The organism is Rhizobium deserti (assembly GCF_004358025.1).
GTDB lineage: Bacteria > Pseudomonadota > Alphaproteobacteria > Rhizobiales > Rhizobiaceae > Neorhizobium > Neorhizobium deserti.
Genome location: NZ_SMTL01000006.1, coordinates 57152 through 114822, shown reverse-complemented (window position 1 = coordinate 114822; position 57671 = coordinate 57152). Strand labels below are relative to the sequence as shown.

General features: G+C 58.0%; 45 protein-coding genes (2 of these 45 running past the window's edge). 29 read left to right on the top strand and 16 right to left on the bottom strand.

The window, feature by feature from the left end; all coding sequences use genetic code 11:
* Window positions 1-502 carry the 5' portion of a pca operon transcription factor PcaQ gene (pcaQ, locus tag E2F50_RS19140; RefSeq protein ID WP_133317787.1) on the bottom strand. It extends 419 nt beyond the left edge of the window, so only the first 502 of its 921 coding nucleotides appear in the window; it begins with the start codon at window positions 500-502; its stop codon lies beyond the left edge, outside the window.
* A gap of 91 nt (window positions 503-593) precedes the next feature.
* Here pcaQ and pcaD point away from each other — a divergent pair, with 91 nt between their 5' ends.
* The 14 genes from pcaD to modC all read left to right on the top strand — a co-directional run bounded on the left by pcaD (window position 594) and on the right by modC (window position 12525).
* Entirely contained in the window at window positions 594-1391 is a 798-nt protein-coding gene (pcaD, locus tag E2F50_RS19135) for a 3-oxoadipate enol-lactonase (protein WP_133317786.1), read from the top strand.
* A gap of 2 nt (window positions 1392-1393) precedes the next feature.
* Complete coding sequence (gene pcaC, locus E2F50_RS19130; RefSeq protein WP_133317785.1) at window positions 1394-1825, top strand: 4-carboxymuconolactone decarboxylase; 432 nt, start codon at window positions 1394-1396, stop codon at window positions 1823-1825.
* The gene (gene pcaH / locus E2F50_RS19125) at window positions 1806-2546 is read left to right on the top strand and encodes a protocatechuate 3,4-dioxygenase subunit beta (protein ID WP_133317784.1); all 741 of its coding nucleotides are present in this window, start codon (window positions 1806-1808) and stop codon (window positions 2544-2546) included. The genes pcaC and pcaH overlap by 20 nt, the downstream gene beginning before the upstream one ends.
* A gap of 2 nt (window positions 2547-2548) precedes the next feature.
* Window positions 2549-3166, top strand: a complete 618-nt coding sequence (pcaG, locus tag E2F50_RS19120) for a protocatechuate 3,4-dioxygenase subunit alpha (protein WP_133317783.1) — start codon at window positions 2549-2551, stop codon at window positions 3164-3166.
* A gap of 18 nt (window positions 3167-3184) precedes the next feature.
* Complete coding sequence (locus E2F50_RS19115; RefSeq protein ID WP_133317782.1) at window positions 3185-4252, top strand: 3-carboxy-cis,cis-muconate cycloisomerase; 1068 nt, start codon at window positions 3185-3187, stop codon at window positions 4250-4252.
* A gap of 137 nt (window positions 4253-4389) precedes the next feature.
* Window positions 4390-5565 carry an ABC transporter substrate-binding protein gene (locus tag E2F50_RS19110; RefSeq protein ID WP_133317781.1) on the top strand — a complete coding sequence of 392 codons (1176 nt, stop codon included), beginning with the start codon at window positions 4390-4392 and terminating at the stop codon, window positions 5563-5565.
* A 155-nt stretch (window positions 5566-5720) separates the two neighbouring features.
* Window positions 5721-6584 carry a branched-chain amino acid ABC transporter permease gene (locus E2F50_RS19105; RefSeq protein WP_133317780.1) on the top strand — a complete coding sequence of 288 codons (864 nt, stop codon included), beginning with the start codon at window positions 5721-5723 and terminating at the stop codon, window positions 6582-6584.
* Between the two features lie 11 nt (window positions 6585-6595).
* On the top strand, window positions 6596-7591 hold the full coding sequence (locus E2F50_RS19100; protein WP_161974250.1) for a branched-chain amino acid ABC transporter permease: 996 nt from the start codon (window positions 6596-6598) through the stop codon (window positions 7589-7591).
* A complete protein-coding gene (locus E2F50_RS19095) occupies window positions 7588-8352 on the top strand; it encodes an ABC transporter ATP-binding protein (protein WP_133317778.1) in 765 nt (254 codons plus the stop codon). Before E2F50_RS19100 ends, E2F50_RS19095 begins: the two co-directional genes overlap by 4 nt.
* Entirely contained in the window at window positions 8333-9049 is a 717-nt protein-coding gene (locus E2F50_RS19090; RefSeq protein WP_133317777.1) for an ABC transporter ATP-binding protein, read from the top strand. Before E2F50_RS19095 ends, E2F50_RS19090 begins: the two co-directional genes overlap by 20 nt.
* Before the next feature lie 158 nt (window positions 9050-9207).
* Complete coding sequence (gene recX, locus E2F50_RS19085; protein WP_133317776.1) at window positions 9208-9762, top strand: recombination regulator RecX; 555 nt, start codon at window positions 9208-9210, stop codon at window positions 9760-9762.
* 153 nt (window positions 9763-9915) lie between these two features.
* Complete coding sequence (modA, locus tag E2F50_RS19080; protein ID WP_133317775.1) at window positions 9916-10698, top strand: molybdate ABC transporter substrate-binding protein; 783 nt, start codon at window positions 9916-9918, stop codon at window positions 10696-10698.
* 52 nt (window positions 10699-10750) lie between these two features.
* Window positions 10751-11452: a molybdate ABC transporter permease subunit gene (gene modB / locus E2F50_RS19075; RefSeq protein ID WP_133317774.1), complete on the top strand. Its 702-nt coding sequence runs from the start codon at window positions 10751-10753 to the stop codon at window positions 11450-11452.
* Complete coding sequence (gene modC / locus E2F50_RS19070; RefSeq protein ID WP_133317773.1) at window positions 11449-12525, top strand: molybdenum ABC transporter ATP-binding protein; 1077 nt, start codon at window positions 11449-11451, stop codon at window positions 12523-12525. The genes modB and modC overlap by 4 nt, the downstream gene beginning before the upstream one ends.
* A 98-nt stretch (window positions 12526-12623) precedes the next feature.
* Here the strand turns inward: modC and E2F50_RS19065 are convergent, their stop codons facing one another.
* Complete coding sequence (locus E2F50_RS19065) at window positions 12624-13163, bottom strand: 3'-5' exonuclease (protein ID WP_133317772.1); 540 nt, start codon at window positions 13161-13163, stop codon at window positions 12624-12626.
* 530 nt (window positions 13164-13693) lie between these two features.
* On the opposite strand from E2F50_RS19065, the gene E2F50_RS19060 reads away from it, so the two are divergent.
* Both E2F50_RS19060 and E2F50_RS19055 read left to right on the top strand, forming a co-directional pair.
* Window positions 13694-19939 (top strand): HAMP domain-containing protein, encoded by a 6246-nt coding sequence (locus E2F50_RS19060; protein ID WP_133317898.1) that lies wholly within the window; start codon window positions 13694-13696, stop codon window positions 19937-19939.
* Window positions 19940-19949: 10 nt separating this feature from the next.
* Window positions 19950-21626: a response regulator gene (locus E2F50_RS19055; protein WP_133317771.1), complete on the top strand. Its 1677-nt coding sequence runs from the start codon at window positions 19950-19952 to the stop codon at window positions 21624-21626.
* A gap of 72 nt (window positions 21627-21698) precedes the next feature.
* On the opposite strand, the gene E2F50_RS19050 is transcribed toward E2F50_RS19055, so the two are convergent.
* Window positions 21699-22565: an SDR family oxidoreductase gene (locus E2F50_RS19050; protein WP_161974248.1), complete on the bottom strand. Its 867-nt coding sequence runs from the start codon at window positions 22563-22565 to the stop codon at window positions 21699-21701.
* A 408-nt stretch (window positions 22566-22973) separates the two neighbouring features.
* Window positions 22974-24152, bottom strand: a complete 1179-nt coding sequence (locus tag E2F50_RS19045; protein WP_133317770.1) for a GNAT family N-acetyltransferase — start codon at window positions 24150-24152, stop codon at window positions 22974-22976.
* Window positions 24153-24343: 191 nt separating this feature from the next.
* Between E2F50_RS19045 and E2F50_RS19040 the strand changes: the two genes are divergently transcribed.
* The 4 genes from E2F50_RS19040 to E2F50_RS19025 are packed head-to-tail and all read left to right on the top strand — an operon-like array spanning window position 24344 to window position 29319.
* Complete coding sequence (locus tag E2F50_RS19040; protein ID WP_161974246.1) at window positions 24344-25861, top strand: GumC family protein; 1518 nt, start codon at window positions 24344-24346, stop codon at window positions 25859-25861.
* 2 nt (window positions 25862-25863) lie between these two features.
* On the top strand, window positions 25864-26919 hold the full coding sequence (locus tag E2F50_RS19035; protein ID WP_161974244.1) for a glycoside hydrolase family 5 protein: 1056 nt from the start codon (window positions 25864-25866) through the stop codon (window positions 26917-26919).
* Window positions 26901-28271, top strand: coding sequence for an O-antigen ligase family protein (locus tag E2F50_RS19030; protein WP_133317767.1), 1371 nt, complete (start codon window positions 26901-26903; stop codon window positions 28269-28271). Before E2F50_RS19035 ends, E2F50_RS19030 begins: the two co-directional genes overlap by 19 nt.
* A gap of 4 nt (window positions 28272-28275) precedes the next feature.
* Window positions 28276-29319 carry a glycosyltransferase family 4 protein gene (locus E2F50_RS19025; RefSeq protein WP_161974242.1) on the top strand — a complete coding sequence of 348 codons (1044 nt, stop codon included), beginning with the start codon at window positions 28276-28278 and terminating at the stop codon, window positions 29317-29319.
* A 47-nt stretch (window positions 29320-29366) separates the two neighbouring features.
* On the opposite strand, the gene E2F50_RS19020 is transcribed toward E2F50_RS19025, so the two are convergent.
* Entirely contained in the window at window positions 29367-30791 is a 1425-nt protein-coding gene (locus E2F50_RS19020; protein WP_133317765.1) for a lipopolysaccharide biosynthesis protein, read from the bottom strand.
* Window positions 30792-30906: 115 nt separating this feature from the next.
* On the opposite strand from E2F50_RS19020, the gene E2F50_RS19015 reads away from it, so the two are divergent.
* Window positions 30907-32025 (top strand): glycosyltransferase, encoded by a 1119-nt coding sequence (locus E2F50_RS19015; protein WP_133317764.1) that lies wholly within the window; start codon window positions 30907-30909, stop codon window positions 32023-32025.
* A 63-nt stretch (window positions 32026-32088) separates the two neighbouring features.
* The gene (locus E2F50_RS19010) at window positions 32089-32859 is read left to right on the top strand and encodes a polysaccharide deacetylase family protein (protein ID WP_133317763.1); all 771 of its coding nucleotides are present in this window, start codon (window positions 32089-32091) and stop codon (window positions 32857-32859) included.
* 32 nt (window positions 32860-32891) lie between these two features.
* Here the strand turns inward: E2F50_RS19010 and E2F50_RS19005 are convergent, their stop codons facing one another.
* From E2F50_RS19005 to E2F50_RS18980, 6 genes are all read right to left on the bottom strand, one after another.
* Window positions 32892-34697: an alpha/beta hydrolase family protein gene (locus tag E2F50_RS19005; protein WP_133317762.1), complete on the bottom strand. Its 1806-nt coding sequence runs from the start codon at window positions 34695-34697 to the stop codon at window positions 32892-32894.
* 224 nt (window positions 34698-34921) lie between these two features.
* Window positions 34922-35530, bottom strand: coding sequence for a J domain-containing protein (locus tag E2F50_RS19000; RefSeq protein ID WP_133317761.1), 609 nt, complete (start codon window positions 35528-35530; stop codon window positions 34922-34924).
* A 111-nt stretch (window positions 35531-35641) separates the two neighbouring features.
* Window positions 35642-36445 (bottom strand): ABC transporter ATP-binding protein, encoded by an 804-nt coding sequence (locus tag E2F50_RS18995; RefSeq protein WP_133317760.1) that lies wholly within the window; start codon window positions 36443-36445, stop codon window positions 35642-35644.
* On the bottom strand, window positions 36442-37479 hold the full coding sequence (locus E2F50_RS18990; RefSeq protein WP_425375400.1) for a FecCD family ABC transporter permease: 1038 nt from the start codon (window positions 37477-37479) through the stop codon (window positions 36442-36444). Before E2F50_RS18990 ends, E2F50_RS18995 begins: the two co-directional genes overlap by 4 nt.
* Window positions 37479-38483 carry a FecCD family ABC transporter permease gene (locus E2F50_RS18985; protein WP_425375406.1) on the bottom strand — a complete coding sequence of 335 codons (1005 nt, stop codon included), beginning with the start codon at window positions 38481-38483 and terminating at the stop codon, window positions 37479-37481. Before E2F50_RS18985 ends, E2F50_RS18990 begins: the two co-directional genes overlap by 1 nt.
* Window positions 38484-38518: 35 nt before the next feature.
* Window positions 38519-39523, bottom strand: a complete 1005-nt coding sequence (locus tag E2F50_RS18980) for an iron-siderophore ABC transporter substrate-binding protein (RefSeq protein WP_425375399.1) — start codon at window positions 39521-39523, stop codon at window positions 38519-38521.
* Between the two features lie 313 nt (window positions 39524-39836).
* Here E2F50_RS18980 and E2F50_RS18975 point away from each other — a divergent pair, with 313 nt between their 5' ends.
* A complete protein-coding gene (locus tag E2F50_RS18975) occupies window positions 39837-41975 on the top strand; it encodes a TonB-dependent siderophore receptor (protein ID WP_133317758.1) in 2139 nt (712 codons plus the stop codon).
* 39 nt (window positions 41976-42014) lie between these two features.
* Here the strand turns inward: E2F50_RS18975 and E2F50_RS18970 are convergent, their stop codons facing one another.
* Complete coding sequence (locus E2F50_RS18970; RefSeq protein WP_133317757.1) at window positions 42015-42908, bottom strand: helix-turn-helix domain-containing protein; 894 nt, start codon at window positions 42906-42908, stop codon at window positions 42015-42017.
* 300 nt (window positions 42909-43208) lie between these two features.
* Here E2F50_RS18970 and E2F50_RS18965 point away from each other — a divergent pair, with 300 nt between their 5' ends.
* From E2F50_RS18965 to E2F50_RS18950, 4 genes are all read left to right on the top strand, one after another.
* Entirely contained in the window at window positions 43209-44441 is a 1233-nt protein-coding gene (locus E2F50_RS18965; protein WP_245515485.1) for an efflux RND transporter periplasmic adaptor subunit, read from the top strand.
* Window positions 44438-47548, top strand: coding sequence for an efflux RND transporter permease subunit (locus E2F50_RS18960; RefSeq protein ID WP_133317756.1), 3111 nt, complete (start codon window positions 44438-44440; stop codon window positions 47546-47548). The genes E2F50_RS18965 and E2F50_RS18960 overlap by 4 nt, the downstream gene beginning before the upstream one ends.
* A gap of 138 nt (window positions 47549-47686) precedes the next feature.
* Window positions 47687-48304: a methyltransferase family protein gene (locus E2F50_RS18955; RefSeq protein WP_161974240.1), complete on the top strand. Its 618-nt coding sequence runs from the start codon at window positions 47687-47689 to the stop codon at window positions 48302-48304.
* 102 nt (window positions 48305-48406) lie between these two features.
* Window positions 48407-49132, top strand: a complete 726-nt coding sequence (locus tag E2F50_RS18950; protein WP_133317754.1) for a response regulator transcription factor — start codon at window positions 48407-48409, stop codon at window positions 49130-49132.
* Window positions 49133-49195: 63 nt separating this feature from the next.
* On the opposite strand, the gene E2F50_RS18945 is transcribed toward E2F50_RS18950, so the two are convergent.
* Window positions 49196-50044, bottom strand: a complete 849-nt coding sequence (locus E2F50_RS18945; protein WP_133317753.1) for a MipA/OmpV family protein — start codon at window positions 50042-50044, stop codon at window positions 49196-49198.
* Between the two features lie 306 nt (window positions 50045-50350).
* Between E2F50_RS18945 and E2F50_RS18940 the strand changes: the two genes are divergently transcribed.
* Complete coding sequence (locus tag E2F50_RS18940) at window positions 50351-51691, top strand: ATP-binding protein (protein WP_133317752.1); 1341 nt, start codon at window positions 50351-50353, stop codon at window positions 51689-51691.
* A gap of 145 nt (window positions 51692-51836) precedes the next feature.
* On the opposite strand, the gene E2F50_RS18935 is transcribed toward E2F50_RS18940, so the two are convergent.
* Window positions 51837-54137 carry a putative bifunctional diguanylate cyclase/phosphodiesterase gene (locus E2F50_RS18935; protein ID WP_133317751.1) on the bottom strand — a complete coding sequence of 767 codons (2301 nt, stop codon included), beginning with the start codon at window positions 54135-54137 and terminating at the stop codon, window positions 51837-51839.
* 232 nt (window positions 54138-54369) lie between these two features.
* Between E2F50_RS18935 and E2F50_RS18930 the strand changes: the two genes are divergently transcribed.
* Window positions 54370-55110: an ABC transporter substrate-binding protein gene (locus E2F50_RS18930; RefSeq protein WP_245515499.1), complete on the top strand. Its 741-nt coding sequence runs from the start codon at window positions 54370-54372 to the stop codon at window positions 55108-55110.
* Between the two features lie 46 nt (window positions 55111-55156).
* On the opposite strand, the gene E2F50_RS18925 is transcribed toward E2F50_RS18930, so the two are convergent.
* Window positions 55157-56470 carry an MFS family transporter gene (locus tag E2F50_RS18925; protein WP_425375405.1) on the bottom strand — a complete coding sequence of 438 codons (1314 nt, stop codon included), beginning with the start codon at window positions 56468-56470 and terminating at the stop codon, window positions 55157-55159.
* A 635-nt stretch (window positions 56471-57105) separates the two neighbouring features.
* On the bottom strand, window positions 57106-57671 hold the 3' portion of the coding sequence (locus E2F50_RS18920; RefSeq protein ID WP_133317749.1) for a bifunctional allantoicase/(S)-ureidoglycine aminohydrolase. 256 nt of this gene lie beyond the right edge of the window; 566 of the gene's 822 nt are visible here — the last part of the coding sequence; the start codon falls outside the window, past its right edge — the gene reads right to left on this strand; its stop codon occupies window positions 57106-57108.

Here is a 57671-nt window from a genome sequence, read left to right as displayed (position 1 = left end):
AAAGATGCTCGAAGGACAGGCCCGTCATCTTTTCCGGTGCAGCCAGGCGCCCGACAACCAGATCGAGGTCGCCGACCCGCAATTGTTCCATCAGCACAGCGTTTTCGCCGGTGACGATCTTCACCCGGCCCCGCGTTCCTTCTGCCAGGAAAGCCGTCATGGCGCGCGGCATGATGCGGCTCGAGACAGTTGGTAACGCGCCGACCCGGATGGGTGGACCGGAATCGGCAAGTTCCTGTGAAACGGAATCCACCCCTTGGCGCAGCGCCGTCAGCGCGGTGCTGGCATAGCGCAGGAAAACCTCGCCATGGCGGGTGATGCGGATACCCCGGCCTTCGCGCTCCAGAACGGCAACGCCGAGAGCTTCCTCAAGCTCGCGGATCGTTTTCGTCACCGCCGGCTGACTTATGCTGAGTGCTTCGGCCGCCTTGCCGATACTTTTCTGACGCGCAACCTCTACCAGTGTATGCAGATGGCGGAATTTGACGCGAGAGTCGATCAAGACTTATAACCTGTAGGTTAGGAGACGTGGGCAAAATATCAATTTACCAGTACTGAAACTAGTGTCATTTAACATTTAGGAGGAGGGAAGGATGCAGTTTGTACACATCAATGATGTCGTCATCCATTATGACATCCAGTGTGCCGATGATGACAAGCCGGTTCTGGTTTTCATCAATTCGCTGGGAACCGACAGCCGCATCTGGCATCATGTCCTGCCCAAGCTGGCGCACGATTTCACCATCCTGACCTATGACAAGCGTGGCCACGGGCTGTCTGACCTCGGTAACCCGCCCTATTCGATCGCCGACCATGTGGCGGATCTCGTCGGTCTTCTGGATCATCTGGAGCTTTCCAGCGTCATCCTTTGCGGCCTTTCCGTCGGTGGCCTGATCGCCCACGGCCTGTATCAAGACAGGCCCGACCTCGTCTCCGCCATAATATTTTCCAATACAGCCCACAAGATCGGCACTGCTGAAATGTGGGGCGGGCGGATTGCTGCCGTCGAGCAGAACGGCATAGACAGTATCCTTGACGCGGTCATGGAACGATGGTTCACCAGGCCTTTCCGGGCGCCGGAGAATGCAGCCTACAAGGCCTATTGCAACATGCTCGTGCGGCAGCCGGATCGCGGCTACAGCGGTACCTGTGCCGCGATCCGGGATGCCGATTTCACCGAGGCTGCCGCAAAGATCGCGGTGCCGGTCTTATGCGTTGCTGGAAGTGAAGACGGATCGACGCCGCCGGAGGTCGTAAGGTCGCTGGCCGATCTGGTGCCGAATGCGCGCTACGAGATCATCGAGGGCGTGGCACATATTCCCTGTGTCGAGGCTCCTGCGGCTTATGCAGCGGTGATCCGCGGCTTCATCGAAGGTTTGAACGAGGAATAGCCATGGCAGAGACATCACCGTCCTCAGCGCGTTTCGAGACAGGGATGAAAACCCGCCGATCGGTGCTGGGAAATGCTCATGTGGATCGCGCCGAAGCCGGCCAGACGCCGTTCGACCAGCCTTTTCAGGAGCTGATCACCGAAGGCGCGTGGGGCACCGTCTGGTCGGGCCAGAAATGGACGAAGCGCGAAAGGTCCATGGTGACGATCGCTCTTTTGGCGGCGCTGGGCCATGACGACGAGGTGGCCATGCATGTCCGCGCCACAGCCAATACCGGCGCGAGTCCGGAAGACATCCGCGAGGCGCTGATGCATGTGGCCATTTATGCCGGTGTTCCGGCCGCCAATCACGCCTTCAAGATCGCCAAGGCAACCTATGCGGAAATGGACGCGGCCCATGCCGCGGGAGACAAAGATGAAAAATCTACCGCCTGAAACCACTCCCTTTTTTGCCCGCGATCGTGGGTGGCATCCGCCTGCCTTTACGCCTGGCTACAAGACCAGCGTGCTGCGATCGCCGCAGCGAGCCCTGATTTCGCTCGAAGGCACCAAAAGCGAAGTCACTGGACCGGTCTTTGGTCACAATATACTCGGCCAGTTCGATAATGACCTGATCATCAATTACGCCCAACCGGGTGAATCGGCGATCGGCCAGCGGATCATGGTCTATGGTCGAGTTCTTGACGAGCGGGGCCGGGGGGTGCCGGGCGCCCTGGTGGAATTCTGGCAGGCCAATGCCGGCGGACGCTATCGCCACAAAAAGGAAACCTACCTCGCGCCGCTCGATCCGAATTTCGGCGGCTTCGGACGCACGATCACAGATGATGAGGGCAGCTATTTCTTCCGCACGGTCAAGCCTGGTCCTTATCCCTGGCCCAACGGTGTCAACGACTGGCGGCCGGCGCATATCCATTTCTCGGTTTTTGGCCATGGCTTTGCCCAGCGCCTAATTACCCAGATGTATTTCGAGGGGGATCCGCTGATCTGGCTGTGTCCGATCGTCAAGACCATTCCTGATGAAGAGGCAATCAAGCAGTTGATCGCTCCGCTCGACATGAATGCCACCATTCCGCACGACCTGCGCGCCTACAAATTCGACATCATCCTGCGCGGCCGTCGCTCGACCCTGTTTGAAAACAGGTTGGAAGGAAACTGATCATGGTTCAGCCGCTGAGCTACCTCAAGGAATCTCCCTCGCAAACGGCGGGCCCTTACGTCCATATCGGCTGTACGCCGAACTTCGTCGGCATCGGCGGGGTCTATGACACAGACCTCGGTGCCGGTCCCATGGTCAACGACAAGACCCGCGGAGAGCGTATCACCATCCGCGGTTTTGTGTACGATGGTGCAGGCACGGCATTGAAAGATGCTTTGATCGAAGTGTGGCAAGCGGATGCCCAGGGCTTTTATAACAGCCCGTCTGAAACCCGCGGAGCAGCAGATCCCAATTTCTTCGGCTGGGCGCGCTGCCCGGGCGACATGGCAACAGGCGAATTCGTCTTCGAAACCATCAAGCCGGGCCGCGTGCCTTTTCGCGATGGCCGGCTGATGGCGCCGCATGTGACCTTCTGGATCGTCGCGCGGGGCATCAATCTCGGGCTCCATACCCGGATGTACTTCTCCGATGAGGAGCAAGCCAATGCGGAAGATCCGATCCTGTCGCGTATCGAGCATCGCATGCGTGTTCCAACGCTGATCGGTCAGCGTGAAGGTGATACGATCACTTTCGACATCCATCTTCAGGGTGAGAAAGAAACCATTTTCTTCGACATCTAACGCCGAAGAGGCAAGTGCATGAGCGTAACCGCCTTCGAGCATCCCTTCCTTTGCGGCCTTGTCGGTGACGAGGAGACGGCCAATCTGCTTTCGGCGAAAGCAGAGATCAATGCCATGATTGCCTTCGAAGCCGCTCTGGCCAAGGCGGAGGCCGGCGCCGGCCTTATGTCCGAGGCCATCGCCGAGCAAATTTCTTCGACCTGCGTCGGCTTCCAGCCAGTCATGGCGGATCTGCAGAAGGCGACGGGACGGGACGGGGTCGTGGTTGCCGACCTAGTGCGGCAGTTGCGCGAGGCTGTCAGCACCACCGGTAGCGAGGAGGCTGCCCGTCATGTTCATTTCGGCGCGACGAGCCAGGATGTCATCGATACGGCGCTGATGATGAGGTTGAAAGAGGTCTGGAGCCTGTTCAGGACGCGTATCGACGAGATCGAATCCGGCATGTCTCGGCTCGAGGCACAATTCGGTACTCGCCGGCTGATGGGCCATACGCGAATGCAGGCGGCCATTCCGATCGCCGTTTCCGATCGGGTTCGTACATGGCGCGAGCCCCTGGCCCGGCACCGAGCGAAGATGGAAAGCTTCTCGGAATCCGGTTTCGTTGTTCAATTCGGCGGCGCAGCCGGCACGCTCGACAAGCTTGGCGACAAAGCAGCAGAGATCCGCCGTGCCCTGGCTCTGGAGCTTTTTCTATCCGAAGCACCCCAATGGCAGAACCAAAGGGACCGCCTGAACGAGGTCGCCTCCATCCTGGCTCTCATAACCGGCACGCTCGGAAAACTTGGGCAGGATGTGGCGCTTCTGGCTGAGATGGGTAGCGAGATTCAGCTGGCGGGCGGGGGTGGCTCGTCGGCCATGGCCCATAAGCAGAACCCGGTCGCCGCAGAAGTGCTGGTTTCGCTTGCCCGCTTCAATGCGGTTCAACTGTCGGGAATGCAGCATGCCATGATCCATGAGCAGGAACGCTCCGGTGCCGCCTGGACGCTGGAATGGCTGATCCTGCCGCCGATGGTGCTCGCAACCGGCGCCGCATTGCGACTTGGCTTAGAGCTCGTCGGGAACATCAAATCTCTGGGCAAGGACTAAGTGGTCGAGCTGTCGATCGGCGATCTATAACCACTTGGAAATGCTAAAGGCCGTTAAATTTCATTTTACATTACCTTACCGCATGTAGAAACATGTTTTATGGAGCGCCTTCGGGCGAGAGGGTTGGGAGAAAAATCATGAAGAAGCTATTCACCATTGCGCTTGCCTTCGCTGCGATGTCGAGTGCGGCCTGGGCTGAAACCATCAAGGTTGGCGTGGTTGGTCCATTTTCCGGGCCGTTTGCTCTGCAGGGCAAGAATTTCAAGGCGGGTATCGACGCCTGGTTCGCCTTGAACGGCAACAAGGTCGGCGGCAATGATATCCAAATCGTGTATCGGGATGTACCGCAGGCGGATCCTGCCCGCTCCAAGGCACTGGCGCAGGAACTGGTTGTGCGCGAGGGTGTGCAATATCTTGCAGGCTTCTATTTCACCCCCGACGCAATGGCCGCAACAGCCCTGCTGCAGCAGGCCAATGTGCCGATGGTGGTGATGAATGCCGCGACTTCCGCAATCGTGGCCGCCAGCCCGCAGGTCCTGCGGACGTCTTTCACGACCTGGCAGACGACCACGCCGATCGCCAAGGTGGCTAAGGACCAGGGCGTAACCAAGGTCATCACGCTGGTCAGCGATTACGGTCCGGGTATCGATGCGGAAACCGCGTTCAAGACCGCCTTCGCAAAAGAAGGCGGGCAGGTTGTGGAATCGGTGCGAATGCCGCTCTCAACGAACGATTTTGCGCCGCTCATGCAGCGCATCAAGGATTCCGGTGCGCAGGGCCTGTTCACCTTCCTGCCGTCCGGGCCTCCCACGCTCGCCTTTGTCAAAGCCTTCAACGACAACGGTTTGAAGGCGGCAGGTGTCAAGTTTTATGCGACGGGCGACCTTACCCAGGAATCGGACCTTCCGGCGCTAGGTGAGGCGGGTCTCGGCCTGCAAACGACCTTCCATTACGCCGTTTCGCATGACTCGCCTGAGAACAAGGCTTTTGTTGCTGCAGCCGAAAAGGCGATCGGCAATCCGGCGGAACTGTCTTTCCCCGCTGTTGGCGCCTTCGACGGCATGTATGTGATTTCCAAGATGATTGAAGCGACCGGCGGCAAGCAGGACGCCAAGAAGGCGGTCGAGGCCGTCAAGGGTTTGTCCTGGATTAGTCCGCGTGGGCCGGTCACGATTGATGCTGAAAGCCGGCATATCACCGAGAACATCTATCTGCGTGAAGTCGCCAAGGATGCCAACGGCAAATATTACAACAAGGAAATCCAGACATTCGAGAAGCAGGGCGATCCTGGCTTGGCTTTCGTAAAGAAATAAGCGCCAGGCACGGAGGAAGCTCCGCGTCTGGAATAGCGCAGGACCGGGCGGTCGGTCGAACACGACCTCCGCTCCGGCCTGCTGTACCAAATCAGACCTACGCCGCAAATCGCACACAACCCCTGAACCAGCAAGAAAGGCGCCGATCCCGCCACATGCAGACTGTCATGAGTATAGCCATCGACGCCTTGGCCTATGGCATGGTTCTGTTCGTGATCTCGATCGGCCTTTCTGTGACGATGGGCCTGATGCGGGTCGTGAACCTGGCGCACGGGGCCTTTGCCATGATCGGAGGCTATCTCGCTTCCTATGCGGCGCGCGATCTTGGTTTGGGTTATGCAGCAGGCGTGCTGGTTGCGATCATCGGGACCGTTATCATCGCCGTGCCGATCGAGCGTTTCCTTTATCGGCGAATCTATGGTGCACCTGAACTCACTCAGGTGCTGATGACGATCGGCATCACCTTCTGCGTCATCGGCATCACCAATTTCGCCTTCGGCCCGACGCTAAAAACCATTCCGCTTCCCCCTTCACTGCAAGGTTCGCTGGATCTCGGATTCCGATCGATAGCCACACATCGAATCTTTGCCATCGCTTCTGGCCTCGTTGTTGCTGCCCTCCTGTGGTTTCTGATCGAGAAGACAGCCTTCGGCATCAAGATCAGGGCTGCGGTGGATAATGCAGCCATGACCGCGGCACTCGGCGTGCGGACCGAAATCGTCTACGCCGTCAGCTTTGCCGTCGCCATCGGACTTGCCGCATTGGGCGGCGTGCTCGGTGCCGAGCTCTTGCCTGTCGAGCCTTACTATGCCCTGCGGTATATGGTCACTTTCTTGGTCGTCGTGTCTGTCGGCGGCGCCGGCTCGATCCCGGGCGCGCTGATCGCCTCCTTGCTGCTTGGCGCCATCGACACGACCGGGCGTTATCTCGCGCCAGAATACGGCGAATTCTTCTTCTATCTAGCCGTGATCCTGATCGTGACCCTGTTCCCGCGCGGTCTGGCGGGGCGGCTGAAATAATGGCGGTTCCCATGGCGCATCAGCCCAAGCCGACGCTTTCGATTGGTAAGCGGTTTACCGACAATGGCCTTCTCGGCGTGCTGGCGATCCTTATTATCGGGCTGCTCGGCTATTTCCTGGTTCCCAACAATCTGGCGCTGCTGACGCAGATTGTCGCTATCGCTCTCCTGGTCTTGTCGATCGACTTGGTAACAGGCTATTGCGGCGTCGCCACGCTCGGACATGCTGCGCTTTTTGGTGCAGGCGCATATGCGGCGGGCATAGCCGCGGCGCATTTTGGGGTCACCGAGCCTTTGACGATGACGCTCATTGGCCTTGTCGGCGGTGCCCTTGCCGGATTGGTGTCGGGCCTCGTCATCCTGAGAGCCCACGGGCTTGCTCAGCTTGTTCTCTCAATCGCCGTCATCCACCTCTTCCACGAGGCAGCCAACAAGGCTTCCGGCTGGACCGGCGGCAGTGACGGACTTTCCGCCATCATGCCCGATCCGATTTTCGGCATGTTCGAGTTCGATCTCTGGGGCCGCACCGCCTATGTCTATGCCCTGCTGCTTCTGGCCGTCGTGTTTGTGGCGCTGCGGCTTCTGGTGCGCTCGCCCTTCGGCATGCTTGCGCGGGGCGTCCGGGAAGACCCTATTCGCATCGCTGCGATGGGAGCCTCCGCCCATTCTGTGGTGTTGAGGATGTATGTCATCTCCGGCGCAGTGGCAGGCATAGGCGGAGCGCTTTCGGCCATTTCCACCCAAGTTGTCGGGCTGGACAGCCTTTCCTTCACGCTTTCGGCCGAGGCTCTGGTCATGCTGGTGCTGGGCGGCGTCGGATCACTTTACGGCGCCTTGATCGGCACAGTGGTTTTCATGCTGTTTGAAGACACATTGTCGGCCGCCAATCCCTTTCACTGGCTGACAATCGTCGGCGCGCTGTTGATCGCCGTCGTGCTCTTTGCCCCCAAGGGTCTTTACGGAACAGGGCTCGCCGTTGCCGGCCGGCTGAAGCGGAGGCCGTCATGACCAACCTCCTGGACGTCCAGAGCCTGCGCAAGAATTTCGGCGGCCTGGCGGTAACCAATAATGTGTCCATGGCCATGGCACCTGGCGATCGCGTGGCCTTGATCGGCCCGAACGGCGCCGGCAAGACCACTTTCATCAACCTTGTCACCGGCAATCTGCAGCCGGACGAAGGTCGGGTTCTGCTGGTCGGTGAGGATGTGACCGAGCGGAAGTCTGCCGAGCGCGTGCGGCGAGGGCTGGTTCGCTCTTTCCAGGTCACCCGGCTCTTTTACGACATGACGCCCGAAGAGCATGTCGCGCTTGCCGTGCTTCAGCGGGAAGGTACGGCCGGCCAGATGTTCGGCCATTATGCGCGGCGCATGGCCGTGATGGAAGAGGTTGGCGAGATCCTTGACCAACTTGGCCTCACGGAGCTTCGCACCCTCAAGGTCCGGGAAATTGCCTATGGGCAGCAACGGCTGCTGGAAATCGCCATGGCCATGGCGCTCAAGCCAAAGGTCCTGCTGTTGGACGAACCGGCCGCCGGCGTGCCTCAATCGGAAACCAACCGTATCGAGCGGGCTTTGGACAGCCTATCGCCGGAACTCGCCGTGCTGATGATCGATCACGATATGGACCTCGTGTTCCGGTTCGCGACGCGGGTCATCGTGCTTGCCGCAGGGACGATCATTTTCGACGGATTGCCGAAGGATGTGACACAGGACCAGCGGGTGCGCGAAGCTTATCTTGGGAGTTATGCGAATGCCGGCACAGCCGCTTGAGGTGACGGAACTGTCGTCGGGTTATGGACCAACCCGCGTCATCGAGGATATGTCATTTTCGGTGCCGGCCGGGTCGCGGCTGGCCGTGCTCGGCCGCAATGGCATGGGCAAGACCAGCTTGCTGGCGACGCTGGCGGGACAGACGCGGCGTTTCGGCGGCGCAATCCGTCTTGGAGGTCGCGATATCGCCAAGGAGCCGAGCGCGGCGAGAGCGCTTGCTGGTCTGGGTTACGTGCCGCAGACCCGCGACGTCTTTCCGACACTGACCGTCGAGGAAAATCTGTTGGTCGGTCTGAAGAGAAGACCGAAGACCGCCGTCGAAGAGGCCTATGCCATGTTCCCTCGCTTGAAGGAGCGGCGGCGCAATCTTGGCAGCCAGCTTTCGGGCGGCGAGCAGCAAATGCTGTCGACGGCGCGCAGCATTCTTGGGCAGCCATCGGTGCTTCTTCTGGACGAGCCGCTGGAAGGACTTGCCCCGGTTATCTGCGAAGAACTGATGGAGGCTTTCTCCAAGCTCGCCCAGTCCGGCGACATGACGATCATGCTTGTCGAACAGCGCATCCAGAGCGCGCTGGATTTTGCAGATCATGTCATCGTGCTGGAGCGCGGCCGCATCGCGTGGCAGGGCAAGCCCCAGGCGCTTGCGGCTGATCATGCTGCCGTCGAACGGCTGTTGGGCGTCGGCGGGTTACATTGACCGCGTGACAGGTTTTCCGGTCGCGACTTCGTTTTAGCCGTCGCGGTCGTTGCCTGGGGAGAACCAAGCAATTTGGGCCGCAGTTGCAATTTCCTATCGAACTCGTCGGTAAAGCAGGGTAATCCGCAGGCACAGATGAGCCATCAAGGTCACTGAGTTTGGCGGACGATGAAGCACAATCCGATATACCATCGGCGAGGATGATGTCCTGGGCGCGCAACTCGGCTGCTTATCGGCTTGGCAAGCGGATGCATACGGAGAAGCAGCTGTTCGACGCCATATCGCGCAAGGCGCGGGAGAAGTTCGGTGAAGTCACCGACGCGCAGGTCAGGGCCTTGGCAGAGTCTGCAGTGAAATTCGGTTACGAGATCAGGGCGCTCGACGATACGGCCTTTGCGGGAATCGCCAGCCGATCCGGGATGAGGAGCGGCAAATCCAAACGCGCGATTGCTCAAAAACTATCACTAAAGGGCGTTGCCAGGGATACGATCGAGGAGGCGGTTGTGGACGCCGACGATTTCTTTGCAGCCGTGGTCCTGGCGAGAAAGCGCGGCTTTGGCCCTTTTCGCAAAGCCATGTCGGATGACGACCGTCGAGCCAAGGAACTATTTACCTTTGCCCGGGCTGGCTTCGCCTTCGATATCGGCAAACGCGTTGTCGCCATGTCGCTTGATGAGGCCGAAGAGGTCTTGGCCAAAGGCCGCCATTTGTAGCACATCCGCGTCGTCGCTCGGTTGAAAAGCAAGGTTTCGCGTAATTTTTCCGGACCATCGGAGCCGTGATAGCTTTTCCATCATACGCCGCTGGCCAAAAATGCATGAAGCGATATATTTGGCGGGATATTTCGATCCTTTTTGGAGTAGATTATGCAGAGCCGCCGCCGTTCCTGGATCCATCTATGTCCCGTGCCAGTCGCAGCTCTGGTTGTCGCCATGGTCAGCCTGGCATTTCCGGCAGGCGCGCAGGAAAAGGTCACGGTGTTTGCGGCAGCCAGCATGAAAAATGCGCTCGACAACGCCAACAAGGCCTATGGTCAGGATGTTTCCGTTTCCTATGCGGCAAGCTCGGCCTTGGCTAAGCAGATCGAAAACGGCGCACCGGCGGACATCTTCGTCTCGGCCGATCTGGACTGGATGAAATATCTCTCCGACAGAAAGCTGGTAAAGGAAGACACCAAGTCGAACTTCCTCGGCAACCGCATCGTGCTGGTGGCTGCCAAGAACGCCGCCAAGCCGGTCGAAATCAAGCAGGGCTTTGACCTTGCGAGCCTATTGAAGGGTGGCAAGCTGGCCATGGGTGAACCGAGCTCGGTTCCTGCCGGCAAGTATGGCAAAGCCGCGCTCGAAAGGCTTGGCGTCTGGACATTTGTGGAAAAAAGCGTTGCGGGAGCCGAGAGCGTCCGCGCCGCGCTGGCACTCGTGTCACGGGGGGAGGCACCTTACGGCATTGTCTATCAAACGGATGCCGCCGCTGATTCGGGTGTCGCGATCGTCGGCACCTTTCCCGAAGACGCCCATCCGCCAATTATTTATCCGCTTGCCATCGTTTCAGGGTCAAAATCGCCGGACGCGGCCGCCTACCTTGACTATCTGAAATCGGCAAAGGCTGCACCCTTCTTCGAGAGGGAAGGCTTTACGCTTCTGCAGTAAGGCATTCTGACTAACCGCGCCCGAACGGGGTGGTAGCACGGGAGATTTACGTCTGGACTGGCTGGTATTGAGCGATAACGAGTGGACGGCCGTGCGGCTCAGCCTCTGGGTCTCGAGCATAGCCACGCTCGTCAGCCTGCCTTTTGGGATATTGATCGCCCATCTTCTGGCGCGGGGCCGCTTCTGGGGCAGGTCGGTGCTCAATGGCCTCGTCCATCTGCCGCTTATTCTGCCGCCGGTCGTGACCGGCTTCCTGCTACTCATCGTTTTCGGGCGGCGCGGCGTACTCGGCGAATTCCTCGACGAGTATCTTGGCCTGGTTTTGTCGTTCCGCTGGACGGGCGCAGCGCTTGCCTGCGGCATTATGGGGTTTCCATTGATGGTGCGCTCCATGCGGCTGTCGATCGAGGCGATCGATATCAAGCTGGAGGAGGCAGCCGGCACGCTTGGCGCCAACCCCTTCTGGGTTTTCGTCACGGTGACGCTGCCGCTCATGCTTCCCGGTATCATCGCCGGCATGATCCTGTCGTTCGCCAAGGCAATGGGCGAGTTCGGTGCGACGATCACCTTCGTTTCGAATATTCCGGGTGAAACGCAGACGCTGTCGGCGGCAATCTACACGTTTACTCAGGTGCCGGGCGGCGACGCCGGGGCCATGCGGCTGACCCTGGTGGCTATTGGTATTTCATTTGCGGCCCTTATGGCATCCGAGTTCCTGGCGCATCTGCTCGGCAGGAAAGCTCATCCGCAATGACGCTGGTTTTCGAAACCCGCCAGGTTCTGGGGAGATTCACGCTTAATGCGGGCTTTGCTTCCGACAATGGCGTCACTGCGCTCTTCGGCCGCTCGGGCTCGGGCAAGACCTCGCTCCTTCGCGTGATTGCTGGCCTGTCTCGGCCGGACGAGGGCCGCTTGGTGGTGGATGGCGAGGTGCTGCTGGACACGCGTGAACGCATTTTCGTGCCAAAGAACAGGCGCCGTTTCGGCTATGTCTTCCAGGACGGACGCCTGTTCCCGCATTTATCCGTGCGCCGCAACCTTAACTACGGCAGCTGGTTTGCCCAGAAAGCAACGCCACGAAGCAATTTCGATCGCGTCGTCGATCTTCTTGGCATCGAAGCTCTCCTAGACTGCCGCCCGGAAACATTGTCCGGCGGTGAAAAACAACGTGTGGCGATCGGCCGGGCATTGCTGTCTTCACCACGAATGCTTCTGATGGACGAGCCGCTTGCGGCTCTGGATGACGAGCGAAAGGCGGAGATCCTGCCTTATCTGGAACGGCTGCGGGACGAGGTGGCAATGCCGATCGTTTATGTCAGCCATTCCGTGGCGGAAGTGGTCCGGCTCGCGGACAGGGTCGTGATGCTCAAGGATGGCCAGGTGCATGCTGCCGGCACGCCGGACGATGTATTCGGCGGGTCGTCGAGCTTTTCATCCGGTGAGCGGCGCGATGCGGGCGCGGTTCTGACCGGGATTGCAGAAACCATCGACTTTCGCCACCGCATGGCAACAATCAGGCTGTCAAAGGCGTCAATTGTTGTACCGATGGCGGCTGCCATCACTGAAGGCCACACCGTCCGCGTCCACATTCCCGAGCGCGACGTGATGGTCGCGACGCAGCGGCCGGAGGGGCTCAGCGCCCAAAACATCCTTGAAGGCGTGATCGCGGCGATCGAACCGGATGGCGAAAGCATGGTGCGCATCCGCATTCGCATCGGCGGAGATGTGGTGCTGGCTCGTATCACCGCAGTTTCTGCCGAAAGGCTGGCACTGGCGCTCGAAAAGCCGGTCTTTGCGGTCATCAAGACGGCGGCTCTGGAAGGCTGAACTTATGCACATCTGTTCGGCCGGCACTTGATCAGCGCGCAAGGCAGCATCCGCTTCCGGCAGGATAGGTGGACACTGGCGCGGATTCTTTTTCAGGCCTACGTCGTTGGGCCTCGGAGGCTGGACTGCTCGATAACCAACTTCAGCCGGTCCAACTCAAGCCGGGCGTCAGGCAGCGCCCGGTGAGCGGGTGAAGCGGGTTCGCTGCCGGTGATCACGGAACTGACGAGTTCGTTAGCATCTTTCTTGGAAGAGTTTCGGCCCGTTCGAGACAACGCTGCCTCCAGGAAGATTTCGTCCGACTTCCTGAGGCGCAGCGCGTGGCGTGGGTGGCCCGTCGCTCGAAGAAGCACGCTCAGCCACTTTCCGTCCCATGAAGGGGCGCTGGCATAGAGATCGTGGCCCGCGAGCTCCTTCATCATTTCTGCGGCGACCGCCTCGACTGGCGTTCCTTCCGCATCAAGCATCCCTCTTGATATGCCATGCACGTGTTCGGCCTCGGGTGACCAATCGAGCCAATCCGCGGCGGGCTTTATAAGGTGGGACCGAAAGCGACCGTCTTCGAAGACCCAGGCCACTTCGATCGGAAAGCTTTTTTTGCTTAAGGACGAGGCCTCGAAGTCGAGAAATACGATCATGTCTCACCACATCTTCATGTTCCGCAGAGGATGTAGGGCGGCCGGCGCCGCAAACATCATCAAGTGCAAGCTAAAAGCTGTTGAAGATCTTCCTCGTGCTTAAACAGGTCTTGTATCGGCGGGTGATCATCCATATCTAGCGACTACCACCCGTTTTCGATGACTGCCTGCAGCGACAATAGCCTGTCGCGCGTTCGCAGTTGTCCGGGTCGAAGAGGGCGCTCCCTGAAAAGGTCGAGCGCCCTTTTCATTGCAAGCCCTCTAATTCCCTTTCTTTGCGCTGGTTGCGGCGACCCCTATCCGTGTCTGAAGACCCTGCTCCGTGTCTGATGGAGGGCCACGGACGTCCAGTCATGGCGGCAGCTCCAATACAACCGGGATCAGAGCCGGAGGGGGCTAAGGATCAGTCTAATTTCTATAGCTTTTTCCTTGCTAGCCACTAGATTAGGCCGCGATTCATTGGAGGGGCTGTCGTGGGAACTCAAGGTACCAATACTCAACGCGAAGATGCGGTTGCGGACGATCTCTCGATGCTCGATGCCTCGGCCGTCAAAAGCGATGATGCGCGTGCTCTGCTCGAAGCGCTATCCGCCATGAAGCGAGGCGACTTTTCGGCTCGAATGCGATCCGATCTCACCGGTGTGACGGGGAAGATTGCCGATACCTTGAATGAGATCATTGCCGCCAATGAGAAGATGGCGGCGCAGCTTGAACATGTCGGGCAGGTTGTCGGCCGCGATGGCCGCACTAGCACGCGTGTCCGCTTTGGTCTGTCGGACGGTGCCTGGGCCGATATGGAGGGTTCGATCAATACCCTGATCGACGACCTGCTTTGGCCAACCACCGCCGTGACCCGAACGATTACCGCTGTCGCCAAGGGCGATCTCCTGCAGACGGTTCCGCTCGACGTCGACGGACGACCGCTGAAAGGCGAGTTCCTGCGTTCCGCCGATATCGTCAACACGATGATCAAGCAGCTCAGCGTCTTCACCTCCGAAGTGACCCGCGTGGCGCGCGAAGTTGGTACAGACGGCAAGTTGGGTGGCCAGGCACAGGTTCCAGAAGTGACGGGCGTCTGGAAGGACCTTACCGAAAGCGTCAACTCCATGGCCTCCAACCTGACGGCGCAGGTCAGAAATATCGCCGACGTGACGATCGCGGTGGCCAACGGCGACTTGTCGAAGAAGATCACCGTCGATGTGCGCGGCGAAATCCTGCAGCTGAAGGAAGCCATCAACACCATGGTGGACCAGCTGCGGTCCTTCGCATCGGAAGTGACGCGCGTGGCCCGGGAGGTCGGAACGGAAGGCAAACTCGGCGGGCAGGCGCTGGTGCCAGGCGTAGCCGGGACCTGGAAGGATTTGACCGACTCGGTCAACGCCATGTGCGGCAACCTGACCGCACAGGTTCGTAACATTGCACAGGTGACCACCGCGGTCGCCCGCGGCGACCTTTCCCGCAAGATTACTGTCGACGTGTCCGGGGAGATCCTGGAGCTGAAGGAAACCATCAATACGATGGTGGATCAGCTGAACGGCTTTGCAGGGGAAGTGACGCGCGTGGCGCGCGAGGTTGGCACAGAAGGTCGGCTTGGCGGTCAGGCTCAGGTGCCCGGCGTCGCCGGCACCTGGAAGGACCTGACCGACAACGTCAATTCCATGGCCTCCAACCTCACCGCGCAGGTACGCAACATTGCCGAAGTGTCGACTGCGATCGCCAATGGCGACTTGTCGAAGAAGATTACCGTGACGGTGTCGGGTGAAATCCTGGAACTGAAGGAAACCATCAACACGATGGTCGACCAGCTGAACGCCTTTGCCTCGGAAGTGACGCGCGTTGCCCGCGAGGTGGGCACGGAAGGGCGGCTTGGCGGACAGGCCAATGTTCGAGGCGTCGCCGGCACTTGGAAGGATTTGACCGAAAACGTCAACTCCATGGCGGGTAACTTGACAGCCCAGGTCAGAAACATTGCCGAAGTCTCGACCGCGATTGCCACAGGTGACCTTTCGAAAAAGATCACCGTCGACGTGAAGGGCGAGATCCTCGAGCTGAAAGAAACCATCAATACGATGGTGGATCAGCTCAACGCTTTTGCTTCGGAAGTGACACGTGTGGCCCGTGAAGTGGGCACCGAAGGACGACTCGGTGGCCAGGCGAATGTCCGAGGTGTCGCCGGCACATGGAAGGATCTGACGGATTCCGTTAACTCCATGGCGTCCAACCTGACGGGCCAAGTGCGAAACATCGCCGAAGTGGCGACGGCCGTGGCGCAGGGCGACCTGTCGAAGAAGATTACGGTGACGGTATCGGGTGAAATTCTTGAGCTGAAGGAAACCATCAACACAATGGTGGATCAGCTCAATGGCTTTGCGGGAGAAGTGACGCGCGTCGCGCGCGAAGTGGGTACGGAAGGACGGCTTGGCGGCCAGGCGAACGTGCTTGGCGTCGCCGGCACCTGGAAGGACCTGACAGATTCAGTCAATTCCATGGCCGGTAACCTGACTGCGCAGGTGCGAAACATTGCCGAAGTCTCGACCGCGATCGCCAATGGCGACCTGTCGCGCAAGATCACCGTCGACGTGAAGGGCGAAATCCTGCAGCTGAAGGAAACTCTCAACACGATGGTGGACCAGCTGAACCGGTTTGCCTCGGAAGTGACGCGCGTGGCTCGCGAAGTGGGTACCGAAGGCAAGCTCGGTGGCCAGGCGCAGGTTCCGGGTGTGGCCGGTACCTGGAAGGATCTGACCGAAAACGTCAACTCCATGGCGTCGAACCTGACGGGACAGGTGCGAAACATCGCCGAAGTCACCACGGCCGTGGCGCGAGGCGACCTATCGCGCAAGATTACCGTCGATGTGAAGGGCGAAATTCTTGAGCTGAAGAACACCATCAATACGATGGTGGATCAGCTGAACGCCTTTGCTGGCGAGGTGACGCGCGTGGCGCGTGAAGTGGGTACTGAAGGCAAGCTGGGGGGGCAAGCTCAGGTTCCCGGCGTCGCAGGCACTTGGAAGGATCTAACCGACAGCGTCAACTCTATGGCCGGCAACCTGACCGCGCAGGTCCGTAACATCGCCGAAGTGGCGACCGCGATTGCCAACGGCGACCTTTCGCGCAAGATCACCGTGGACGTCCGTGGCGAGATCCTGTTGCTTAAGGACACCCTTAATACGATGGTGGACCAGCTGCGTTCCTTTGCCGGCGAAGTGACCCGCGTGGCACGCGAAGTGGGTACCGATGGCCGTCTTGGCGGCCAGGCGGTGGTGCCCGGCGTGGCCGGCACCTGGAAGGATCTGACAGACAACGTCAACCTGCTCGCCGCAAACCTGACGACCCAGGTGCGAAACATCGCCGAAGTCACAACCGCCGTGGCGCGAGGCGACCTGTCGCGCAAGATCACCGTCGACGTGAAGGGCGAAATCCTCGAGCTGAAGAACACCATCAACACCATGGTGGACCAGCTCAACGCCTTTGCCGGCGAAGTGACGCGCGTGGCCCGCGAAGTCGGCACGGAAGGCAAGCTAGGCGGCCAGGCGCAGGTTCCGGGCGTCGCCGGTACCTGGAAGGACCTGACCGATACCGTCAACGTCATGGCGGCCAACCTGACCGAACAGGTACGCGGTATCGTCAAGGTCGTGACGGCCGTGGCCAATGGCGATTTGAAGCAGAACCTCACCGTCGCCTCCAAGGGCGAGGTGGCGGCGCTTGCCGAGACCATCAACAACATGACCAATACGCTGGCTACCTTTGCCGATCAGGTGACCACCGTTGCCCGCGAAGTGGGGGTTGAAGGCAGGCTCGGCGGCCAGGCAAACGTGCCGGGCACTGCCGGCACGTGGAAGGACCTGACCGGCAACGTCAACCTTCTGGCTGCAAACCTGACGACCCAGGTTCGCGCCATCGCCGAAGTGGCGACGGCCGTTACCAAGGGCGACCTAACCCGATCGATCCAGGTCGAGGCGCGCGGCGAAGTGGCCGAGCTCAAAGACAACATCAATACGATGATCGACAACCTGCGCCTGACGACCGATCAGAATACCGAGCAGGATTGGCTGAAGACCAATCTGGCACGGTTCACCAACATGCTGCAGGGGCAGCGGGATCTGACCGTCGTCGGCCGGATGCTGCTGTCGGAACTGGCGCCGCTCGTCGGTGCGCATCAGGGCGTGATCTATCAGGTGGATGGTGACGAGCGTCAGCCGACGCTGTCGCTGCTGTCGACCTATGCCCACGGCATCGAAGCAAGTCATCCCGCGCGTCTGGAATTCGGCCAGGGACTGGTCGGTCAATGTGCCATCGACGCGCGCCGGATCTTGATCACGGAGCTTCCCGACAACGTCGTACCGATTAACTCCGCGGTTTTCTCCGCTGTTCCCAAGAGCGCCATCGTTCTGCCGGTTCACTTCGAAGGGCAAGTGAAGGCGGTCATCGAACTTGCCTCGGCTGGCCAGTTCACCGAATTGCAGCTTTCCTTCCTCGACCAGCTGACCACCTCGATCGGCATCGTCCTGAACTCGATCGAAGCAACCATGCAGACCGAGGGCCTTCTGAAGCAATCGCAGCAGCTGGCGACCGAGCTTCAGACCCAGCAGCGGGAGTTGCAGCAGACCAACGAACAGCTCGAACAGAAGGCGCAGCAGCTCGAAGAGCGAAACGTCGAAGTCGAGGCGAAGAACCAGGAAATCGAGCAGGCGCGTCGCGCACTCGAAGAGAAGGCAACCGAACTTGCACTGACATCTAAGTACAAGTCGGAGTTCCTGGCCAACATGTCGCACGAGCTGCGCACGCCGCTGAACTCGATCCTCATTCTCGGCCAGCAACTAGGGGAAAACCCTGACGGCAACCTGTCAAACAAGCAGGTCGAGTTTGCAAAGACAATCCATGGCGCGGGAACCGATCTTCTCAACCTGATCAGCGATATCCTTGACCTTTCCAAGATCGAGTCAGGCACGGTCTCGGTCGATGCCGAGGAGATCTTCATCAACAACCTTCTCGAGGTCATGTCCCGGCCGTTCCGGCACGAGGCCGAAAACCGCAGCCTGGCGTTCTCGCTGGATATTGGCCCGGATGTGGCGCGCAGCATCATCACGGACTCCAAGCGCCTCCAGCAAATCCTCAAGAACCTTTTGTCCAATGCCTTCAAATTTACGGCCGAGGGTGGCGTGACCCTTAGAGTGGCGTCGGCCACATCAGGATGGTCTGTCGATCATCCTTCCCTCAAGCATGCGCCCTCCGTCATCGCCTTCGAGGTTACCGATACCGGTATCGGCATCCCGCCGGAAAAGCAGAGGATCATCTTCGAAGCTTTCCAGCAGGCCGACGCTTCCACAAGCCGTAAATATGGCGGTACGGGCCTTGGCCTTGCCATCAGTCGCGAACTTGCAAATCTTCTGGGCGGCGAAATCCAGCTTCGCAGTACGCCGGGCATGGGAAGCACCTTTGTGCTCTACCTGCCGCTGACCTATATCGGTGCCGGTTCGGGCACTGCCAAGCTTCCTCCGGCGCACAACAATGTCGTGCAGTTGGCCGAGGTGGTGGCGACCCGGCTGGCGGACAAACCGACAGAACAGGTCGAGGACGATCGCGCTGATATCCGTCAGGGCGATGCGGTGCTTCTGATCGTCGAAGATGATGCCCATTATGCCCGGGTGCTCGTTGACCTGGCGCATGACAATGGCTTCAAGGCTCTTGTTGCGATGCGCGGCAGCGACGCCCTCAACTTTGCACAGGAATACAAGCCGGCCGCGATTTCCCTCGATATCTTCTTGCCGGACATGCTTGGCTGGACTGTACTTAGCCAGCTGAAGCAGAACGCAGGGACCCGGCATATCCCGGTCCAGATCATCAGCCTTGATGAGGACCGCCAGCACGGCCTGACCCGCGGTGCCTTTGCCTTTATGAGCAAGCCAACAACGGCGGACGGGCTGGGACGAGCTTTCGCAAAGCTTAAGAATTTCGCCGAGCCGCGCAGAAAGCGTCTACTTCTGGTCGAGGACAATGAGGCCGAGAGGCTGAGTGTGACCGCGCTCCTGGGGCATGACGACATTGATATCACGAGCGTCGGATCCGGAACTGAGGCCTTGGCGATGCTTAAGCAGGATCCGGCCGATTGCGTGGTTCTCGATCTTTCCTTGCCCGACATGAGCGGTTTCGAAGTTCTTGAAAAGATCCGCGACGATGCGGATATTGCAGAAGTGCCGGTCGTCGTGTTCACCGGTCGGGAACTCTCTCCTGAGGAGGATGCAAAGCTGCATACTATGGCGCGCAGCGTCGTGGTGAAAGGCGTGGAATCACCGGAGCGGCTGCTGGATGAGACGGCCCTATTCCTGCACCGAGTCGTCGCCGACATGCCGGCGACCAAACAGGCTATGCTGGAAGAACTGCACAGTTCAGACGAAGACCTGGTCGGCGAAACCGTCCTGCTTGTCGACGACGATGCCCGCAACATCTTTGCTTTGAGCAGCGTTCTGGAGCGCCGCGGCATGCGGGTTCTAACAGCGACAACCGGAAGCGAAGCCATCGATGTGATCAAAAGCGAGCCGGCCGTTGCGATTGTGTTGATGGATATCATGATGCCCGGCATGGACGGATATGAAACCATGCAGGTCATTCGATCCGAGCCGAAATTTCGCCGTCTTCCGATCCTTGCCTTGACAGCCAAGGCGATGAAAGGCGACCGGGAGAAGTGCCTCGAGGCAGGCGCTTCGGATTATCTTGCAAAGCCCGTCAATACCGAGCAACTGCTGTCTGCGCTACGAATGTGGCTGCACCGTTGAGGACATGGCTGTGACCCCCGTCAATATCCTTCTCGTCGACGATCAGCCGGCTAAACTACTGAGCTATGAGGTAGTGCTCCAGGAGCTCGGCGAAAACCTGATCAAGGCGCAATCGGGCAGGGAGGCGCTCGAGCACCTGTTGCGCAATGAGATCGCCGTCATATTGGTAGACGTGTGCATGCCGGAGCAGGACGGCTTCGAGCTGGTCAGCATGATCCGGGAGCATCCTCGATACCAGCATACTGCGATCATCTTCGTGTCCGCCGTCATGATGGCAGAACCGGATCGCCTGCGCGGATACGCGGCCGGTGCCGTTGATTACGTCTCGGTGCCGATCGTACCCGACGTGCTGCGCGCCAAGGTTAGGGTATTCGCCGATCTTTATCGCAAGACCCGCGAACTCGAAAGACTGAACGCGCAACTGGAGGATCGGGTTCGGGAAAGAACCGCTGAACTTGAGGCTTCCTCCACGCAGTTGCGCCAACTGAATGAAGAGCTCGAACAGCGGATCGAGCAAAGAACCCGCGAGCGCGAGGATGCGCTGGCACAGCTGTTTGAGGCACAGAAGCTCGATACGATCGGGCAGCTGACCGGTGGCGTGGCACATGACTTCAACAACCTGCTGATGGCGGTGCTCGGAAGTTTGAACCTTCTGAAGAAGCGCCTGCCGGCGGATGAAAAAAGTGAGCGGCTGGTGGCGAACGCCATCCAGGCAGCCGAGCGCGGCGCGGCGCTTACCCAGCGTTTGCTGGCCTTTGCACGCCGCCAGGAGCTGAAGCCGCAGGCGGTCGATTTCCTGCAATTGTTTGATAATATTCAGGATCTTCTCGGCAAGGCACTTGGTCCAGGCGTCGAGATCAGCAAGCAGATTCCTCCCACAATTCCGCCCCTGATGGTGGATAGCAACCAGCTGGAACTGGCCCTGCTTAATCTGTTCGTCAACGCACGCGACGCCATGGCCGGCGGCGGCACGATCACAATTTCAGCCTCCGAGGACGGAGCCTTACGGCCTAGCCAGCTTGCTTCTGGTCGCTATGTCAGGATTGGGGTGTCCGATACCGGCGAGGGGATGGATGCAGCCACGGCTGCCCGCGCCGCCGAGCCATTCTTCACGACGAAAGGCCTTGGAAAGGGTACGGGCCTCGGCCTGTCCATGGTGCACGGCTTGGCGGCACAATCGGGTGGCATACTCGAACTCAGCAGCGTGAAGGGGAAGGGGACGACGGTATTCCTGTGGCTGCCGGTTGCCGAAACACCTGTCGCGCTCGAACCGACGGTCCAGATAGCGCCTCAGGAAGTATCTTCGCCGGCTTCCAATGCGCTGAGTGTCCTTGTAGTGGACGACGACGCTCTGGTGAGCATGGGGACCGCGGCCATGCTGGAGGATCTAGGTCATGTGGCAACGGAAGTATCCTCTGCGGCCCAGGCTCTGCAGATATTGGGCTCCGGCGGCCATGTTGATCTGGTTATTACCGATCACGCCATGCCGGGCATGACCGGTGCGGAACTGGCGCGCTCGATCTTCTCGTCCTTCCCGGGACTGCCGGTTATCCTAGCCTCCGGCTACGCCGAGCTTCCGGAAGATCATGGGCTTGCTGACATGCTGCGAATGACGAAGCCATTCACGCAGGAACAGCTTCATGCAGCGCTGCAGCGAGCCACTGGCGATCGGGCCAGTGCGGCATGATATGACACGTCGGCCCTCCTGCTGCCGCGCTTTAGATGGCGCGGCAGACAGACGGTCCGCGTAAGTCTCTCGTTAAATCATGATCTCGCCGCCGGTTACAGGTATGACAGCGCCTGTCATGTAGCTGCCCAGCGACGATGCCAGCAGTACGTAGGCCCCCGCCAATTCTGCTGGCTGACCAGCACGCCCAATCAAAGTCTGCTCACCGAATTTTGCTGCTTTTTCGGCCGGCATCGTCGAGGGGATGAGCGGCGTCCAGATGGGACCAGGTGCCACAGCATTCACGCGAATGCCTTTCTCAGCGACCATCTCAGCCAAGCCGGCCGTAAAATTCAAGATCGCTCCCTTGGTCGAGGCATAAGCCAATAATTGTGGGGAGGGCTGCCGGGATTGGATCGAGGTCGTGTTGATGATCGCGCTGCCCGGCTTCATGTGCGGGATGGCAGCCTTGGCGAGAAGGAAAGGCGCATAGATGTTGGTGCGAAAGGTCTCATCCCATTCTTCAAGAGAGATGTCGGCAATATCGGCATAGGTGCGCTGAAAGGCGGCATTGTTCACCAAAATATCGATTCCGCCCAGTTCATCGACGGCGCGTTTTACCAAGTTGTTGCAATGATCTTCCGACTTGATGTCACCAGGTACAACGATTGCTTTTCGGCCAGCTTCCTCAATCCACTTGGCAGTATCGGCCGCGTCTTCATCCTCGTTAAGATAGGAGACCAGCACGTCCGCCCCTTCGCGAGCAAAGGCAATTGCGACTGCTTTACCGATACCGGAATCTCCGCCGGTGATGAGAGCAACCTTGCCGCTCAGCTTGCCGTCGCCTTTGTAGGAATGCTCTCCATGGTCGGGCAATGGCTGCATATCACTCGTCTTACCCGGTGGCTGCTGTTGCTGTTCTGGGTAAGGAGGCTGAGGGTAGTTGGTCTGTTCTGACATCTAGGCTGTCTCCACATGGTTGAGGAAGACCTAACCCGTGTGAGAGCCTACAGTTCCGCAACCTCTCAGAAGAGGTGGCAAGGCCTCGATAACTGCTACCCCAGCCTTTGGGTAGACGCTTCATTGTCAGCAGAAGCCGTTCAGCTTGCATTCGGTGTGCCCCGATCGACGCCTAAAGCTAATCTTCAGCAGACCACGGTCCTTAATCGTACAGGCTGAGGGTCGTTTGCTATCTTGTCGCCATGGTCTGACCTGGACAATGATCCAACCAAGTGGAGGCGCCGCCGCAAGGTTGTTTCCATCCTCGTGCGATATGCTGATGAATTGTCGCAGAACGCGGCTTGCCTGATGCTTGATTTCGTTTTGATGTTAGCAGTCAATCGATTGCCAAAAAAAGAGACCTGAAAGTTACGAACCTTTGGCCCTTGATCGAATGGAGTTGATCACCGTCCACAACCGCGTTCGAGACCGTAGGCGGCTAGCGACCTTGTTCTTTAGTCTCTGCAGTTGCAGGATGAACGTTCCTTTGCCTGTCAGCGGCACAGACAAAGCGTACAATGGTTGCGGCTTACCTCCAAACTGCTCTTTGTATGCAAGGTCTCCGATCGAAAAGTCCATCGTCGTTAGTCCCTGCTGCCTAGCCCACTTTATCACATGCGCGAGAACGGCCGTGCCCGGCGAGCAGGAAAGCCATTTTCCGTCTGCCATACTCACAATGACCAGATGGAAAGTGTCTGCAGTCACCAAGCCGTATGCGGTAGCAACAATCTCCCCGCCAACTGAAAGCCCAAAGACACGTGCCGGACTTTCTCCCGCAAGTCCCGCCGACGCCGCGGCCTTATAGAACTCCCGAACGTCTGAGCGAGACAGCGGGTCGAACCGACCGAGTTGGCGAAATCTTTCCAGCCGTTGAGCGACCATCACCGCCAGCAGCCTGTCAAGTTCTGCTTTTGTCGCGCCGATGATGAACTTGACCTCTCCGTGTTCCTCAAGACGCCTTCTTGAGGTCTTCAAGATACGACGCATTTGCCCATTTGCGATACGCTCAACAACCGAGGCGGGTGCTCCTTCGATCGCCACTGCAAAGCTCCTCATCTCGATCTGGCGAACACCGGGAGCGCAGGCAAGGGGATTGGTTGTCCCCCTCATTAATCTTGGTATCTGGTCGATATAAACAAGATCGGCTTTGGGAAGAACCCGCATGATCGCCTCCCACAACACGCCGCCAGCGTGTTCAGGAAAATCGTAACCTGGGATGAGGATTGGCATGCTGACGTCGCAAACGCCCAAACTAAGATATTCGACGGCGGAGTAGCCCGGCTTTTTGATAATAGCAAAAGGGATGAACATCAGCGTCCTGCCCGCTGCGATCTCGGTGATCTCCACGACAAAACCGCGAGCATTGGCAGGCGGGCAGAGATAGGCCTCGATCGCCTTCATCCAGCCGAAGTGCTGAAATGCCGTCGCCGGTCCCTGTGTTTGAAGCTGCTGCCACTTTTCTTCGACCGTCGTAATGTGATCGTGGCGGATCGCCGTAAATTCCACTTTGCGTTCTCGGTCTGAAATGGCTTCTGCTTGGCGCGTCATAGACAACCTCTACCCGTATTCTCTGAATACAGCATTACCTCCCACGATAAGCGAGCTGCATTCAACGAGCGAGCGCTTTCAGAGCCCGGTCTGAAGTTACGACTCTCTAATCATTTTGCAGGACGATGTGCTGGGTTCCGTCGGAATCATAGCAGCAGAGCATGGCCATGCTTTCGCAAGGAATAATGACAATGTTTCAGCTTGACGCGAATGAGGTGCCTGGACCGGGCCCGTCTAAATTTGCTCAACGTGTCACAGCAGCGGAGCTTGCACAGCGGCTTTGGGCCGCCAAACTTTGGGCATTGGCTGGTGCTATTTTGTTTGGCGCGGCTTGCATCCTGATAATGCCGCTCATCAAGCCCGTTTACGAGGCAAGTACGCAAATCTATGTTGATCCTCAAAATCTGCAGCTGCTTCGTAATGATTTGACCCCAGCTTTATCAGCGGGGGACTCAGGCGTCGTGATCGTGGAAAGCCAAGTCCGGATCATGCAATCTGCATCCGTCCTGAAGATTGTCGTCGAGAACCTGGGTCTGACAAATGATGAAGAGTTCGGCGGGAAAGGCGGAAAGGCATCCTGGTTTTCTTTTGGAGCGTCAAATTCCGCCCGCAACGATCCTGTTCAGGAAGCAGTTGAACGACTTTCCAAGAACATAAACGTGGTGCGTGAAGACCGCACCTACATGATCACAGTCTATGGCCGCAGCCGGTCGCCACAAAGGGCGGCAGAGATTAGCAATGCGATTATCCAAGCTTATCTACAACTGCGTGATAATCAGCGAACCGATCAGGCTAACAGCGCGTCAACCAGCCTAGAGGGTCGACTGGCGTCCCTTCAGACATCTTTGAAAGCGCGTGAGGACGCTGTCGCGCAGTTCAAGGTGGACAACCGTATCGTCGACACGAACGGGACCGTCCTAGCCGAAGGGCGCCTGGGCCAGAACAATGTTGCTGTTTCCGCCGCAGAAGATGCCATGAACAAGCGGAAGGTCGATAGAGACCAGCTTCAGGAGCTACTGGCGCATCCCGACCGATTATTGTCTTCGCCGATTGCAACGGCTTCTCCTGACCTTCTGCGGTTGAGAGGAGAGCTCCAGCAGTCGCAGGCAGATCTGTCGACGCTTGCCGCAACTTTGGGAGAACGCCATCCGAGGGTGATAAGCGCCAAGAGCAGAGTAGCCGCAATCAGCAAGTCGGTTAGCGGGGAAATGAGCCGGCTGGCGCAATATGCGGGCATTGAGTATGATCGTGCAAAGGCAGAGTACCAGTCGGCGCTCAAGTCGCTCGACCCGCTTATTTCACAAGTTCAGAATATAGATTCAGCTCGTATCCAGTTGCGACAGCTTCAAAGAGAAGCGGACAGCGCCCGTGCGGTTTATGAGGAGGCGCTGACGCGCTCTCGTGAAACACGGGAGCAGGGCCTTCTCAATACGTTGAACGCTCAGATAATCTCGCCTGCTTCCGCACCCATCCGCCGAAAGTCGCCACCTTCCTTCTCGGTGATGTTCGTGCTGTCCGTTGGGTTGGGCCTTTGCCTCGGCTGGTCGCTCGGGGTCGGTTACGGATACCTGCGCGATCACACTCCCCACTCGCACAGAAACGGCAATGATGATCACGCAGTCCATCATTCGACACCACTTCTGAACCTGGTCGATCGGTATGGTGGCGATGCACGACGAGCTTCTTTCCTGCATCGGGCGGACACATGAGCATGGAGAAAAAGAACCCACTTCGCAGAGAGGTATTGGGTGGTTTGGGTGCCGTGTCGCTGTTGAGTGCGGTTTCGTCTCATGCCGCAGACAAATCACTGCCACGGATCGAAATCGACGGTAACCGTTTTACCCATGCCGGTCGCGAGCTTCGTTTGACCGGAATTGCCGTTGGCGACCCGCTGTATATCCGAGCCAATCGCTCCGTCGAGGATTATAAAATCATAGCGGAAGAGTGGCGCGCGAACTGTGTGCGCATCAGCGTCTTGCCAGGGCATTGGCGATCAGACCCGACTGGCACCACGCGTGCATTGGAGCGGGATGTTGCGGCGGCACGCGCCGAACATCTGGTTGTTATCATCGACTGGCATGCAATCGGCTTTCCAGGCTATTACGAGCCTTTGGTTCCAGCTGAATGGGGCCTGCCGGTCGACATATCATTATCAAGCCTAAAAGACGCAGCAGGTTTCTGGCAGCAGATGGCTCGCCGCTATTCTGCTGATCCACATGTCATGTTTGAATTGTGGAACGAGCCTGTCGCGGAGGAGCGTCTTTGGCGTGCGACTGGGCAGCATTGGCCGATTTTCCACCGTGCATGGACAGACCTGATCAAGATTATTAGGAATGATGCGGACAATATCGTGCTATGTGCCGGTGGTTATTGGTCTCACGATCTCGTGGGTGTGCGCGATCTATTGATCGATGATGCTCGGACCGCTTACGTATGGCATTCGTACCCGAACGCAGAACGTGGCGACTTTGCCGCGCGGGTAGCCACCTTGGGTGAACTCCAGCACGTGAAACCGATTGTCGTGACCGAGTGGGGATTTTGTCCAGACTGCGAAGATGATCTGCAAGGAACAGTGGACGATTTCGGTCGTCCTTTCGTTGAAAATTTCCTCGAGAAATACGGGCTGAACCACACCGCCTGGTGTTTCAGCCAGGGCGCCATGCCCAATCTTTTGAACAAGGACGACCGACCGTCGGAATTCGGACTGTTTGTCCAGAAGACCTTGAGAAACGCCTATCGGTTCGATGCATGGAAGATCAGAACCTAGCCCTTCGAAAAGAGCGCGCCGTGCCTGAAAGAGTTTTTCGTCCATACAGGCCTGTTCTAGAAAGCATGGCCAGAGTTGATGCCATGTCCCTCCTGGGCTGGCTCCTCTTTATCGTGGCCACTCTCGCTTTCTGGACGCAGTTGCAACCCTTTCGCAGTCTTCAGGACTTCAGCGCGGTCCAGGATGCAATTCAATCCAACGATCTGCGCAAATACACGACGTTGATGATATCCGCCCTTGTTGTTGCGTTTCTTTGCGCCGATGGAAAGAAGGGTCACGTTATCGATCTGGCGAAGGTGCCGGTCATATTAGCGGTGTTGGGTTGGTCTGCTCTCACAAGTCTCGTTTCTGCCAATCCATCGCTGGCGTTGAACAGGCTGGTCCTGGCAGCCATCACAGTCCAGGTTGGCTATGCAGTGCCTCTGCTTTTTAGAGACATCACCAGCTTCACACAGGCGCTTGGCCTATGTGCGACGGTTGTCATTACTGCTTCCTATCTTGGAGTTTTGTTCGTCCCGGATCTATCGATGCACACGATTCGCGACGTAACCGAGCAGACACTTGCGGGGAACTGGCGCGGGATTTTTGGTCACAAGAATGACCTGTCCGCGATGGCGGCCCTGTTCATTTTTCTGGGTGTCCTCCTATCACGTACCACTAGCCCCCTCTGGGGCATAGCGATGGTCGCTTCTTCGGTGGGCCTGCTGATCATGTCCGAAGGCAAGACTTCAATTCTTATCACGGTGCCCTCGCTATTCGGTGGTATGCTGCTTGTTTGGCTGAGGTCACGCGCACTAAGCGCTATATTAGCCTACGGCCTCATTATCTTGATGGTCTTCTTCACGCTTGGAGGTGTGTTAGCTCCGTCGCTGGCAGGCTTCTTCAAATCGGTGCTTCCCGATCCGACATTCACGGGGCGAACGGATGCGTGGGAGATCGCTATAGAGGCAATCTCACGAGCCCCCATTTTCGGTTATGGTTACATGATCTTCTGGGATCTCGGGATGGCTTATGGAGTTACATCAGCTTCATCTTTGCCGACGACCTTTTCACATGCGCATAATGGCTTCCTCGACGTGTTCCTCTCCGGGGGGCTTCTGGGATTGGTGCTTGTTATCATTTGGACGGTGGTTCTGCCGTTCCGCCAAATGCGGAAGATCAAGGCGCAAATGAACAGTAGAGCCGAACGCGCTTTCTTGGTTTTTCTCACCAATATTTGGCTCTTTGGACTGATGAATGCCTCGCTAGAAGCGATCTTGTTCAACCGAAGCAATCCGATCTGGTACACTTTTCTAGTTGCCATCGGCTGCTTGCATGCCTGGTCGAAAGCAATCGGTGAGCGGCATGAGTAGCGGGATGCCGCGACGCGTTCTGCAGCTTGTTTCGCGTGACGAGCCGGGCGGGGTACAGGTCCTCACCCAAACCGTAGAAGCCGGTTTCAAGCCGTACGGAATCGAGGCCGAGACCATGGCCCTGATAGGAACCGGATCCCCCATCCAGCGCGTATCGCACCTAGTTTACGTCATCGGTCGGGTTTTCTCTGGAAATTATGACGCGATTTTTTCCTACCATGCAGCCGCCGGCCTGATCATGGCACTGGTTGGTCCCATTGCTGGAGTGCGAAACCGCCTGTCCCACCTGACTGCTATGCCAAGCGCGATCAGACGCCGGTGGCGCGTTATGGATAAGGTGGCCGGCGCATCGGGAGGATATACGCAGATCATCGCCAATTCGGCCGCGACTGCGGCAGCGTATTCCGACTTTCCGCCGGGTTTTCAAAAGCGTATCCGCACCATTCCGCATGGTGTCGTGCCGGTACCGGATGCAACCAAGAAAAAACGATGGAAAGATTTGTTGGCAATGCCTCCGACGGCTAGGGTTCTGGTGGCGGCAGGACGTCTTGCGCCACAGAAGGGCTATGAGACGGTATTGCAAGCGCTTCCTTACCTATCTGATGTCCATTTCGTTGTTGCCGGGGAAGGGCCTTTGCGAGGGGATCTCGAGCGGCTTGCACTCGAGCTGAAAGTTCGTGAGCGGTTTCACCTTTTAGGCTCCGTCCGGCGTGACGAGTTAGGTGACATCTTTTCTATAGCGGATGTTTACGTGTCTCCTTCCACTTGGGAGACTTTTGGTCTGGCAGCCGTCGAAGCGCAAATGGCTCAGCTCCCCGTCGTATCTAGCGACCTCCCCGTGCTCAGAGAGGTACTTGGCGCCGCGGGCGGAAAACGCACGCTAATGTTTCATCCTGTGGGGGACGCAGGGGCATTCGGCGAGTTGATCGAAAGAATGCTGGTAGAGCCGCCTGATGCTCAAGAGCTTGAGAATGTGGCCAAAGCAGCGCGTGCCCACTACGGAACAGACAAAATGGTCCAACGATATCTAGAGGCACTTCAATCGTGATCATCCGGACTTGCAGTGACGATCTATAGATCCGCCTGTTCATTGGCTCATGAGAAGAGTGCGCGGTTCAATCTTCGCCAGATTATCCCAGCGTCGAACAGGTCCCACCGTACAAGCAATATGCTCGCGACGGCTGCCATGAGTGCTAAGTTAATCGCTGCAGCAATGCCTTCCGGTAGTGCAGAGCGGACGAGCAGACCGGCAGCCAAGGTGCCAGCAGCCACGATAATAATGATGGACAGCCGGTTAAAATCGACTGGCATTGTTTGGCGAGTGCTCGGCGCGAGCAGCATGCTCAGCAAAGCTCCGATCTGAGCTAGCGTGAACGCGACAGCCGCTCCAGTTACAGCGAACAATGGGATCAGCCACCAGCTAAGGCCAATGCTGATAACGAGCGCTACGAGAGTCGAGACCAACTCTAGTCGAGCTGTCTTGGTAAAGTAAATTACCTGAGCGAAATAATAGGCTCGTAATATCAGGCAAGCATTGGCCACGGCCAGCCACGGAATGATCGACATGGCGCCGAGATAGGCTTTTCCCAGCAGAAGCGGAAACAACGATCCACCGAGAAGAAGGAAAAACGTGATCCCGAATGCTGCAAGAAATGAAATCGTTACAAAGGCTTTCGCCAGCATTTCCTTTGTCTTCTCTTCATCGCTATCCCCGTGACTAGCTTTGGCCACAGAAACATAGGAAATTGCTACACTCTCGCCGACTATAATGAAACTCTGTTTGATGAAGTCGAGGATGACGCCATAGGACGCTATTTCCGCAGGCCCGAAGAACCGCTCAAGTACAATGCGATCCACACTGGCGGCAACCGAAGCGGCGCCGCCTGCCAGGATCAACGGCCAACTATACAACCAGATTTGTCGGTAAGTTGCCCATGAGGGCCACTCAAAGCCTGCTGTCCAGATGGATCGGCGGAGCGCCATCAGAATCGGCACTGACGCCAATATATGTGCGACCGAAACGGCGAGCAGCAGCGAAGAAGCGGAGTGGAATATCCATAATGCGCAAGAGCCGAACACAAGCGTGAGCCCACTACGCAAGAATGCAGCCGTCGTTACTGGAATGACAAGAAGTTGGGAGCGACCGATTTCGCTTGTGACAAAGTAAACGGCCAGCCCAAGCAAAACTACGGCGCAACCGAAGCCGGTCGTTCCGGATATAAGGTTTATGGCTACCGCCAAACCGATCAGGCTCGCCCCCAGAATTACCGAGAGCACAGCCAGCACCACCACCGTCGTCGCAATCTTCCCGGGATCCTGCCGGGATTGTTGACCAAAGTGAGCACTTATCAGCCACTGGATTGCCAGACTGTAAACTATAAAGCCGTAAGCGAAGCTGATGAGGTACTGGCCATATACTTCTTGGCTCGAGAGACGGGTAAAGATGGCAATCGCCACGAGGTTCAGAACTGCAGATGCTATCCTCGAAACCAGATAGATTGACGAAAATAGATCCTTCACCCGGGTATCCCCAATTCAACATGGTTCCGTATAACAGGCAGGGCGGGGTTGCCAGTCACAAAGCCGACGTCTGCCAACTGACTAAGTTTAGGCTTAATGTGAGCGATAGACCTGAATGACAAATGACGTTTGTTTCCTGATACGCGCGTTTTCTGGCGGAGGAGCACAACGCGATGCAGTCCTTCTGGCAAACGGTTTGGCTGGCCTAGGCAGGTCAGTCAGCATTCTGGTTCTCGACGCGAATGGACCTCTTCGCTCGCTCGTTGATCCCCGCGTTGACATCCGGGATCTAGGCCGAGGCCAAAAGCTGAAAATGGCCTTCGCTTTACCAGCGGTTCGCTCGGCAATAGCGGATGCAAGACCTGCCGTTTTGGTCGCCTCTGAAGCGAGTGGGAATGTGCTTGCCGTCGCTGCAACACGGTTTCTTTCCAGCGAAAGGCGCCCCCGTCTTGTTCTGCGGGAAGTAGCGAGTCCTATGCAGGCAAAGACGACGGATCCATATATTCAAAACCGTTTGGCGTATCGCCTGGCACCTTGGCTTTATCCTAAAGCGGATCTCGTTCTCGCACTGACTGAGCCGGTGCGCCGTGACCTGGTGCAGCATTTCAGGGTACTGCAAGAGCGGGCAGTGGTACTTGGATCCAATGCCGTTCTAACCCAGTCCAAGGATGTTATACTGAATGCGTTGAACCGCGACGTCGAACCGGACCTTCTGGTTGCAGTGGGTAGATTGTCGAAAGAAAAAGGGTTCGATGTCCTTCTCAGCGCAGTTGCTCTCGTTAAACAAAATGCTCCGGTAAAACTGGTTATCGTTGGTGAGGGCCCCGCTCGACCGGATCTCGAAGCCCAGATCAAGACATTGGGTCTGAGAGATACCGTGCAACTGGTCGGGTTTCAAAACGACCCTGGCGTGTTTCTGCGGCGAGCAGCCATCTTCGTATCCGCATCGCGACATGAGGGCTTGGGCAATGCGATAATCGAAGCGCTTGCCTGGGGGCTGCCGGTTGTCTCGACCGATGCGCCTTATGGGCCGCGGGAAATCCTGCAGAATGGCCGGTGCGGTGAACTTGTTCCGGTTGATGATCCGGAAGCGCTCGCAAGGGCAATCACAGCCAATTTAGGGCGGCCTCATGATGAAAGGGTTTGTAAAGAGCGTGCCGCCGATTTCACAGTAGAGAATGCCGCTAAGGCATTCCTCAACGCTTTAAATCTTCAGGGAATAAGCTTTCATTAGTTGCAACAATGTACCTTAGGTTGCCGCCGTTATGGGCGGGGCATAGAGGGACGCGTTTGTTCAATGACTTCCGCTACAACTATAGAAAGCTTGAAAGACAAGTTTCTTCGCGGTCCTTCGCGCCGGATGTCACGCATCCTGCCATTTCGTCCATATAGGCTGGAATTGGATCGGCCGGTAGTTTCCTTCACATTCGACGATTTTCCGTGCTCAGCAGCCGAGGCTGCCGGACCGATTCTCGAAGATGCTGGCATGCGCGGTACCTATTATTATGCGGGTTGGCTTGCCGGCCGTTTTGAGAACGGGCAGAAGATCGCCGGCCCTGATCTTGTGTCCAATCTGTTTCTCAACGGTCATGAAATTGGCGCCCATACCCATAAGCATATCGACGTACACAAAACGCCGGGGCAGGCGCTGCTTGCGGACCTTGCGCAAAACAAAGCCGAGATCGCGCAGTTGACCGACGGCCGAGATCCTACCTCGTTCGCTTATCCATTCGGCAAGCTAGATCTGCGCTCGAAGTTTATCATCAGAAATCAGTTTGCTGGATTGCGCGGGATCCAAACCGGACTGAACACTGGCATTGTGGATCTAGCGCACCTCAAGGCCCAAGAGCTTTACGATTGCAGCAGCACGCTTGCGAGCATGGGCCGCGTTCTGGATCAGGCCGAGATAAAAAAGGCATGGGTCATCTTCTATACCCATGACGTCAAACCCGATCCGTCAAATATTGGGTGTTCGCCTGGTTATTTTAAGCAAATCGTCGAACTGGTACGCCGGCGGGGGCTGGAAGTTGCGACCGTTTCGGAGGTATTGGCGCGCATCAATCGGTAGCATCTCTCATGATGCTCGACGTCGGACAATGTCTAAGAAGAATGGCCGACCTTGAACTTCGAGGCCATTTCTATGACGTGGTGTTGGAACATCTGCCGTGCATGAGCCGGCGTGAGATTATGATCAGCGCCGTCGATCACAGTGACTGTGATGTTGTTGAATCGCTTCAAACCTCTACCGTCCACCCGAAAGTGGCGTGTCAGATTTTCAAGTCCAACATCTCCTGCGCTATAAAGGAGATCAACAGCAATGGCATTGTCGGACATACACTGGAAGTAATCGCCTATTAGCCTTTTCTCGCGCGGCTGAAGCAGTTGGGCAGGCAGCCGAGCCTGCAGACCGGCGGCGACCTTGCGGCCAATGGCAGTAGCAAAATTTTGTGCAGCTTTTTGGAGGTCTATGTCGCCCTTGATTAGGCGCTTGAAAGTCTGAAGTTGAAAGATTTTGCGGCCGTAGTTTTCGAGAGATTGTGGCGTCGAGACCAGATCATGCGGATTTTCCGGATCCCAATATAACGTGAAGGGATTTGCAGCGACGACACCCCCTAGTTCGTTTTCGCGCTGCAAGGCACTTTGAAAAGCCAAATAGGCGCCGCTGCAGCGGCCCACGACGATAGCAGGCGACAAGCCGTTCTCTCGGAGATAATCCAGCGCCGCTGAAACATCTTGGTTCTGGGTTTTATCGTAAAGAACTTGCGAAGGAGCGCCGGCTAAAGGTGGGCTGTCTGCGACATTGGCACAATCAAACCGCAAGGAAGCAATCCCAACCTGAGCAAGGTTTCTGGCAGTCTCCGTCGTGAGGCGTCCCCAGCCTGAGTGGCGATCATAAGCTGACCCTAAGAAAACCACGGTCGCGCTGGTACGCGCGCCGGTCGGGCGGCAGAGAACTCCATAGAGGCGATTATAGTCGCCAAAGCGGATAGGAGTTTCCGCAAAGCCGTTACCGGCCAGCGGGGAGGCCATGATCGCAGGTGAAGTCCATAGATCATGACAAGGGGTCGGCTCATTTTTCAGTCGATCGGCCCACTCACACAGAACCGGAATGACGTCGCTCGGAACCTGTGAGGTCAAAGGATTGGCGATCAACTCTTGATAACCGGAGAACAAGTGCTCTTCGACCTTATCCCCCCGAGAGCGAAGCTGAGAAGCAAGCTTCGCTGAATCAGGATCGATGCGGTTGAATAAAAGCCAGTTTGCTTTTGGTAAATCCTGCTCTTCAAGAAGGTTGATCTTGCGAATATCCGCAGCGATTTCGGCCGGCATGACGAGCCCGGCAATGGTGTATTGCCCCTCAAGGCGGTCATCATCTCTAAGGTTCGTATAGCTGTTGACGACTTTGGCCCAGATGCTGAGTTCGCGAAGGTGTTTGCGGCCATTTAGAACAGGTGCCAGCAAAGCGATGCCGTCAACGTTGCGCAGGCGCTTTGCAGCACCCAATGCCAAAGCTGTTCCTAGCCCTTGACCAATAATGACCAGGCGGCTGTGTCCGAGGCTTTCCAGATATTCACCAGCGGCAACAACGCCTCTCTCCCAGATGTCGAGGCCATCTTCGAAGTCTGGCGGATCCAGGGCATCCCCCGTGCCAGGATAGTCAAACCGTAAACTGGGGATGCCTTTATCCGCTAGATCCTCAGCGATCAGCCGGCGGAACTTGCGGGTGCTAAGCTCTTCAAGACCCCATGGGCTGAGGAGAAGCGCTGCAGTACCGGCATGTGCGGCGCTTCCAACTGGATGATATAGACCAATGATGTTGTCAAAGACAACTGGCGTGGATGCGGATCGCTGGTAAGACCGTATATCGGCAGCATCTTTCTTGTTCAGCAGCGCCGTTTTTTTCATCTAGGATCTTCTTGAAGCGGAACTATCGGCATCCAACGGATCGCGGCAGCATTAGCCATCAGTCCTTCACATTGTCCTACTATGCAGAGTTATCTTCACCGATGGTGAATGAGTTGGCGCATTCTCAGCTTCAGAATAGCAATGAGCCTACTGCTCGGCGTCTTGTCGTGCGCGAGCAGGCGGAATTGATTGCGATATACACACAGGGATCTTGGATAGGCTGATCAGCAGAAGCCGTTCAGCTTGAGGATTCGGTGTGCCTCGATCGACGCCTGGAGCTGGTCTTCAGCCGAGCGCTGTCCCTGATTGGCATCTGGATGATACATTTTCAGGCGCTCTTTGTAGCGACGATTTATTTCTTCAGGCGTCGCGTCTGCAGAAAGACCAAGCGTTTCGAACGCCTTAGCTTCCAGTACCTTCAGCTTTCGTGTTTGCGCCTCGACCCTTGCTGCCTGACGCTCGGCCGCATTCTTGCGGGCATTGATCGCCTTGGCAGAGCCAGACCGCTCATTGGATGGAAGCGGCGGTTCGGTAGCCTGGCGAACTTGGCTTCCCCAACTGGGCCTAGCGCCCGCCGCAGCTTCCCTCTGATAGCGCGCGACGTCAGGATCCGACAGATCCGGATTGAAATTATAGCCGCGATTGTATGCCTTGACGTGCTCCGTACAAAAGAAAAGATACAATCCTTCAGCATCTCGCCCAACAGGGGCACGGTGCGCGCCGCTCTTTTCGCAATCCTTCCACTGGCATTTCGGGCCCGAAAGCGGGGCGGCGGCAGCAGGTTTTTTACGACCGGAGCTGAGCGGTACGAATATTTTCGAATCTTGAGACATGGCGGCTATATGGACTCAGCGGCTCGCTTCGGCAAGAACTAACGATTGCCATCGGAAGCTGACGCTCTCATCAACCATTGCCCTTGGTGCTGAGGACACTCTTCGCAACCATCATGCTTGCGTAACATGATGGCGCCCGAGCGGCAGCATGATGGGCCGTCCGGATGTCGGATCGGCGATAACCCTGCTTTCGAGGCCGAAGACCTGCCGCACATTATCCTCGGTCAGAACGGTTTCCGGCGATCCCGAAACATGGACGCGCCCGGCTGTCATCGCAATGAGATAGTCGGCATAGCGTGCAGCCAAGTTGAGGTCGTGAAGAACCATGGCGATCGTGGTGCCGCGGGTCTGGTTGAGGTCTGTCATCAGATCCAGCACCTCGATCTGATGGTTGATGTCCAGAAAGGTTGTCGGCTCGTCAAGCAGCAGGACCTCCGTTTCCTGTGCAAGCGCCATGGCAATCCAGACACGCTGCCGCTGGCCGCCGGAAAGCTCATCGACGTTTCGCTCGGCAATGTCCCCAGTCTTGGTCACATCAAGGGCCGCCCTGACAGCCTCGTCGTCCTCCCGCGTCCAGCGCCCAAACAAGCCCTGATGGGGATGCCGCCCGCGGCTGACGAGATCGGCGACGGTAATGCCTTCCGGGGCAATCGGCGATTGCGGCAGAAGTCCAAGGGTACGCGCGAGTTCCTTTGGGGACGTCTTGTGCACCGATTTGCCATCGAGCAGTACCTGACCGGCCCGCGGCTTGAGAAGGCGGGACATTGCGCGCAGAAGCGTGGACTTTCCGCAGGCATTGGCGCCGACAATGGCTGTTATCTTGCCGGCAGGAACGGTCAGGTCGAGATCGTGCAGGATGTCGCTGTCACCATACCCGGCGGCAAGGCCGGTAACGATCAAGGAATGGGTGGTCATAAGGAGCCTCCGGCCCGGCTGACGCGTATAATGAGATAAATCAGATAGGGTGCTCCGAGTGCCCCCGTTATCACGCCGACCGGATAGCGGCTGGCAAGAAGGAACTGACCGGCATAGTCGCCTCCCAGAACCAGAACTGCTCCAATAAGAGCTGCGGGAAGAAGGACGGGCCCGCTGTCGCCGACGATGCGGCCGGCGATCGGACCCGACAGGAATGCCACGAATGCGATCGGGCCGGTTACAGCTGTTGCGCAAGCGATCAAGCCCACTGCCGTAACGATGATGATCATCCGGGTCTCGGATACTCGAACGCCCAGGGCCGCCGCCATATCGTCCCCCAGTCGCAACGCTTCTATGTCGCGTGCCCGGCTGAGCAACAGTCCGCCGCAGACAGCAAGTGCGATCGCCAACGTAGCGGACTGGTCAAGCTGCGCGCCGTTGACACTGCCTGTCAGCCAGCGCATCGCCTCCTGCAGGCTCCAAGCCGGCGCCTGCGATAGGATATAGGCGACAACGCTCTCCAGCATGGCTGAGACGCCGATCCCGACAAGGATGAGCCTCGTTCCCGCCACGCCGTTTCGGAAGGATAGTCCGTAGACTGCAAGCGCTACGCCGAGACCGGCACTGACGGCCAACACAGAGACGATCGGCCCCTTCAGCGACAGGACGACAATGGCAAAGACTGCCGCAGCGCTGGCCCCGGAGCTGATGCCGATGATATCGGGGCTAGCAAGCGGATTGCGCAGCATGATCTGGAAAGCGACGCCGCCCAATCCGAAACTCAGTCCGGCAAGCAGACCGAGCAGTGCCCGTGGCAGCCGGAGCTGCCCAACCGTAAAGCTTGCGCCGGGTACCGCCTCCCCCATCAGCACACGCAACACGTCGCCAGGCGGGGTGAAGGAATGGCCCACTGACAAGGTGATCGCGAAGATCAAGACGAGCAGCACGGCAAGCGCGCCCACCACCAGAACGTATTTTTTCTGGCGCCGGCGCCTGCTCGCTACGATGATCTCAAGGGTAGAGGATGTCACCATCAAAGTTCTCGGACCTTTTGGCGGCGGACGACCCAGATGAAGAAGGGTGCCCCGATGAGCGCGGTGATGATGCCCACATCGAGCTCCGCGGGCCTGGCAACGATGCGGCCGACGACGTCGGCTGCAATCAGCAAGCAGGCGCCACCCAAAGCAGAAAACGGCAAAAGCCAGCGGTAGTCGATCCCAACAAGAAGCCGGCATACATGCGGGACGACCAGTCCAAGGAAGCCGATGGGCCCGCAAACGGCAGTGGTGGCAGCGCAGAGGAGAATAGCGCCAAATGCCGCCGTGGCGCGTGCGACAGCGACGCGCTCACCAAGGCCACTGGCGAGTTCATCACCGAGAGCAAGCGAATTCAGCTTGCGAGCCGACAGCAGGCTGACGGCAAAGCCGACAAGGAGAAACGGCAGCATGGGTGAGATGCGCTCGAAGGTGGCTCCGCCCACGCCGCCGATCTGCCACGAGCGGATTCCCCCAGCGATGTCGCTGCGAGGTAGTACAATGGCGATGACCAGCGAGGAAAAGGCCACTGAAGTGGCTGCCCCGGCCAGCGCCAGTTTCAGTGGCGTTGCCCCACCACGCCCCAGAGAACCGATCGTATAAACGAAGACGGCCGCGGCTGCCGAGCCTGCGATGGCTGTCCAGATAAACGCATAAGCGGATGTGATATCGAACCAAACAACGCCGATCACCACGGCGAGCGAAGCCCCCATATTGACGCCCAGAATGCCAGGGTCGGCCAAAGGGTTACGAGTCACGCCCTGCATGACAGCACCAGCAAGACTGAGCGCGGCACCGGCCAATAAGGCAAGCAGCGTACGTGGAATCCGCAGGGCCACCGCCGCCTGACCGATCGTCTCGACATGACCCTGAAGCGCTGCGATGATATCGGCGAAAGCGACATCGCGCGTGCCGATCGTCACCGACAAGGCACATAGCACAGCCAGCAGCGCGAGCGTGACAAGAAGCCAGACGCTGCGGGTACGCTTGGCGATGCCCGGCATGGTGGGCCGGGCGAGAGTCTTCATCCGCGCAGGCATCATTCCGCTTTTTTGACGGCGTCGGCGAGCAGGGCGACGTAGTCCTTCAGGACCCAGGGGATGGAAAGTGGTGTCGGGTTCGCGGCCGTGCCAATTGGATTGCGGCCGAGCGTGATCAAGGATTTTCTCTGCACGGCCGGCATTTTTTCCATCAGGGGATTGGCTTCCAGCGCGTCGAGCAGCCTCTTGTCGCCATAGGTGACGAGAATGTCGACATCATCGAAATCGTCGATCCGCTCCGCGCTGACCGAACCGGCATATTTGCCGGGCGAGGACGCATTCACCACGCTCTTCGGCGACTTCAAGCCCAGGTCAGCGAAGAATTTTACCCGCGTGTCGTCCGTCGTGTAGAAATTGATGGTGCTGAGATCGGCGGCATTGAGATGGGTGATGAACATTGCCGTCTTGTCGCGCAGTTCCGGATGGCCTGCGACGGCTGCTGCGATCTCCGCTTCGATCTTAGTAATCAGCGCTTCGCCCTCGGCAGCCAAGCCAAGGCCTAGGGCGTTGAAGCGGATCATCGTGCGCCAATCGGTCGACCAGGGAGCGTCCGGATAGGCAACGACCGGAGCAATCTGGCTCAATGTGTCATAGTCTTGCTGGCTGAGGCCGGAATAGGCAGCCAGGATGATGTCCGGTTGCGTCGCAGCCACTGCCTCGAAATCGATCCCGTCGCCCTCGTCGAAAAGGATGGGCTTTTCGGCGCCGAGCTGCACAAGCCTTTCCGATACCCAGGGGAGGATCCTGTCGCCATCGTCGTCGCCGAAGTTGGCGGCCGCCATGCCGACCGGCACGATGCCCAGCGCAAGCGGAACCTCCTGGTTCGCCCAGGCGACCGTCGCAACCCTTTCCGGCTTCTTGGTGATGATCGTCGTGCCGAGCGCGTGCTTGATATTAATCGGATAGCTCGAGGATCCATCTGCCGCCTGAACTCCGGCGGCGGCGAAGAGGATCAGCATGCACGAGGCAGCAAATCGCATAGCATGATCAAAGACTGGCAGCATGGTGCAACCTCCGCCTGGACTATTGGTGACTTCCAGTCTCAGGTTCAGCCGCTATCGTCAACGCTTGCGCAGATACAGAGTGGAAGGAAGGCGAGATTTCCGTGGAAACCTACAAAACTGGGAAAACATACAATACTAGATAAGTTTACTCAAGTTAGGAGCGGTATGGGGTATGATGGGGCTTGATGGTGGGACTGTTCGAAGGGGATCTGGTTCCAGCAGCAATTCTGTCCAGCCACATCTTTCTTCAGTCTCGATCGCAGCCTCTGCCTGTCGGAGGTTGCTGCTGCCACATCAACTTGATCAGAAGAGCATGGACATGGAACGCACAAGAGGTAACCCGAGACGAGCCCTTAAGCGTTACAGGAGGGCAGTTCTCCTGGGTTGTACCGCGCTCGTCGCCTTGACCCCGGCTGTTGTCCTGGGTCAGGACACTCAACCGGCGGGTTCGGATACGACGCTCGCGCCAATCGTTCTCCAAGGGAATGGCTCAAGCACGGCGCTGGACACCAGCAACGACGCCAATTCCGTCGTCGCGACGCAGACGACCGGCGCTGGCAAATTGCCGACTGACATCCTTGTTGCACCCGCATCCGTGTCCGTCATCACCTCCAAGGAAGTCGAGGAACGCGGCGCCGATAGCGTTGAACAGGTCGTGCAATATACTGCTGGCGTCGTGACAGATTTCTACGGCTCGGACGATCGCTATGATTTCTTCGATATCCGCGGATTTACGCCCTACACATATCGCGACGGGCTTGCGATCGGCAGGACCTTCGCCGGTACGCGGGAAGAGCCTTACGCCTATGAGCGCATCGAAGTTCTGAAGGGAACAAGTTCTGCGGGCTTTGGCGCCGCCGAGCCGGGCGGCTCGGTCAACTATGTCACCAAGCTGCCCAAGACCGAGCGTTTCGGCGAGGTCTATGGGACAGGCGGCTCGTTTGCCCACAAAGAGGCTGGCTTCGATTTGGGTGACAATATCACCGAGGACGATACGCTGTCATACCGGCTGACCGGCAAGTTCCAGCGGGCGGACGCGGAATACGACTATTCCCAGAACGATGAAAACTTCATCATGGGTGGCCTGACCTGGCGCCCAACGGATGTCACCAGCCTTTCATTCGTCTTCGACCACCTGGACAGAGACGGCGTACCGGGGAGCGGCGGCCAGCCCCTCGGCACGGATTTTGATCGGGACGAGTTCTTCGGCGAGCCGGATTACTATTTCAGGACGACCAACCGGAACACCTACAGCGTCATGTTCGACCATGATTTCGGTGACGGGCTGAGTTTTGCGTCCAATGCCCGTTACAGCAAATCGGATGACGCATTCGGCAGCGCCTATCTGTCCAACACGAGGACTGATGGCTCAAACATCGCCGACCGCTATTTCTTCGGCAGCGACAAGTCGACGGAACAGTTCATTATCGATGCGAACCTGGTCTATGAGACAAGCTTTGAGGCAGTTGAAAGTCGCACGCTGCTTGGCACCGAATACAATAGTTTCGAGGCCGACACCGACACGTTCTACACGTCTGCGCCGCCCATCAACTGGGAGAACCCCATTTATTCTGGCGGGCCAGGTCCTTTGGCGCCTTACGACAGCATGGCCATCGATCAGAAGACCAAGGCAATCTATCTGCAGCAGGATCTGACCTTTTCGGACAAGCTGATGGTAAGTCTTGGCTTGCGCAACGACTGGTTTGACCTGAGCGAAACTAACCAGCTCACGGGTGCCTCCGACTCAGACAGCCATAGCGAGTTCACCAAGCGTATTGGCGTCAGCTACAAGATCACCGAAGAACTGGCCACCTTTGCAAGCTATGGCGAATCCGCCGCACCGCCCGGCCTCGGTACCGATCCCACGACCGGCAAGCAGTATGAAGTGGGCATCAAATATCGGCCAGACGCTTTTCCTGCCTTGTTCACGGCCTCTGTCTACGACCTGACCAAGGGCAACATTACCGTCTATGACAGCGTCACCTATCTGCCGACATCGGTTGAAAAGGTCCGGCATCGCGGCGTCGAACTTGAAGCCAAGGCCGAGGTGACCAACAATATCGATCTGATCGCCGCCTATAGCTACATCGATTCTGAAATCGACGAGCCCGGCGGTGCCAACGACGGCAACCGTTTGATGCGGGTTCCCAAGCACACAGTTTCTGTCTGGGGCACCTATACGCTGGAAGGCGAGGGTGCGCGAGGCGACATGAGCTTTGGCCTCGGTGCGCGCTATCTGGACTCCTATTATCTGGATCTGACCAATACCGGCAAATCGGAAAGCGCAGTGGTCTTCGATGCTGCCTTCACCTACAAGATCCAGAAGAACACGACATTCCAGCTGAACGCCAACAATTTGTTCGATGAGAAACACATTGCTAGCCAAGATGATGGCGGCGTTTATTACAATCCCGGCCGGGTCATCATGGCGACCTTGCGCCAGACCTGGTAAATCCTCAGCCCCATCTGCTGCTGCAGGGGGCTTAGCCTGTCAGAGCAGTTGCTGTACTCGCCGCCATGCGACCGGTGTATTGCCGGTCGCCTGTCGAAATGCCTTCGTTAGGTGAGCCTGATCCGAAAAACCCAGCTGCACCGCGATATCGGCGACCGGCAGGTTGCCCTGCATCAGAAGCGTCTTAGCAAGCTCGATACGCTTGGCAAGCTGCCACTGCAGCGGGCTCTTGCCGGTCGTTTGCTTGAAAACGCTGGCAAACCAGCTTTCGGAAAGGCCGACGGTTTCTGCCATTTCCTGGATCGTCAGCCGGCAATCGCTTCGGGCGTCGATGCGGGCGGTGAGTTTGTTCATCTGCGCCTGCGTCAGGCGGCCGCTTGTCGTCTTTCCTTCGCCACTCGGTATGTCCAGCATGCCGGTGACGATGCTGCCAACAAGGCTTTCCGCAAAGGCTGAGTGCCGCGAAGGAGCGGAGATCTCATCGACCACCAGTCCCGCCAGCGTTTCGATCGGACCAATGTCCTGAATTTCTACGGGACGCTTGAGCGCAGTCAGCGCTGCAGAACTTCCGATCGAGGGGGAGAGAAACCGCATCACGCGGTCCCGATGCATGTGAAGGTTGAGGTGGGAGAAGCGATGCCGTGACCTGCTCGTCGTCCACATGGGCACGCCAGCCGGAATGTAGATGGCGCGCGTCATCGGCCTGTGGTTGCGTACGAAATCACCGCTATCATTCGAAATCCTCACGCGGGACGAGACGTCTTCCGAGAAGATCATGATGCGCGGATCCTCGGCGAGATAATAGCCTTGTGCGCCAGGTTGGCTTTCCGCTTCCCAGAAAACGCCGACGAGGCCATCGAGGCACCGCCATTTGACCGGAGCAACAACCTGTATCCCGTCGGTCTTCCAGACCATAGAATGCCAAAAGTCCAAACTGCAAGCTCCAGGGCAGCGACAACGGATGCAAAATTGCAAACCGGATGGCTGTTCGTTTTCCTAAAACGATGATGCGGTCAATAAAGCTTCTGCCAGTTATCAACTTTATGTTCTATCCGCAAGTTTGCCGTGTTTACCAGGAGTTTGCCCTTGCCGCTGCCGATGAATTGGCGCCACGGGCTGCCATAGAAACGTTTCTTAACGTGATGACATACCGGCAGGCAGGGTGATCACTATGGTCCCATCCGGATCATCCCAAGATGCAAAGGCATCTCGGATCAAACGGAAGGTTGTTTCATGGCTGGTATTTCGCGATCACTCTTGTCGCAGGCGCGTCCGGTCTTAGGGGCTCTGTTCCTGTGGCTCGCTTTTCTGTCTGCCTCCGGAGCGCAGGAGCAGATGCCGGTGACGGTGGTCGTTGCAAGGCAGGCCATGGTGACGGAGAAAATTCCGGTCGTGGGCTCGCTCGCCGCCAAAGAAACGATACAGGTTCATCCCTTCATCCAGGGACAGGTCATCGAACATATCCTCGTCGAGGCGGGGCAATATGTCGAAAAGGGCCAGCCGCTGGCCCTGCTGGATACCACCGACGCCCATATGTTGCTCGACAAGAATGCGGTCAGCATCCTACGCGCTCAGGCTGCCGTTGCGGTAGAGGCGAGCAGGCTCGACGTCGCAATGGTGACGGAGGCGGAAACCCGAAAGGTGCTGGAGCGCAGTCGTGCGCTGCAGCCGAGGGGGGCGGTTTCGCAGCAGCTGCTCGACGAGCATCAAAATGCCCATGCCCGTGCGCTTGCTGAGCTGGGGCTAGCGCGCCAGTCGCTGGCGCTTGCTCAGGCAGATGCGCAGATCATCGCCCGAGAACGGAAAGAGATCGAGTTGACGATCGAGCGCAGCACGGTAAGAGCCCCGGAAAAAGGGCTGGTACTTACGCGGGCAGCGCGTATCGGCGCGATGACATCGGCATCATCGGGGCCGCTTTTTGTTATTGCCAAAGACGCAATCGTGGAATTCGTTGCCCATGTGACAGAAACCAGCTTCGTGCGGCTTCGCGAAGGCATGTATGCCGACATTACACTGCCCGGTTATTCCGGTCCGCTTGGCGGAATATTGAGGCTGAGTGCTGCGGAGCTCGATCCCGCGACGCGCAGCGGTGAAGTCCGGATCGAGCTTGACGAGAGCAACGGGCTGAAGCCTGGCATCTTCGCGCGTGGCCATATCATCGCATCCGCACGGCGGAATATCCTCCTGCCTGGCAGCGCCGTGAAGACCGTGAGCGGCGAGAATAGCGTCTTCGTGGTCAAGGACGGGGTGACCGACCTTCGCACGGTCACCATCGGCGCCCGTCAGGACGGTTCCGTGGAAATCATGGAGGGACTGAGCGACGGAGAGATGGTGGTTCTCAAATCTGGCGGCTTCCTGAAGGCCGAGGAGAAGGTCCGGCCGGTGATCGCCACTTCCGGCCGGCCATCTGCAGGCAATCTCGCCGCCGCTTTTCCCGCAGCTGAGGAAAAGGAAGCCGTACGATGAAGAATGGCAATATCTCCGCATGGGCCATCCGCAACCCTCTTCCATCCATTCTGCTGTTCGTGGTGCTGACCGTCACCGGGCTCTACAGCTTCAGCCGACTGCCCGTCACTTATTTCCCCACAATCGTCACCCCGGCCGTTCAAGTGACCGTGGAACAGTCTGGTGCGACGCCTGTCGAGCTGGAAACAGAGGTCACCCGGCTGATCGAAAACGCGATTGCATCACTTCCGGGCATAGACGAACTGGCATCGACGATTGGCGAGGGCCGGTCGGTAACGACTGTGGAATTCAAGCTCGGTCTCGTGTCGCCGGATCGGGCGATGGACGACGTGCGCGATGCGGTTGCCAGGATCCGCGGCGATCTGCCGGGCACGATCGACGAGCCGGTGGTCGAACGAATAGAGGAGGATTCCCAGTCGGTTGTCACCTACGCCGTGTCCAGCCGCGACATGACAGTCGCGGAACTGTCCTGGTTCGTTGACGACGTTGTGTCTCGCGACCTGCAGGGACTTGCCGGTGTTGGTCGCATTGAGCGCGTCGGCGGCGCGGATCGGGAAGTCCATGTCGAACTTGATCCGGACCGGTTGCAGGCGCTTTCGCTTTCGGCAAGCGCAGTCAACGAAACGATCATGCAGACCCAGATCGATCGGTCCGGTGGGCGCAGCGACATGGAAGGCCGCGAACAGGTCTTGACCACCGCGGCTGCGGCTCGGACTGTCGCGGAACTCGGCGAACAGCGGGTCTCTCTTTCAGGCGAAAACTCGGTGCGGCTGAATGACGTGGCAAGCGTCCGGGATACCATCGCCGAACCTCGAAATTTTGCGACCTTGGACGGAACGGACATCGTCGGATTTGCCGTCTACCGCTCCCAGGGCGCGAGTGATGTGGCCGTTGCAAAAGTGGTTGCAGCGGCTGTGGCCAAGCTATCCGGGAGCCGTCCCGACCTTCGCCTCGCTCTCGTCGATGACAATGTCTCCTATACGGCCGGAAACTATCAATCGGCGATGCATACTCTGCTGGAAGGCGCAGCGCTGTCGATCGTCGTCGTCTTTCTTTTCCTGCGCGACTGGCGCGCTACGCTTGTCGCAGCCGTCGCGCTGCCATTGTCGATCATACCGACCTTCTTCGCCATCGACCTTCTCGGCTTCTCGCTGAACATCCTCAGCCTTCTTGCGATCACGCTGGTGACAGGAATTCTCGTGGACGACGCGATCGTCGAGATCGAGAACGTCGTGCGCCATCGCAATATGGGGAAGTCTGCCTACCGCGCAGCCCTGGATGCCTCCGACGAGATCGGCCTGGCGGTGATTGCGATTTCCGCAACGATCATTGCAGTGTTCGCCCCGGTCGGCCTGATGAGTGGCGTCGTCGGCCTTTATTTCCGGGAATTCGGCCTGACCGTCGCCATTGCCGTTTTCTTCTCTCTCCTCGTCGCCCGCTTGATCACGCCGATCATGGCCGCCTATGTGATGACCGGCAGCCACGCGACGCCTGAGCGGAAGGGTAGGCTGGCGTCGGCCTATGAAAGCATGCTGCGGCTGAGCTTGCGTTGGAAGTGGGTGACGGCGGGAGCAGCTCTCGTCCTGTTTGCGGCTGCCATGATCTCGCTGATTTCGGTGCCGACGACCTTCCTGCCGGAAGAGGATACGGGAAGGCTGATGCTCACCGTGGAGCTGCCGCCTGGCACAACGCTCGGTGAGACCCGCAAGGTGACGGATAACATCGCAGTCGAGATCCAAAAACTCACTGAAGTCGAAGGTGTTCTTGTGCGTGCCGGTGCGAGCATGGGTGGCCAGCAGGACGTACGCCACGCCGTCGTCTCGATCGATCTGGTGCACAAATCGATGCGGGGCCGCTCGTCCTTCGCTATCGAAACAGAGATCGAAGGCATACTGGATCCCATCCCCGATGTGCGACTTCGTTTCCTCAACAATCGCGGCGGCCGCGATGTCTCCTTTGCGGTGCTCGGCAGCGATGGTGAGGCCGTCCAGAAAGCGGCAGACGCGATCATCAGCGACATGGGCAAGGATGCCAGCTTCGTTGGCCCTGCCAGCGACAATGTTGCTCTGCGTCCGGAATTGAGAATGACCGTGCTTGCAGACAAAGCGGCAACGCTCGGAATATCGGCTGCAGCGATTGCCAGCACGATGCGCATATCCACGATCGGCGACGTCGACAGCAGGCTGGCGAACTTCATCGAGGGGTCGCGACAGATCCCGATCAGGGTGGTGCTTGATCGTGCTGCGCGGGCCCGCTTTTCCGTTTTCGAAACTTTGAGCGTGCCCGCAGCCGATGGAACAAAAGTGCCCTTGTCCGCCGTTGCTGAGATAGGGTTCAATGAAACCGTCGCCGCGATTGATCGCTTCGATCGGCAGCGCCGCATCGAGATCACCGCCGACATGGCAACCGGGCTGACGTCGGGGCAGGGGCTCGAACGGTTGCTGCAATTGAACAGCGTCAAGAACCTCACCAATGGCGTGCGGGTTCAGGCCACTGGCGATTCCGACACGGAAGGCGATGTGTTCGAAAGCTTTGCAGTTGCCATGGGGGGCGGGATCATGCTCGTCCTCATCGTGCTGATCCTTCTGTTCAAGAGCGTGTTGTCGCCTTTAACCATCCTGGCCTCCTTACCGCTTTCCATCGGCGGCGTTGCCGCGGCACTTCTGCTCAGCGGTAACTCCATATCGCTGCCAGTGGTGATCGGCATTCTCATGCTGATGGGCATCGTGACCAAGAATGCCATCATGCTGGTGGATTTCGCGGTCGAAAGGGAGGCCCATGGTCTCTCCCGCACGGAGGCTGTCGTCGAAGCTTGTTCGGAACGCATCCGGCCGATCATCATGACGACGCTTGCCATGGCCGGCGGCATGTTGCCATCGGCCTTCGGTGTCGGCGACGGAGGAGAGTTCCGTGCTCCCATGGCGATTGCTGTGATCGGTGGGCTGCTTGTCTCCACGGTGTTGTCGCTGATCGTCATCCCCTCGCTGCACCTTATCATGTCCAGTTTCAGCGATCGTTTGAGCGGTACTCTCGGGCCTTTCCTCCAGTCGGCCGAAGCAGCTCAGAGCGATGCTGAAGATGGCGCGCCAAAGCCGCATGGCGCGTAACGGCGGAGCCGGTCACCCGCAGGGCCGGCTCCGTTATATCCGTTCGCAGTTCTTAACATACTGAAACAAAACCAAAATTCAAAGCAGCCGACCTCATGGGAAAACCATCAGAGTTTTCCCATGAGGCTTGAAATAATCATGAATAACGTTCGTGTTCCCTTTCTGCAGCATTACCGCATCAACGCGCTCCGGGCATTGGGCGGTCTCGCCTTCTGCCTGCTTTCAGTCACCTCTGCGCCGCCAATGCTTCCGTTGGTCAATGCCATCTTGGAGATCATCGGCGCCCTTGCGATCTTCCTGGCCATTGCCGGGCGAGCCTGGTCTCTTTTCTATATCGGTGGCCGGAAGAATGCTGAGCTCGTCACATTCGGACCCTATTCCATCACTCGCAACCCGCTTTACTTCTTCAGCCTGGTCGGCATAGCCGGCATCGGCGCGCAAACCGGCAGCCTCTTGTCGATGGCCGTCTTCGTGTTGGCGGGTTATCTGGCCTTCGACATGGCCATGCGCGGCGAGGAGGCCTATCTCAGCAGTCGATATGGGCAGGGCTTTGACGACTACAGGATGGTTGTCCCGAGGCTCTGGCCTGATCTGTCGCTTTGGCGGGAATGCGAGGACGTGCCCCTGCGTTCTGCACGGGCCGTAGGAAGCCTGCGGGATGGAGTTGTGTTTGTCGGGGCGTGGCTTGCCATAGATCTCGTCAGGCTTGCACAGGCCGGCGGCCTGTTGCCGGTCGTCTGGTCCCTGCCGATCTAGCTGTGGCCAAGCCTTTCCAGCCGGCGTAACAAAACTTAATGAAGCGAAACATTTGCAACCTGCGCCCGGCGTAGTGTGCGCGCTTTCAAAAAGGAAACGGCTGTGCAAACAAGTCCTGCCAATGCAAAAATTCTGATTGTCGAAGATGATCCGGAAATCGGCAAGCTTCTTGCCCTTGCCGTGCAGGAAAACGGGATGATTGCCACGGTCGCAGAAGACGGGCATGTGATGAATTCCCTGATGCGCAACAACGAGTTCGACCTCATCATTCTCGACGTCATGTTGCCCGGCGAGGATGGCTTGAGCATCTGCCGGCGCGTTCGCGCGGAACGGACGACGCCGATCATCCTGCTGACGGCGCTTGGAGAAGAGATCGATCGCATTGTCGGGCTGGAAGTCGGAGCCGACGATTATGTCACCAAGCCGTTCAGCCCACGCGAAGTGGTAGCGCGTATCCGGAGCCTTCTCAGAAGGGCGTCCTATGGACTTGCGAATACGACCGTCCAGCGGAAGCTGCGCTTCGAGGGCTGGCAGATCGATCCGCTGCGCCGGCAGCTGCATGATCCGAGCAATGCCCGCGTTGCAGTGACAACCACCGAGTTCGACCTTCTCCTGGCTTTTTGCCGCAATCCCGGCCGTGTCATCACGCGCGAGGAACTCCTTTCACTCACCCATACGGGACTTGCCGGCCCGATTGAACGCAGTGTCGATGTCCATATCAGCCGCCTGCGCCAGAAGATCGAGGCGGATCCGAAGAACCCGGTGCTTCTCCAGACAGTAAGGCTCGGCGGCTACATGTTCACCGCCAGTGTCGATCAGGCGTCGTAACCTGGTCATGGAAAAAGCCGGGCGATGGCCCGGCTCCTTTTGTCATCTCATTTCAAGTGCGATCTAGAACTTGTAGCCGACAAACACGGACGTGGAAGGCTGCAGCTTTTCTTCCACGATCGGGCTGTCGGCTGCGTCGCCCGTCAGGATGCCAAGGCCTGCCTCACCGCGAACAAGCCAGTTTTCGCTCAGCATATAGGTCGCTGAAGCGGAAATGTTGACGCGCTTCAATCCGGCTTCGGCTTTGTACTGCGGAAGGCCCGATCTTGCGGATTGGGCAGCGTTAACGCCGAAATAGGCCTCCATATGATTGTCGTCGGCGATGACGGCTTCTACACCGGCGCCCAGGATCAGCCGCTCGGTGACGGGCGCTTGGAATTCGGCACCCACAGTACCGATGAGACTTTCGCTGCCGTCGATCGTCTGATCGAGCGTCGCGTAGAGCTCTAGTGCCTGCCACTGATATGATGCCTTCGCGCCAACGGTCGCAGCGAAGTCTATGTCGCCAAGCCCTCTCAGACGATCGCCATCGTCCTCGTCTCGGCCGCTTTCGTATCCGACCCTGGCGGCAAGCGCGAAACCCTCGTGGCGGAGGGCGGTGACGGTGACGCCTGTCGGGTCAATTTCCAGCCAATCCCCATAGGTAAATACGACCACGGGAATGGGACTGATTTCAAACTTATCGCTGCCTTCATATTCCGGCTCGTAGGTTCCGCCGGCGCCGACGATCAAGCTCCAATTGCGCTCAGGCTTTTTGTTGTCAAACCGCTCCTGGTCGAATGGCGGCTCAGGGGTCTGCTCTGCTAGGCTGGCATCGGCGGCAAATGTATTCGATGCTGTGCCGGCGAGCATGACAGTGATGCATAGGGCGCTTGCGAGAAGTCGCCGGTCAATGCTTCGGGTAAAGGACATGGGTGCTCCAGTGATTTGACACGGTCCTCGGCAATCGCTGCGGCCCGTGTATGCAACGCCTCTGTCCTGTCATGGACGCAGCTTGTGCGGCGTGTCTTTGTGTTACGCTTTGTTGCAGAGCCGATAGGCGCGATTGGGGAAAGCGAACCACAAGCCTGATATTGAATAGGCTTTCACAACGACACAAAACTTAACTATGGATTTCGACGGTAATCATTATCCTGCCAAAATCGGAAGCTTCGCCATCGCCGGATGCACCAGCGGCAAGTTCCGAAGTGTCGTTTGGGAGGTCGCTTGGGATATCGCATGGTTTGGCCGCGTTCGACAATTCAAGGGCAAATCACTGCCATCATTCTTGTTTGTCTTCTGATCGTCATCGTCGCCGGCTCGACGCTCGAGCGCTGGGTGAATTCCGATTACAATGGCCCGGATTTGGAAGGCATTTCGGATAGGCTGTCTGCCGTCACTTCGGTCTTGAGCGCTGCAAGTCCTTCCGAAAGAGACGCCATTGTAGCCGTCGCCAATCGCGGCAGCTGGCGTCTCTCACTGCAGCCGATCTCTTACGCCGAGCAGTTCAAAGCATCTTCGCCGGACGAAGCTTTCCTAACTCTGGCGGTCGACTGGCTCTTTCCACCAGACAATGGAACGGTGCCATTTGGTGGCTGGCGTACCTTTGTCGGAACGGAGCGGGTCATGGCGGCCAAGGTCGACGCGCAAACGCTTCTCGTCCTGACGCGGATGCCGCCGAGTTTCTTGCGCGGCGACGCACTGAGCTTCGGCTCGAACTACCTGGTTGCCCTGGTCACGCTGATCATCCTCTTTTCGGTGTTTGCCGTCTGGGCCATCACCCGTCCATTGCGGCGGATTGCGTCCGCGGCAATGAAAGCCGACATTTCGCTCGGGCCGGCGCCTTTCGAGGAGCGGGGCAGTGTCGAGATTGTCGCCTTGGCCAGGGCGCTCAATGGCATGCAAAGGCGCATATCGACCATGGTCGAAGCGCGTACCCGAATGCTGCGCGGGATCAGTCATGACCTGCGCACGCCGTTGACGCGGCTGCGGCTGCGGGCCGAACGTGTGAAGGAAGACGAGGTCCGCGAGGGGTTGCTTGCAGATGTCGAGCGGATCGACCATCTCCTCAAGGAAAGCCTCGACTATCTTCGCGACAATCATCAGCGCGAGGAAGCTCAACGCGCCGATCTTGCCTCCCTCCTGCAGACGGTCTGCGATGAATTTGCTGATATGGGGCACGACGTGACCTATCAGGGTCCGTCACGGCTGGTTGCAGAGTTCAGGCCTCTGGCCTTGACCCGCGCCGTTACCAATCTGTGTGAGAACGCAGTCAAATTTGGAACCAAGGTTGAGGTTACCCTCAGCGAAGGTATGGGACAGGCTGTCGTCGAGGTCGCGGATGATGGTCCGGGCATTCCGGACCAGTACCGTAACCGGGTTCTCGAGCCGTTTTTCAAGCTGGATGCAGCACGGCGGGATGCCGATGCCGGTTTCGGCCTTGGGCTCTCGATCGTGTCGGAAATTGTCGAAGCACATCACGGCGCGCTCGAACTGCTGGACAGACAACCGAAGGGCTTGATCGCCCGCCTCACCATCCCGCTCGGCGGGAGCGAAAGCACCCGCAATCCGAGACCTTAAAGTCCATTGGATACCAGGCAATTCGCTATCTTCTAAGTATAGACAGCATATCTCTTTCGGTAGGGAAGTCGGAATGGGCCTATGCATGCAATCGATAAAGGTCAGCTTGTCCCACGCAAGTTGGGAGCCAATTTGCTTAAATGGCTTAACGCCCGGCGACCGGCTTCTTATCAGCCAGTAGAATGGAGGCGCTGAACTCCACCGAGGGCACGGGCCGGGAAAGCAGGAAGCCTTGCAGGTCGTGACAACCCGCAGCTATCAGGAAATCGCGCTGCCCTTCCGTCTCGACACCTTCTGCCGTGGTCGCCTTTCCAAGCGTGCGGCTCAAGCCCAATATGGCTGAAACAATCGCCGCGCCCTCGGCCTTTGTGCCCAGCAGGCTCACAAAGGATCTATCGATCTTGATGCGGTCTATGTTGAGGTGAATAAGGTGGCTGAGCGATGAGAAGCCGGTACCGAAATCGTCCAGAACGATTTGGACCCCATGATCCCGAAGGCGTCCAAGCGTCGCTTGGGCTTGTTCATCAATATCAAAGAACGCTGCTTCTGTTAGTTCGAGTTCAAGTCGTGACGGCGTCAGTCCTGCCTCAGACAGGACTGAGAGCACACGGTTATCAAAACCTCGATGGCGGAGCTGCGACGGGGATACATTGACGGCGAGCAACATCTCAGGGGGCCAACTCGCAGCGGCCAGCGCTGCATTTCGCAGCACCCATTCGCCAAGCTGATCCATCATGTCGGCTTCTTCTGCAATTGGGATGAACCTGTCCGGAGACAGCAGACCGTGAACTGGGTGTCGCCAGCGAACAAGAGCCTCGGCACCCGTAAGCCGGTCCCAGTCCGAAGCTGGATGAACGCCCTGAAAGAACACCTCTAGATGACCCGCATCATGGAAATGAAATGCCTCTGTCTCGTCCAAACCGAATTCACGATCCTGAAGCACAAGCCGAAGATCTTTTTTCAGGCTTTCGCGAGCCTCCACCCTGTGGTCAAGGGAGGCTTGGTACTCTTTCAAGCATCCCCGCCCGCTGCTCTTGGCTTCATAAAGCGCGACATCCGCACGTCTGAATATCTCGCTCTCTCCGTCGCTGGTCTTGTTGAAGGAGACAATGCCGATGGAACATCCTATCCGAACCGTCGTGTCTCCTCCGCGCAATTCGAAAGGCTTGCTCAGGGCTTCGATGATCTTGTTGCAAAGGACGATATGCCCACCGTCCGCTTCATTGGCGCCTGCAAGTATCAGGGCGAATTCATCTCCACCAAGTCGTGCAAGGGTATCGCTGGCGCCGATCAGCGCATTCATCCTTGCAACAACGCCCCGAAGCAACTCATCGCCGGCAGGGTGACCGTAGGAATCGTTCACGTCCTTGAATTTGTCGAGGTCGATGAGCGCAAGCACCGCCGATCCGCCGGATAGCTTCAAGTCGCCCAGGCACTGTTGAAAACGCGTTGCAAACATAGCCCGGTTCGGGAGGCCGGTCAGCACGTCATGCAGAGACAAATGACGGGCATTGTATTCGCTGGCACTCAGCCTGCTAAGGCTCAGCCTCAGACGGGCCATCAAGGCGAAGAAAAGCACCGCAATGACCAGCCCGGCAACGGAAAGCACGGGAACAAGCCGGCCGATCACCCGTGAGCCCGGAAGATCCGGTGTCCAGATGATGAAGCCGATCGGCTCTCCCGTTGCCGTTGCTTCGATCTGAAAGGCAACTTCGTTGTGCTCCTGATCGGCGGTGCGAGCATAACGGGCTCGCGCCAGGCCCTGTTCACGGCTCAGCATATCGAGCGTGGCGCCGTCGAGAAACCGGAATGCCACCAGATATAACCTTTTAGCATCGGAAATTTTGGCGCCATCGACGGGTGCTGAACCTGCCACGGCTATCACGCCGGCGATGGAAGGACGCCCTTCCAGACGCATCAGTTCCACGCGACTTGGCTTCTCATCGTCGTTGGATAGGTGAGAGCCGCTGCTTTGTGTTGCTTCCAGATCGCTGATCATCGGCTGCAGTAGCGGTCGCACCCATCTAAAACGCCTGGCCGTTTCAGCGTCCGATTGAAGAGCAAGCTCCCCGTGCGCGGTTACGAGGAATGCTGCGTTGTAGCCAAATACCGTCGTGGCGATTTTACCGAATGCTTCGGTCGAGCTCACACCGGCCCGACCGGCTGCTGCAGACGCGGAATCTGCAACCTGGAGGGATGTGAAACCCGCCCCCATCAGTTGAATGTCCTGCGACACGCGCCGGACCTGATCCTGGAGGCGGCTGTTGACGAGCGAACGCTGACGGTCGAGAGCCGCAGCATCGCTCTCCTTTCCTGCCCAAACGGTTGCCAGGAAAACGAGTGCGAGAATGGCGAGACCGCTGATTGCCAGCAACAATAGGAGAGAGCTGGATGATGTCCAACTCACCCGGATCGCAAGTCGCCGTAACGGTCGATGAGCAAACAAGAGCCTTCTCCAAGAGGGCTCTACAATATCCCTTATTAATTACTAAAGGCTTTTCAAGTGATATCAAAAATACGCTGTTAAATTGAGGGTGCTTTTAGGGTTTTGTGTTTGACTGCTGAACACCGTCATTCCGGATCAAGCGACCACAACCTTAAGAGTGTTCACGATGAGAAAATTCACAACGGGGAACAGGGCCAAGATTTTAGCCTTGAGTTGCGTAGCGTTGGCACTGATGGCGATGTCAGGCCGGGCAGCCAGCGTCGCTGCCGAAGAAAAACCTGTTCGGATCGCGGTCGAAGGCGCATTCCCTCCCTTCAACTATCTCGATTCTAAGAACAACCTTCAAGGTTTCGATGTGGATGTCGCTAGAGCTTTGTGTGACGCTGCTGAGCTAACGTGCGAGATCGTCATCCAGGAATGGCCAACCATGATTCCAAACCTTCTCGCCAATCGCTATGATGCGATCATCTCGTCCATGTCCATGAGTGCGGAACGGCGAGAGAAGGTTGCGTTTTCCAACAAATACTATGACAGCCCCTCGGTCTTCATCGTGCGGAAGGGATCGGACATTGCGGGAACGTCTGCTGATGATTTGAAAACGGTGCGGCTTGGCGTGACAGCGGAGACCTCGCAGGAGAATTACGTCAAGAAGTTCTACGGCGATGTTTCCACTACGGTGTTTCGGGCCTCTCCCGATCTTTACAAGGGTCTGGCCGACGGAAGCGTCGACATCATTCTGGAAGACAAGCTGGCCGTCTATGACTGGTTGGCAAACACCAAAGCCGGCAGCTGCTGTGAGTTCAAAGGCGCTGATATCAAGAATACCGAATATTTCGGCGACGGTGCCGGGATCGCCTTGCGCCCTTCAGACCAGGAATTGCTGGCGAAGTTCAACGCTGCTTTGGAAAAGATCCAGGCGAGCGAGACCTACGACACGATCAACGCAAAATACTTTCCCTTCAGCATTCGATAAGCGGGCCAACAACGCCGATCAGGACGCTGTTGGCTTCGTCGCGAACTCAGTGGTCGTGGTGCAGGTAGCGCGCCTGACGCGGCAGTCGCAGCGCCACGAGGAACGCGATGACCATCATCACCGTCACATACCAGTAGAACATCTGCTCATTCCCAGCGGTCTTCATCGACAGCGCCACGAATTCAGCCGAACCGCCAAAGATTGCATTGCCCACCGCATAAGCGAGGCCAACGCCGAGCGCCCGCACTTCCGGCGGAAACATTTCGGCTTTCACAATGCCGCTGATCGATGTGTAGAAACTGACGATGGCCAGCGCGAGCACGATCAACACGCCTGCTACGACAGGGCTTGTAACGTGCTGAAGCGTGCTGAGGATCGGCACGGTGGTAAGCGCTCCCAGTGCCCCGAACAGCAGCATGTTGTTGCGGCGGCCGATGCGATCGGAGAGGGCACCGAAGACGGGCTGCATGCACATGTACAGGAACAGGGCGACGGTCATCACATAGCTCGCCGTCTTCACCGGCATGTGGACAGTGTTGACGAGGTATTTCTGCATATAGGTCGTGAAGGTGTAAAAGATAAGCGAACCGCCGGCGGTATAACCGAGCACCGTCAGAAAGGCCGGCGTATGGTGTCGGAACAGCCCCCCGAGCGATCCCGCCTCGCTGTTGTTGCGGGCTTCGGCCTTCTGGGTCTCCGTCAGGGCGCGACGCAGGAAGATCGAGACGATGGCCGCGACCGCACCGATCACGAATGGTATGCGCCAGCCCCAGGCGGTGATCTGTTCCTTCGACAACAGAGCCTCGATGATGACGATCACCAGCACTGCGAGGAGCTGCCCGCCGATCAATGTCACATATTGGAAGGACGAAAAGAAGCCGCGACGGCCGCGCAAGGCGACCTCGGACATATAGGTTGCGGTGGTGCCATATTCGCCTCCCACCGACAGACCCTGGATCAGTCTTGCCACCAAGAGCAAGACAGGGGCCATTGCCCCAATCTGCGCATAGGTGGGCAAAACCGCGATCATCAGCGACCCGGCACACATCATCGACACCGAGATCAGCATCGATTTCTTGCGCCCCAGCCGGTCCGCGACGCGCCCGAAGATCCAGCCGCCGACCGGGCGCATCAGGAACCCCGCAGCAAAGACCCCCGCCGTCTGCAGCAGCTGAACGGTCGGATCGTCGTTCGGGAAAAACGCGCTACTGAAGTAAAGCGCTGTAAAGGCGTAGACGTAGAAATCGAACCATTCGACAAGGTTGCCTGAGGATGCAGCCATGATTGCGAAGATGCGGTGGCGTGTTTCCTCGGCCGTATAATGAGGCACGGTTTCGGTGCCGGATAAGTCTGACAAGATTTTGCCTCCAAGACTGTGGAACAATGATCGTAGAGTTGCTCGGGTGTAGATCTAGAACCGCAGACACAAGAGGCAATCCGTAATGGAAGTGCGCACGTGGATCTCATGGGGACCGCGCCACCGTGGCAGCCGCGTACAAGGGCAGAGAGGAAGGATCATTGTCTATCGATTGTCCAGCACGCTCCCGTTCGACGAGAATAACGACGTCGTGCATGTCAGCGATACCTCTGCCCAGGCCCGGGATATGCTGGGAACTATTAAATGAACCATTAAATCGGTAATTGAAACCGTCCGCGCTTCAACGGAAGACGCCACTATAACCACACCTTCATCACCGCCTGGCCAATGATCAGGCGGTGAACAAGTTCATGGGGAATATTTTCTAGACGACAATTGGCACGTTTCTGCACCCCGTGCCGCATAGTGAGGCCGGGAGCCAGTCTTGATCGCCCCGATCGCCCAGTTGGGCAAGTGATGCTGCAAGGCCAAGTCCTTGCTCCTTCACCCTTCAAAGGCGCGGAACGTACTTTTAAATCCCTCGTGCTCCGCACCGCAGATGCGCCCACCCTGGTCCGGTCCTCTGGCCCCAGAGGATCAGGCGCCTACTGGGCACCGCAGCTCGAAGTGCTGGCGATCTACCAAAGGTCCGGGTGGCGGTTGACGTCTTTGTAGAGCAGGTAACGGAAGCGGCCTGGGCCGCCAGCATAGCAGGCTTGCGGGCAGAAGGCGCGCAGCCACATGAAGTCACCCGCCTCCACCTCGACCCAATCCTGGTTCAACCGATAGACGGCCTTTCCTTCCAACACATAGAGGCCGTGCTCCATGACATGGGTTTCCATGAAGGGAATAGTCGCACCCGGCTCGAAGGTGACGATATTGAGATGCATGTCGTATCGCACATCGACCGGATCGATAAAGCGCGTCGTACCCCAGCGCCCTTGCGTATCGGGCATGGGCGAGATCGAATGGTCATCTTCATGCGAAACGATCGCAGGCGGGTGCTCCAGTCCGGCGACCTCCTGAAACTTCTTGCGCACCCAGTGGAAGCGGGCAGGCAGGTTGCCGGTATTCTTGATAGTCCAAGGGGTGCCGGCTGGGACGAAGACGAAGGATCCCGACCGCAGGTCATGGCTCGTTCCGTCCAGCACGATTGTCGGCGCACCTTCCATGACGAAGAGGGCTGCTTCAGCACGAGCGTCCG

Bases quoted from the DNA above. Each gene is read 5' to 3' on its own strand.
- E2F50_RS19045 (WP_133317770.1), bottom strand. From the start codon at position 24,152: ATGACGCGCCAAGCAGAAGCCATTTCAGACCGAGAACGCAAAGTGGAA.
- E2F50_RS18990 (WP_425375400.1), bottom strand. From the start codon at position 37,479: ATGGTGACATCCTCTACCCTTGAGATCATCGTAGCGAGCAGGCGCCGG.
- pcaG (WP_133317783.1), top strand. From the start codon at position 2,549: ATGGTTCAGCCGCTGAGCTACCTCAAGGAATCTCCCTCGCAAACGGCG.
- E2F50_RS19050 (WP_161974248.1), bottom strand. From the start codon at position 22,565: ATGTCAGAACAGACCAACTACCCTCAGCCTCCTTACCCAGAACAGCAA.
- E2F50_RS18980 (WP_425375399.1), bottom strand. From the start codon at position 39,523: ATGCTGCCAGTCTTTGATCATGCTATGCGATTTGCTGCCTCGTGCATG.
- E2F50_RS18965 (WP_245515485.1), top strand. From the start codon at position 43,209: ATGGCTGGTATTTCGCGATCACTCTTGTCGCAGGCGCGTCCGGTCTTA.
- E2F50_RS18945 (WP_133317753.1), bottom strand. From the start codon at position 50,044: ATGTCCTTTACCCGAAGCATTGACCGGCGACTTCTCGCAAGCGCCCTA.
- E2F50_RS19035 (WP_161974244.1), top strand. From the start codon at position 25,864: ATGGAGAAAAAGAACCCACTTCGCAGAGAGGTATTGGGTGGTTTGGGT.
- E2F50_RS18960 (WP_133317756.1), top strand. From the start codon at position 44,438: ATGAAGAATGGCAATATCTCCGCATGGGCCATCCGCAACCCTCTTCCA.
- E2F50_RS19090 (WP_133317777.1), top strand. From the start codon at position 8,333: ATGCCGGCACAGCCGCTTGAGGTGACGGAACTGTCGTCGGGTTATGGA.
- E2F50_RS19010 (WP_133317763.1), top strand. From the start codon at position 32,089: ATGACTTCCGCTACAACTATAGAAAGCTTGAAAGACAAGTTTCTTCGC.
- E2F50_RS18940 (WP_133317752.1), top strand. From the start codon at position 50,351: ATGGTTTGGCCGCGTTCGACAATTCAAGGGCAAATCACTGCCATCATT.
- E2F50_RS19095 (WP_133317778.1), top strand. From the start codon at position 7,588: ATGACCAACCTCCTGGACGTCCAGAGCCTGCGCAAGAATTTCGGCGGC.
- modA (WP_133317775.1), top strand. From the start codon at position 9,916: ATGCAGAGCCGCCGCCGTTCCTGGATCCATCTATGTCCCGTGCCAGTC.
- E2F50_RS19060 (WP_133317898.1), top strand. From the start codon at position 13,694: ATGCTCGATGCCTCGGCCGTCAAAAGCGATGATGCGCGTGCTCTGCTC.
- E2F50_RS19030 (WP_133317767.1), top strand. From the start codon at position 26,901: ATGGAAGATCAGAACCTAGCCCTTCGAAAAGAGCGCGCCGTGCCTGAA.
- E2F50_RS19040 (WP_161974246.1), top strand. From the start codon at position 24,344: ATGTTTCAGCTTGACGCGAATGAGGTGCCTGGACCGGGCCCGTCTAAA.
- E2F50_RS18985 (WP_425375406.1), bottom strand. From the start codon at position 38,483: ATGCCGGGCATCGCCAAGCGTACCCGCAGCGTCTGGCTTCTTGTCACG.
- E2F50_RS19115 (WP_133317782.1), top strand. From the start codon at position 3,185: ATGAGCGTAACCGCCTTCGAGCATCCCTTCCTTTGCGGCCTTGTCGGT.
- E2F50_RS19000 (WP_133317761.1), bottom strand. From the start codon at position 35,530: ATGTCTCAAGATTCGAAAATATTCGTACCGCTCAGCTCCGGTCGTAAA.
- E2F50_RS19005 (WP_133317762.1), bottom strand. From the start codon at position 34,697: ATGAAAAAAACGGCGCTGCTGAACAAGAAAGATGCTGCCGATATACGG.
- E2F50_RS19110 (WP_133317781.1), top strand. From the start codon at position 4,390: ATGAAGAAGCTATTCACCATTGCGCTTGCCTTCGCTGCGATGTCGAGT.
- E2F50_RS19065 (WP_133317772.1), bottom strand. From the start codon at position 13,163: ATGATCGTATTTCTCGACTTCGAGGCCTCGTCCTTAAGCAAAAAAAGC.
- E2F50_RS19015 (WP_133317764.1), top strand. From the start codon at position 30,907: ATGACAAATGACGTTTGTTTCCTGATACGCGCGTTTTCTGGCGGAGGA.
- E2F50_RS18995 (WP_133317760.1), bottom strand. From the start codon at position 36,445: ATGACCACCCATTCCTTGATCGTTACCGGCCTTGCCGCCGGGTATGGT.
- E2F50_RS19105 (WP_133317780.1), top strand. From the start codon at position 5,721: ATGCAGACTGTCATGAGTATAGCCATCGACGCCTTGGCCTATGGCATG.
- E2F50_RS18930 (WP_245515499.1), top strand. From the start codon at position 54,370: ATGGCGATGTCAGGCCGGGCAGCCAGCGTCGCTGCCGAAGAAAAACCT.
- E2F50_RS18975 (WP_133317758.1), top strand. From the start codon at position 39,837: ATGGACATGGAACGCACAAGAGGTAACCCGAGACGAGCCCTTAAGCGT.
- E2F50_RS19025 (WP_161974242.1), top strand. From the start codon at position 28,276: ATGCCGCGACGCGTTCTGCAGCTTGTTTCGCGTGACGAGCCGGGCGGG.
- pcaD (WP_133317786.1), top strand. From the start codon at position 594: ATGCAGTTTGTACACATCAATGATGTCGTCATCCATTATGACATCCAG.
- pcaC (WP_133317785.1), top strand. From the start codon at position 1,394: ATGGCAGAGACATCACCGTCCTCAGCGCGTTTCGAGACAGGGATGAAA.
- modC (WP_133317773.1), top strand. From the start codon at position 11,449: ATGACGCTGGTTTTCGAAACCCGCCAGGTTCTGGGGAGATTCACGCTT.
- E2F50_RS18955 (WP_161974240.1), top strand. From the start codon at position 47,687: ATGAATAACGTTCGTGTTCCCTTTCTGCAGCATTACCGCATCAACGCG.
- E2F50_RS19100 (WP_161974250.1), top strand. From the start codon at position 6,596: ATGGCGCATCAGCCCAAGCCGACGCTTTCGATTGGTAAGCGGTTTACC.
- pcaH (WP_133317784.1), top strand. From the start codon at position 1,806: ATGAAAAATCTACCGCCTGAAACCACTCCCTTTTTTGCCCGCGATCGT.